Annotated in this window: 51 protein-coding genes (1 of these 51 cut by a window edge); 19 read left to right on the top strand and 32 right to left on the bottom strand. The window is 40.6% G+C overall.

What is annotated here, in order from left to right; all coding sequences use genetic code 11:
• Both HMPREF1477_RS06475 and HMPREF1477_RS06470 read left to right on the top strand, forming a co-directional pair.
• Positions 1-1,460: the 3' portion of a hypothetical protein gene (locus HMPREF1477_RS06475; protein WP_016476281.1), read on the top strand. The gene continues 409 nt to the left of window position 1, outside the view; the window shows 1,460 of its 1,869 coding nt (coding positions 410-1,869); its start codon lies off the left edge, out of view; its stop codon occupies positions 1,458-1,460.
• A gap of 80 nt (positions 1,461-1,540) precedes the next feature.
• On the top strand, positions 1,541-2,779 hold the full coding sequence (locus HMPREF1477_RS06470; RefSeq protein ID WP_016476280.1) for a zinc-ribbon domain-containing protein: 1,239 nt from the start codon (positions 1,541-1,543) through the stop codon (positions 2,777-2,779).
• 108 nt (positions 2,780-2,887) lie between these two features.
• Here HMPREF1477_RS06470 and HMPREF1477_RS06465 read toward each other — a convergent pair whose 3' ends face one another.
• The 8 genes from HMPREF1477_RS06465 to gyrA all read right to left on the bottom strand — a co-directional run bounded on the left by HMPREF1477_RS06465 (position 2,888) and on the right by gyrA (position 13,453).
• Positions 2,888-3,091 (bottom strand): hypothetical protein, encoded by a 204-nt coding sequence (locus HMPREF1477_RS06465; protein WP_016476279.1) that lies wholly within the window; start codon positions 3,089-3,091, stop codon positions 2,888-2,890.
• Positions 3,092-3,101: 10 nt separating this feature from the next.
• A complete protein-coding gene (locus HMPREF1477_RS06460; protein ID WP_016476278.1) occupies positions 3,102-4,580 on the bottom strand; it encodes a PD-(D/E)XK nuclease family protein in 1,479 nt (492 codons plus the stop codon).
• A 396-nt stretch (positions 4,581-4,976) separates the two neighbouring features.
• The gene (locus tag HMPREF1477_RS06455; protein ID WP_016476277.1) at positions 4,977-6,407 is read right to left on the bottom strand and encodes a [FeFe] hydrogenase, group A; all 1,431 of its coding nucleotides are present in this window, start codon (positions 6,405-6,407) and stop codon (positions 4,977-4,979) included.
• Between the two features lie 146 nt (positions 6,408-6,553).
• On the bottom strand, positions 6,554-7,975 hold the full coding sequence (locus HMPREF1477_RS06450) for an ATP-binding protein (protein WP_016476276.1): 1,422 nt from the start codon (positions 7,973-7,975) through the stop codon (positions 6,554-6,556).
• 192 nt (positions 7,976-8,167) lie between these two features.
• Entirely contained in the window at positions 8,168-8,560 is a 393-nt protein-coding gene (locus HMPREF1477_RS06445) for a hypothetical protein (protein ID WP_005381651.1), read from the bottom strand.
• Positions 8,561-8,606: 46 nt separating this feature from the next.
• Positions 8,607-9,683 (bottom strand): Fic family protein, encoded by a 1,077-nt coding sequence (locus tag HMPREF1477_RS06440; RefSeq protein WP_016476275.1) that lies wholly within the window; start codon positions 9,681-9,683, stop codon positions 8,607-8,609.
• Between the two features lie 706 nt (positions 9,684-10,389).
• The gene (locus tag HMPREF1477_RS06435; RefSeq protein ID WP_009660658.1) at positions 10,390-10,761 is read right to left on the bottom strand and encodes a hypothetical protein; all 372 of its coding nucleotides are present in this window, start codon (positions 10,759-10,761) and stop codon (positions 10,390-10,392) included.
• A gap of 226 nt (positions 10,762-10,987) precedes the next feature.
• Positions 10,988-13,453 (bottom strand): DNA gyrase subunit A, encoded by a 2,466-nt coding sequence (gyrA, locus tag HMPREF1477_RS06430; protein ID WP_016476274.1) that lies wholly within the window; start codon positions 13,451-13,453, stop codon positions 10,988-10,990.
• 406 nt (positions 13,454-13,859) lie between these two features.
• On the opposite strand from gyrA, the gene HMPREF1477_RS06425 reads away from it, so the two are divergent.
• The gene (locus tag HMPREF1477_RS06425; RefSeq protein WP_016476273.1) at positions 13,860-15,101 is read left to right on the top strand and encodes an MFS transporter; all 1,242 of its coding nucleotides are present in this window, start codon (positions 13,860-13,862) and stop codon (positions 15,099-15,101) included.
• Between the two features lie 192 nt (positions 15,102-15,293).
• Here the strand turns inward: HMPREF1477_RS06425 and HMPREF1477_RS06420 are convergent, their stop codons facing one another.
• The 5 genes from HMPREF1477_RS06420 to HMPREF1477_RS06400 form a co-directional block, all read right to left on the bottom strand.
• The gene (locus HMPREF1477_RS06420; RefSeq protein WP_016476272.1) at positions 15,294-16,298 is read right to left on the bottom strand and encodes a virulence RhuM family protein; all 1,005 of its coding nucleotides are present in this window, start codon (positions 16,296-16,298) and stop codon (positions 15,294-15,296) included.
• 52 nt (positions 16,299-16,350) lie between these two features.
• Positions 16,351-17,214 carry a HigA family addiction module antitoxin gene (locus HMPREF1477_RS06415; protein WP_016476271.1) on the bottom strand — a complete coding sequence of 288 codons (864 nt, stop codon included), beginning with the start codon at positions 17,212-17,214 and terminating at the stop codon, positions 16,351-16,353.
• A 310-nt stretch (positions 17,215-17,524) separates the two neighbouring features.
• Positions 17,525-18,766 carry a DNA/RNA nuclease SfsA gene (gene sfsA, locus HMPREF1477_RS06410; RefSeq protein WP_016476270.1) on the bottom strand — a complete coding sequence of 414 codons (1,242 nt, stop codon included), beginning with the start codon at positions 18,764-18,766 and terminating at the stop codon, positions 17,525-17,527.
• A 199-nt stretch (positions 18,767-18,965) separates the two neighbouring features.
• On the bottom strand, positions 18,966-19,187 hold the full coding sequence (locus tag HMPREF1477_RS06405; protein ID WP_016476269.1) for a DUF2922 domain-containing protein: 222 nt from the start codon (positions 19,185-19,187) through the stop codon (positions 18,966-18,968).
• A 124-nt stretch (positions 19,188-19,311) separates the two neighbouring features.
• On the bottom strand, positions 19,312-19,518 hold the full coding sequence (locus tag HMPREF1477_RS06400; RefSeq protein WP_005375915.1) for a DUF1659 domain-containing protein: 207 nt from the start codon (positions 19,516-19,518) through the stop codon (positions 19,312-19,314).
• A 407-nt stretch (positions 19,519-19,925) separates the two neighbouring features.
• Here HMPREF1477_RS06400 and HMPREF1477_RS06395 point away from each other — a divergent pair, with 407 nt between their 5' ends.
• The 4 genes from HMPREF1477_RS06395 to HMPREF1477_RS06380 all read left to right on the top strand — a co-directional run bounded on the left by HMPREF1477_RS06395 (position 19,926) and on the right by HMPREF1477_RS06380 (position 22,688).
• Positions 19,926-20,882 (top strand): DUF1858 domain-containing protein, encoded by a 957-nt coding sequence (locus HMPREF1477_RS06395; protein ID WP_016476268.1) that lies wholly within the window; start codon positions 19,926-19,928, stop codon positions 20,880-20,882.
• Positions 20,883-20,902: 20 nt separating this feature from the next.
• On the top strand, positions 20,903-21,568 hold the full coding sequence (locus tag HMPREF1477_RS06390) for a hypothetical protein (RefSeq protein WP_016476267.1): 666 nt from the start codon (positions 20,903-20,905) through the stop codon (positions 21,566-21,568).
• A 247-nt stretch (positions 21,569-21,815) separates the two neighbouring features.
• Complete coding sequence (locus HMPREF1477_RS06385) at positions 21,816-22,103, top strand: cupin domain-containing protein (RefSeq protein WP_005375909.1); 288 nt, start codon at positions 21,816-21,818, stop codon at positions 22,101-22,103.
• Positions 22,104-22,331: 228 nt separating this feature from the next.
• Complete coding sequence (locus HMPREF1477_RS06380) at positions 22,332-22,688, top strand: MmcQ/YjbR family DNA-binding protein (RefSeq protein WP_016476266.1); 357 nt, start codon at positions 22,332-22,334, stop codon at positions 22,686-22,688.
• A 120-nt stretch (positions 22,689-22,808) separates the two neighbouring features.
• Here the strand turns inward: HMPREF1477_RS06380 and HMPREF1477_RS06375 are convergent, their stop codons facing one another.
• The 10 genes from HMPREF1477_RS06375 to HMPREF1477_RS06330 form a co-directional block, all read right to left on the bottom strand.
• The gene (locus HMPREF1477_RS06375) at positions 22,809-23,402 is read right to left on the bottom strand and encodes a hypothetical protein (protein ID WP_016476265.1); all 594 of its coding nucleotides are present in this window, start codon (positions 23,400-23,402) and stop codon (positions 22,809-22,811) included.
• A 182-nt stretch (positions 23,403-23,584) separates the two neighbouring features.
• Positions 23,585-24,043 carry an OmpH family outer membrane protein gene (locus HMPREF1477_RS06370; RefSeq protein WP_005375856.1) on the bottom strand — a complete coding sequence of 153 codons (459 nt, stop codon included), beginning with the start codon at positions 24,041-24,043 and terminating at the stop codon, positions 23,585-23,587.
• Positions 24,044-24,248: 205 nt separating this feature from the next.
• The gene (locus tag HMPREF1477_RS06365) at positions 24,249-24,626 is read right to left on the bottom strand and encodes a GerW family sporulation protein (protein WP_005379443.1); all 378 of its coding nucleotides are present in this window, start codon (positions 24,624-24,626) and stop codon (positions 24,249-24,251) included.
• Positions 24,627-24,649: 23 nt separating this feature from the next.
• Entirely contained in the window at positions 24,650-25,780 is a 1,131-nt protein-coding gene (locus HMPREF1477_RS06360; RefSeq protein WP_016476264.1) for a hypothetical protein, read from the bottom strand.
• Between the two features lie 42 nt (positions 25,781-25,822).
• Positions 25,823-26,401: a cob(I)yrinic acid a,c-diamide adenosyltransferase gene (locus HMPREF1477_RS06355; protein ID WP_005375894.1), complete on the bottom strand. Its 579-nt coding sequence runs from the start codon at positions 26,399-26,401 to the stop codon at positions 25,823-25,825.
• 1,133 nt (positions 26,402-27,534) lie between these two features.
• The gene (locus HMPREF1477_RS06350; RefSeq protein ID WP_009661386.1) at positions 27,535-28,512 is read right to left on the bottom strand and encodes a M23 family metallopeptidase; all 978 of its coding nucleotides are present in this window, start codon (positions 28,510-28,512) and stop codon (positions 27,535-27,537) included.
• 53 nt (positions 28,513-28,565) lie between these two features.
• Positions 28,566-29,087 (bottom strand): DUF4446 family protein, encoded by a 522-nt coding sequence (locus HMPREF1477_RS06345; RefSeq protein WP_016476263.1) that lies wholly within the window; start codon positions 29,085-29,087, stop codon positions 28,566-28,568.
• Positions 29,081-30,358 (bottom strand): [FeFe] hydrogenase H-cluster maturation GTPase HydF, encoded by a 1,278-nt coding sequence (gene hydF / locus HMPREF1477_RS06340; protein WP_016476262.1) that lies wholly within the window; start codon positions 30,356-30,358, stop codon positions 29,081-29,083. The genes HMPREF1477_RS06345 and hydF overlap by 7 nt, the downstream gene beginning before the upstream one ends.
• Positions 30,358-31,269 (bottom strand): ParB/RepB/Spo0J family partition protein, encoded by a 912-nt coding sequence (locus HMPREF1477_RS06335; RefSeq protein ID WP_038148108.1) that lies wholly within the window; start codon positions 31,267-31,269, stop codon positions 30,358-30,360. Before HMPREF1477_RS06335 ends, hydF begins: the two co-directional genes overlap by 1 nt.
• Before the next feature lie 115 nt (positions 31,270-31,384).
• On the bottom strand, positions 31,385-32,158 hold the full coding sequence (locus HMPREF1477_RS06330) for a ParA family protein (RefSeq protein WP_016476260.1): 774 nt from the start codon (positions 32,156-32,158) through the stop codon (positions 31,385-31,387).
• Between the two features lie 404 nt (positions 32,159-32,562).
• On the opposite strand from HMPREF1477_RS06330, the gene HMPREF1477_RS06325 reads away from it, so the two are divergent.
• From HMPREF1477_RS06325 to HMPREF1477_RS06315, 3 genes are all read left to right on the top strand, one after another.
• Positions 32,563-33,315, top strand: a complete 753-nt coding sequence (locus tag HMPREF1477_RS06325) for a hypothetical protein (RefSeq protein WP_016476259.1) — start codon at positions 32,563-32,565, stop codon at positions 33,313-33,315.
• A 240-nt stretch (positions 33,316-33,555) separates the two neighbouring features.
• Positions 33,556-35,988 (top strand): homocysteine S-methyltransferase family protein, encoded by a 2,433-nt coding sequence (locus HMPREF1477_RS06320; RefSeq protein WP_016476258.1) that lies wholly within the window; start codon positions 33,556-33,558, stop codon positions 35,986-35,988.
• Positions 35,989-36,099: 111 nt separating this feature from the next.
• Positions 36,100-36,957, top strand: coding sequence for a methylenetetrahydrofolate reductase (locus tag HMPREF1477_RS06315; RefSeq protein ID WP_016476257.1), 858 nt, complete (start codon positions 36,100-36,102; stop codon positions 36,955-36,957).
• A 404-nt stretch (positions 36,958-37,361) separates the two neighbouring features.
• Here the strand turns inward: HMPREF1477_RS06315 and rsmG are convergent, their stop codons facing one another.
• The 9 genes from rsmG to HMPREF1477_RS06275 form a co-directional block, all read right to left on the bottom strand.
• On the bottom strand, positions 37,362-38,114 hold the full coding sequence (rsmG, locus tag HMPREF1477_RS06310; RefSeq protein ID WP_016476256.1) for a 16S rRNA (guanine(527)-N(7))-methyltransferase RsmG: 753 nt from the start codon (positions 38,112-38,114) through the stop codon (positions 37,362-37,364).
• 738 nt (positions 38,115-38,852) lie between these two features.
• Positions 38,853-40,724 carry a tRNA uridine-5-carboxymethylaminomethyl(34) synthesis enzyme MnmG gene (gene mnmG / locus HMPREF1477_RS06305; RefSeq protein ID WP_016476255.1) on the bottom strand — a complete coding sequence of 624 codons (1,872 nt, stop codon included), beginning with the start codon at positions 40,722-40,724 and terminating at the stop codon, positions 38,853-38,855.
• Positions 40,725-40,805: 81 nt separating this feature from the next.
• A complete protein-coding gene (gene mnmE, locus HMPREF1477_RS06300; protein WP_016476254.1) occupies positions 40,806-42,191 on the bottom strand; it encodes a tRNA uridine-5-carboxymethylaminomethyl(34) synthesis GTPase MnmE in 1,386 nt (461 codons plus the stop codon).
• A 238-nt stretch (positions 42,192-42,429) separates the two neighbouring features.
• The gene (gene jag, locus HMPREF1477_RS06295) at positions 42,430-43,215 is read right to left on the bottom strand and encodes an RNA-binding cell elongation regulator Jag/EloR (protein WP_016476253.1); all 786 of its coding nucleotides are present in this window, start codon (positions 43,213-43,215) and stop codon (positions 42,430-42,432) included.
• An 8-nt stretch (positions 43,216-43,223) separates the two neighbouring features.
• Positions 43,224-43,880 carry a YidC/Oxa1 family membrane protein insertase gene (locus HMPREF1477_RS06290; RefSeq protein WP_005375962.1) on the bottom strand — a complete coding sequence of 219 codons (657 nt, stop codon included), beginning with the start codon at positions 43,878-43,880 and terminating at the stop codon, positions 43,224-43,226.
• Between the two features lie 172 nt (positions 43,881-44,052).
• Positions 44,053-44,307 (bottom strand): membrane protein insertion efficiency factor YidD, encoded by a 255-nt coding sequence (gene yidD / locus HMPREF1477_RS09605; RefSeq protein ID WP_083939099.1) that lies wholly within the window; start codon positions 44,305-44,307, stop codon positions 44,053-44,055.
• 121 nt (positions 44,308-44,428) lie between these two features.
• A complete protein-coding gene (rnpA, locus tag HMPREF1477_RS06285; protein ID WP_005375872.1) occupies positions 44,429-44,776 on the bottom strand; it encodes a ribonuclease P protein component in 348 nt (115 codons plus the stop codon).
• 79 nt (positions 44,777-44,855) lie between these two features.
• A complete protein-coding gene (rpmH, locus tag HMPREF1477_RS06280) occupies positions 44,856-44,990 on the bottom strand; it encodes a 50S ribosomal protein L34 (protein WP_004692946.1) in 135 nt (44 codons plus the stop codon).
• A gap of 142 nt (positions 44,991-45,132) precedes the next feature.
• Positions 45,133-46,062, bottom strand: coding sequence for an IS481 family transposase (locus tag HMPREF1477_RS06275; RefSeq protein WP_016475598.1), 930 nt, complete (start codon positions 46,060-46,062; stop codon positions 45,133-45,135).
• Between the two features lie 1,122 nt (positions 46,063-47,184).
• Here HMPREF1477_RS06275 and dnaA point away from each other — a divergent pair.
• The 9 genes from dnaA (at position 47,185) to HMPREF1477_RS06230 (ending at position 57,064) form a co-directional block, all read left to right on the top strand.
• Positions 47,185-48,804, top strand: a complete 1,620-nt coding sequence (dnaA, locus tag HMPREF1477_RS06270; protein ID WP_016476252.1) for a chromosomal replication initiator protein DnaA — start codon at positions 47,185-47,187, stop codon at positions 48,802-48,804.
• A 304-nt stretch (positions 48,805-49,108) separates the two neighbouring features.
• Positions 49,109-50,230, top strand: coding sequence for a DNA polymerase III subunit beta (gene dnaN / locus HMPREF1477_RS06265; protein ID WP_016476251.1), 1,122 nt, complete (start codon positions 49,109-49,111; stop codon positions 50,228-50,230).
• A 204-nt stretch (positions 50,231-50,434) separates the two neighbouring features.
• On the top strand, positions 50,435-50,665 hold the full coding sequence (locus HMPREF1477_RS06260) for an RNA-binding S4 domain-containing protein (protein ID WP_005379450.1): 231 nt from the start codon (positions 50,435-50,437) through the stop codon (positions 50,663-50,665).
• A 3-nt stretch (positions 50,666-50,668) separates the two neighbouring features.
• Positions 50,669-51,769, top strand: coding sequence for a DNA replication/repair protein RecF (gene recF, locus HMPREF1477_RS06255; RefSeq protein ID WP_016476250.1), 1,101 nt, complete (start codon positions 50,669-50,671; stop codon positions 51,767-51,769).
• Positions 51,756-52,655 carry a DUF721 domain-containing protein gene (locus HMPREF1477_RS06250; RefSeq protein ID WP_016476249.1) on the top strand — a complete coding sequence of 300 codons (900 nt, stop codon included), beginning with the start codon at positions 51,756-51,758 and terminating at the stop codon, positions 52,653-52,655. Before recF ends, HMPREF1477_RS06250 begins: the two co-directional genes overlap by 14 nt.
• Before the next feature lie 161 nt (positions 52,656-52,816).
• A complete protein-coding gene (remB, locus tag HMPREF1477_RS06245; RefSeq protein ID WP_016476248.1) occupies positions 52,817-53,068 on the top strand; it encodes an extracellular matrix regulator RemB in 252 nt (83 codons plus the stop codon).
• Positions 53,069-53,177: 109 nt separating this feature from the next.
• Positions 53,178-55,079 (top strand): DNA topoisomerase (ATP-hydrolyzing) subunit B, encoded by a 1,902-nt coding sequence (gyrB, locus tag HMPREF1477_RS06240; RefSeq protein ID WP_016476247.1) that lies wholly within the window; start codon positions 53,178-53,180, stop codon positions 55,077-55,079.
• Positions 55,080-55,089: 10 nt separating this feature from the next.
• A complete protein-coding gene (locus HMPREF1477_RS06235) occupies positions 55,090-56,571 on the top strand; it encodes an amino acid permease (protein ID WP_005380313.1) in 1,482 nt (493 codons plus the stop codon).
• Between the two features lie 175 nt (positions 56,572-56,746).
• Complete coding sequence (locus HMPREF1477_RS06230) at positions 56,747-57,064, top strand: YbjQ family protein (RefSeq protein ID WP_016476246.1); 318 nt, start codon at positions 56,747-56,749, stop codon at positions 57,062-57,064.
• Positions 57,065-57,671: the final 607 nt, after the last annotated feature.

Genomic DNA, 57,671 nt, shown 5'->3' with positions numbered 1-57,671 from the left:
CTAAAACAGATTCTTCCATTAATGAAGAGTTAACTGTCGAGCAAAAGGCGGATATTATTTACCAAAAAACACTGCAATCCATCATTTCTAGCCTAGAAAAACAAAGTGATGAAGAGCGCAATGAAATGATTCGTCAACTCGATATAGAGCTCGATAGTTTATCATCTGACCGAAAAGAGTTAATAAAACAATCCTTACAAACGGATCATCTAAGTGGTGAGGTCTTGCGTAATAGTTTCTTAAAATCTGGCATAGGTATTGGTTCACTTATCACCGTCGGTAGTTCCTTTGGGGCTTACATCGCTATCAATACAATCATCCATGCCATATTTACGAGTTTCCTAGGCATCACCCTTCCCTTTGCCGTCTATACCGGCGTGGCCAAAGGTGTTTCTATCATTGCAGGACCGATTGGTTGGTGCGCATTGGGTGGCTATTCTATTTACTCCTTCATTAAAACCTCTGGAAAATTAACATCTGCCATGATGTCTGTTGTTGTATTCATCGCTATGACGATTTATGGTAAAAGCTTCTCCGTCGACGAAAATGGAGCGCCTTTATGGATTACCAGTGATTCCATTGAATATCAAGAGTATCAAAATAACCAATACCGAATTATCCAATTAAATGATAAGGTAAAAATTCTTTCCAAAGATTTAACGCTTTCACAAGAAAAAGCTCAAAAAATAGAAGCGGCTAAGCAAAAGCTGGAAAAGGAATTACAAAAACAACAAGCAAATCCAAGTCATACAGACCAACATGTTGTGGATGATTTAAAAGAGCAGATTAAAGTAATGTCGCAACAGCTAAATACGGTACAAGAAAATCGAAAACATATAGAAAAGCAATATCAAGCACAAATTAAAGAGTCCGATGCACTTAAAGCCCGTAATAAAGAATTAAAAGCACAAAATAAATCATTACAAGAGGAATCTACTTATTACCAAAAATGTAGCTATGAATTCGAAGAGAAAAATAAATCGCTCCAACAACGGATGACGGACCAAGAAAATCAATCGGCACAAAAAATCCATGAGCTAGAAACGCAGCTACAATTGATGGCGGAAGATGAAAAAGCATATGAAAACGATCCAAAGCGTCTAAATGATGCTAAGGATTTACAAGAAATTTACGAAAAATTTGAACTAGAGAAACAGTTCTTGGCAGATTATACAAGTGTTAATAAAAGAGTGCGTAAAAATATTATGGTAATGCTTACCCGCCTATACGTAACCGATGATCCAACACAAATTGATGCCATTCATAATAGTAAAATCAATTCATTAGGATTCCCTATTTATCATATGGAAACCGCTGATGGATATCGATTATATTATGCGTATTCAAAAACAAGTGCCAAACCAATTCACATTCTTTGTCACTGCATAAAATCAAAAGAAGCAGTCTATTTCAATAAGATGAAAAATTCAGAAACATTTAAGAAAAAATTCCGAAACTAAATCACTTGAAGCACTATGATTTATAGGGTTAAAATTAAAATATATTCTTATCATATACAAAACAAGCCAAGGAGAGAATCATGATTTGTCAACATTGCGGTAACCCCTTACCGGAGGGCGCTAAATTTTGCAGTATTTGCGGCCAACCTCAAGCACAATTAACATGTAACAATTGTGGCACCCCATTAGAGCCCAATACATTATTCTGTAGCAATTGTGGAACACCAGTTACTAACACATCAACTGCACCAGAAGCAGTAAGAACTCCACCAACACAAAAGACCAGTCCTGTTTATGACTGGGATCCTTTTGAACTCAATGAATTAGATACACTTACGTTTGTGCTCACCAAGAAATATACTGAATTTCAAGGTCGTGCCAGCCGTAGCGAATTTTTCAGATATAATTTGATGATTTCTCTTTGTCTAACAATCATCCCTATCATAATGGGTATCATTAAATTAGTGTCTAATAATATCATGACTGTTATCGTCTTATATGTCCTACTAGGTATTATCGAATTAGCATTAATACTTCCAGGCTTAGCTATTACCGTCCGCCGTCTACACGATACCAATAAATCTGGTTGGTTCTTCCTTATCAACTTTATTCCTATCGTAGGACCTATTTGGTTCTTAATCTTAATGCTAACCAAAGGTGATACATATACTAATAACTATGGTGAAAAAACCTCCTATATTCAAATCACCCCAGATATCCAGCGACAATATGGACTCCGGCCGTCACCAACCTCTACATCTACCGCGTTGTATATCATTGCCTATGTCGTACTCATAAGCATAAGCATTGGCTTGAGCGCTGCTACTATCGCTACTAGTTTTAATTCCATAAACAATACAACACCTACCCACTATTCTACGAATACTAACAGTAATAATTCATCTGTGAAAGCTACACCTGCCCCACAACCAGCATCAACAAATACACAATCAGTGGCACAAAATAATGCGGTTGAAGAAAGTACAAAAGCGTTGCAGAACTACTATCGCTACCTAACCAATAAAGACTTTGCTAATGCCTACACGTACCTCTCTGATGAACAACGTGCTAGCCTCGGTACCTACGACTACTGGCGCAATGGATATAAATCAACCCTATCCACCACATTACTTTCAACAAAAGCTGTATCCGTCTCACCAGATGCCGTTGTATATAACTATCGCATTGAAAGCAAAGACCTCGTTAACGGCCGCATCAAACATCAAACATTCACCGGCAATGTAACCATGGTAAAAAACAACAATAACTGGATCATCCAAGACCAAGATGGTCAATTAGCTGATTCCTATTACGAATAAAATACATAAACATAAAAGACTCGTATCATTTGCTGTGATACGAGTCTTTTATAATCTATGCTATTACTATCCCTAAAATTATAAATGCTAACTACTATTACTCATACATCATGAGATCTCTACTATTTCACTAATTTCACTAGCAAATAATTCATAACAACCAACATATATCGAGGCCTCATCTGGCTCATTATTTACACCAGAAACAAAAGAGTCCAACTTACCTATTAATGACTCTCCATCAATAAATCTAACCTCTACATATGTTGATTGTATTTCATGATAACGATTATATAACTCTTCCTCTGTCATAAGGTCACCTCTACTTTAGCACCCCTTTACGCACAAGGTCCCATTTCACGTCCTCGATCTCCTGCGTTAATTCTGAATTTAAATCACGCATTAAGGATATAAATTGTGCACGCTTATCCGCATCATTCCAATCAATTAGTATCTTGTTTAATTTAAATTGCAAGAGAATATTTTCATATTGCTTATATAATTTACCTTCAGAGCATATATCCCCAGTATCAGCCTCACTTTTATATAATTCATCAATAGCCCTCACAGTATCAGAAATATTCTTTACTGATAATATGCGATCTTTAATATAGTTATACACACGGGTTTTATATGAGCAGGTATTGCTTTCACCATTATCACCGGCGCCCTTTTCCCACCACGTATAGTAACGTAAACTCAAAACTGGGCCTTCTTTAATTTTATCAATACGCCAAAACATATATGGTTTAACGGTTAAATTGTCCTCATTTGTATTTTGAAAGCCCCAATAATCGGCATCAACAGTTCGGTCTAGAGAACGTGTCCAAAAATGCATCAAAGACCAAGGGGTACCAAAGCTGCTACCATGCTGAATCGTATGAGTATGAGACGCATCGTCTATGCGACCATATACATACAAATCGTCAATATTCTCAACATGTTGTTTCAAGTCGGCCATAAATGGTGCTTCATGATTTGGCTGATTAAATACAGTCTGCAAAAATCTCCGTTGGGCAATCGCAGTATCTTGAATATTAAAACGTATATGCCCATCAATATCCTCATAGTGTTCCCAAAAACAGCTATGCTCTATAGTAGCCCTAATTTTAGAACTCAAATAGTCTACAAAACTCATTAAAATTGGATTATTCCACTCACGACAAGACAGTAACAAGGATAAGAACTCTGGCCCATCCACATAGGTATTAACCTTTGGATCCTTCTCCAGTTCTCGAACCGTATTCCAGTCATCATCATTGAACCAATCCGTCTTCAAATACGCCGTATGAATCGTATACTTTGACAAATCCAATTCTCCCGGTTCATCTCGTAACGCCCATCGAATACTATTCACCGCGCCCCAGCAAGCAGTCTCATCACGTTTTTGCTGTTGTTCCTTTTTATCATCTGAAAGATATTGATATATATCCAATCCATTGTATTGATTCGATCCAAATGTTTTTGAAAGCAAGTATTTATATCGATTGATCTGATTACCGTGCTCCTGTGATGATGTTTTATCTTCAATAATTAAAGCTACTTGTAATTCTGGAACCAATACAAGCACATCAATATTAAGTAACTGCCTAAAAATATATATCTGGTTAACACCAGATACATCATAAGCCCCGTTCAACAAACGAGATAAAAATTGAGACCCAAACTGCCGCCCACTTTCATTATCATCACGAACAGGCATATTAATCCAATTCAAACACCAACAAATAAAAGCATCCTGCGACAACTCATTCGTTGCAAAATTAAAAATATTATTCTCCACAATCCGTTCATCAATCATATTCCGTATCCCCGATATAATACAAACAACTACCCTAACCAAACCCGGTACATAAAACTCGATCAATTTATAATAACAATACCATCCTTAAGACAAGTATACAATCACATACGTGTAAATTACTTACCATAAATGAAAAACAATGCCCTCACAGTACCTCTATGCAAACGCAGACAGAGTAAGCCCCCATGGTATTCTAAAACCGACTTATCGGCTGGCTACGCCAGCCGTCAAGGCCGTGGAGGTTTTTCTCTCTTCTCCAGAAACAATGCCCCTACATCACCTCCGTACAAACGTACATAGAGAAAGACCCTATCGGCCCCTCAAAACGACTTCGGGCTCCGCGTAAGCGCAGTAGCGTGTCGGCTTTGAGGGGCTGATAGGGTCTAACTATAACTACCCTTTGTACTTAGGTGATGTAGGGCATGTTTCAGGCACCACGTCTTTGCGATCCCCTAGTTGTGCACTACGGTCTGTATAGTGTGTATGAAGTAGTTCGTGTGCTTTATGTCCTAGTGGTTCGCCCAAGAAGTTTTTGTATAGGTCTTGGATTTCTGGGTTTTCATAGGATGCCACATATTTATATTCTTCATCAGCTTTGTAAAGTCCGCCAATACGGGCTTCTTTTGTTTTCACAGCTTGTGGTAATTTAGTGCGTGGTTGACCACCGCCACCGATACAACCGCCTGGGCAAGCCATAACTTCGATAAAGTCATAGTGTTTGCCGTTTTCTTTCAAAGCGTTGAGGAAATCACGGGTATTTTTGCCGCCGTGTACAACAGCAACAGACAATGTTACGTCATCGCCAAGTTGTACGGTCGCTTCTTTTACGCCGTTCATACCGCGAACGTCTTCAAGGTGAGTCAATGCATATGGAGGTGGCTCTTTATCAGTGATGAGCTTGTACGCTGTACGCATAGCCGCTTCCATAACGCCGCCCGTATTACCAAAGATGATGGACGCACCAGTTTCCATACCGATTAAATCATCGAATTGAGAATCTTCTAGGCTTTCAAAATCAACACCTTCGTCGTTGAGCCAACGAATGAATTCGCGTGTAGTAATAGAAATATCCGTATCCATGCCGAGGCTTTCATCATCATAATAACGAGCCGCCGCATTTTCCTCAACACGCTTAGTTTCGGCCTTCTTCGCCGTACAAGGGTTAACACTGACGGACACGATGTTCGCCGGATTGATGCCCTTTTTCTCAGCAAAGTACGTCTTAATCATGGCCGCTTCCATGGCGATGCAAGAACGGGTGCTGGACAAATTCGGAATGAGTTCAGGGAAATAAATTTCCGCAAAGCGCACCCACGCAGGGCAGCAGGATGTGAATTGAGGGATAGTACCGCCATTTTTCAAGCGGTCCACGAGCTCGGACGCTTCTTCCATGATGGTCAAGTCCGCGCCAAAGTTCGTATCAACTACGTAATCAGCACCGAGTTTGCGAAGAGCACTTACCATTTTGCCTTCTAAGAATGTGCCTGGTTCAAAGCCGAATCCTTCACCGATGGACACGCGCACAGCCGGCGCCGTTTGGATAACGACAATCTTGTCTGGGTCGGCAATGGCCGCTTTCACCTTATCAAGCTCGGATTTCGCATGCATGGAATCGAATGGACAGGCAGCCGCACATTGACCGCAGTGGATGCACACCGGCACATCGCCAGTCGCCTCGAGGTCGTAATAATCGAGCACGCTCATCACATCGGCGCAAGCACGACGGCACAAGGTGCAATTCTTACACTTCGAAATATCGTGGTAAATGGACGGGTTGTCGAGCGCGATTGGCACGCGTTTGTCGATAAATTCAAATTGGGACATGAGGACCTCCTCGTTCTGTATAATCATACCTATTGTGAAAGTTTTAATTTCTCCTATATTACTAGCATAACAAATAAGGAGGCCATCAATCAACGTACTAGGCTAGTAGGAATTGAAAGATTATTGGACTTCATAAACAGGAAACTTTAAAGTTCATACATCATCGGTACATCGATGAGCTCTACCCGTTCATCGTCTGAGACAAATCCAAACCCTCGTTTGCTAAATAGCCAATAGTATGGTTCACCGTGCAATACACGGGCTTTTTCCATGAGTGATATCAGCACATCTTGGCCAACCGGTTCATTTTTCCATTTGCACTCGCCCACTAATAAATGACGTACAGGCCGTGCATTGGGATCTGCTTGTATGTCCGCCATGGCCACTAAATCGATTTCAACTTGCTTTTTCGTTGCACTATCCGTGCCCCACCAATGACCTATTTGTTGTGGCAAGAACGGAACTGAGCCTCGGTGAATGCGCGCCTGTACATATTGTGCTGCCATCGTTTCAAATACGGGTCCCATGAAATGTGAAAGCATAGGTTTAACGTATTGATGGTATACAAGTTTGCCATTAAAGTTTTCAATGGCCCCTTGGTTCGGTTCTACAAAACGATACCAAAAGGTATACATAGAATCTTTAATGGTATAAATACTTTTATTAGACTTAGATTCAACAGGATGTATTTTTTCGATGATCTGTAAATCAATAAGGCTTTTTAGATAATTATTCAATGCCCCCGTCGTCATATCTACCTTAGTAGCAATTTCGTTATTACGGCTGGCTCCCTTAGCGATAGCACTAAGGATTGCATTATACTGACGCGGCTCTCGTAATTCCTGCTTTAACAGACTCGACGGTTCATCCACAAGACGTCCTGTAGGTGTGAAAAACAAGGAGATAATGCTTTCATCAAGAGAATTCTCTTCCCTAAAATATGATAAATATTCAGCCACACCACCGGTAAGACCAAAGGCGATAGCACTATCCTCATAGGAAAGATGAGGTACCATTTGACGGGCCTCGATATACGTAAACGGTTTAATTTTATACTGCGCCGTGCGGCGACCATACAAAGGGCTCTTATGGCCTAGCACCTGATTTTCCATAAAACTCATGGACGAACCGCACAAGATGAGCATTAACTGAGACCGATTTTTATACGCATCAATCAAGGCCTGCAGCTCAGACGAAACGGACGAAATCGATTCCGCCAAGTACGGATATTCATCGATAATAAATATACAACGATGGTCTAAGCTATACTCAAATAAATGGGTCAACGCCGCCGTGATCGTTGGAAAATTCGGTAATGTGGACTGTAATTTACCGGTTTCAATCATCCCCGTTGCACGATATACGGCCTGTGAAAGGGCCTCTAAATTGTTACTGGCACCAGACTCAAGGCCCACCATATACGCACCATCATGAGACGCCAAAAAGTGGTGCAACAAATACGTCTTACCCACGCGACGGCGTCCATACACAATAGCCAATTCAAAACGTTTTGAATTATATTGCGCTTCCAGAGAAGCTAATTCATGTTCACGGCCTACAAATACCATATCGCACCTCCTCGTTAATCTAAATTACGCTATGCAACAAATATCCTATCTATATCTTCTTTAGTATAACACGATATAGTATATTACGATATACTATATTACGTTATACTAAATTGCAAAACAAAATACAGACCTCATCTAAACGCACAAAAAAGCAGCTCTTTCGAGCTGCTTTGTCGTATAAGGTGTATATTATTTTTTACCTTGTTTTGCTTGTTGTGGCCATAAGAAGTTGTAAACTGCTTCGGATGGGGAACCGGCAACAACTGGACGATCTTTGCCATCAACTTTATCTTCACGTTCTGCGTAACCTTGTGGGTTATATAATACAACCTTTTGGTCTTTTACAGTTTTCTTTTTGTGGTTGAATTCTTCAGTTGCGATGAAGTGGTAACCTTCAGAGTCTTGAGCTTTGATCATTACAGTTGCAGTTTTATCGCTTTTTTGAACGCTATCTTGATCGATAGACCAAGTAATACCTGCACTATCTTGACCAAATACTTGCCAGTTAACAGCACTAGCAGAACCGAAACCGAATGCGCAAATTGCAGCAGCAGCTAAACATGTACCTAGTAATTTTTTCATATATTTCACCTCGTATAAAATCAAATTTAATTTATTATACCATATATTAAATGTATTTTGCGTGAAAGCTAATTTTTTGCGATACTTTTACGTAAAATGTACTTCGTCCTACACCATGTCGCTCAATAAAGCCATCTTCTACAAGTTCTTTCAAGGCTTTTTCAACTGTAGATACAGCTATATCTGGTTGTTTCTCAAGAATTCCAGATTTCGTAATCTTACCAATAGTGGTACTAATTATGATTTTAATACGATCCTTTGCAGATAACGACGTAGTCAGCAGTTCAATACGGCTTTCAAAATCACGATAGGCCGCCAAAATAACGCGAAGCATGTATTTGACAAAAGGGACTATATCCTCATCGCCTGTGTGCCAACCTGTGCCGGATTGAGCTAACGTCGCATAATAACTGTCCTTTGTACGCTCGATTTTTTGCTCTAAACTAATGAACTTACCTATCATGTACCCATTTTGGTACAAGAGCAACGTCGTCAGCAATCGGCTCATACGCCCATTGCCGTCATTGAAAGGATGAATACACAAAAAATCGTGTATAAATACAGGAATCACAAGCAATGGATCCACCGATTTATCTTGAAGAACCGCATTAATACTATGGCAAATGTCATCTATAGCAGCCGGCGTTTCATATGGTGCCAAGGGCTTAAAGCGCTCCACATCAGAACCATCTGCAAGCCGCTCAATAATCAAATTCTGCACATTCTTAAACTGTCCGCCAATCCCCTTATGGGAATACGCATACAAATCACGATGCAACTGCAGTACAATTTGCCTTGTCAAATCGATATACTCGTAATTTTCGTGTACCGTATTCAACACATCGCGATACCCCATAATCTCTTCCTCATCCCGATTACGGGGCGTCGTCTTATCCGCCACCAACGACCGAATCCGAGCCTTCGTCGTCACAATCCCTTCAATCCGGTTCGACGACTCCACACTCTGCACCTTCGCAATATCTACCAACCGCGCTACACTACTAGGCCGCTGAGACACAAACAAATCCTGCCGCCCCTTATACTCGTGAATCTGTGAAAGTAACGACACAACCTCACCATCCCACAGACAATCCTCGAGCCGCCGATAATCAAAACTACGCATACCACACCACCTTTCCCCTAAGCGAACATTTCTCCCCTAATTTTAATACAATTTAGGCGATAAATAAATAAAAATATATCTTCCTTCTCCGGCCCTTTGTAGAAAATAATACTAATATAGAATAAAAGAAACCTCGCTCTGAATATGTTGCTAGGGTAGGCTGGGAAATGGATGGTGTCTAAAAACCGACTTTACCCTCACTGTGGATTTCGATTCTAGAAATCTTACGTTCAGGACTAAGTGATGTGTGGCTCCCATGCGTCGCTCCGCTCCTCTGTTAGCTCACACCCTACTTATGTCCCTGCAAAGGCCGTAGGCCGAAGTCAGACCCGGCCGGTATCCTCCCTTTTCCGGCCCTTTGTGGAAAATAATTTTGTAGATAAAAAGAACTCAATTCTCTGAATTTGTGTAAATGATAGATTATGAAAAGGGATTGATAGGTTCGAAAAAACGACTTTGCCTACTCTCGTCCCTCGGCCCTTTGGGTAAATAAAATTTATGTGGAATAAAAAATGCTTATTTTTCTGATTTTGTATTCATTATATAGAAAAAGGAGTGGTAGGGCTCGAAAACCGACTTTGGCCCTGCGAAGGCCGCAGGCCGGAGTCAGACCCGGCCGGTGGAGGTTTTCGAGCCCTGCCACTCCTATCACGCTATATAAGAATGCTAATATTCAGAAAAATAAGCATATACATTCTACTAAATTTTATTTTCCCCAAAGGGCCTGCATTACTTCTGCCCCTATTGTATCTTTCTCAATTTTCACAGGTTTTTGTTTTTCATTACTGCTCAACAAAGGTACGCCAGATTGGCTATACACGGTTGCGTTGACTTCTGTCCATGTGCTATCTGGGCGGTTAATTTCAACGGTGTAGATATAGGTATAACCCTCTACATTGTTGGCTTTCACCAAGATACGAGCCATAGAATCTGTTTTAAACACAGATGAGTTGTCGATAAACCATGCGGAATCGTCTGTATCCGCATCAACGTAATACCAATCAGCAGCATTAGCTACGCCAAAGCCACCGAAAAATATGCATCCTGCTGCCATAATGGCCGCTAACCATTTTTTCATCATTCTCTCCTATTCAATCCTTTATTCATTTAACTATATATGGGCATGCTTGTAGTTCGGCCCCTACACAATAGCAGGGCCTAAGATACAGGACAAATGCACATCCTGTATAACACGAGTGGCGACCACTTAGGTGATCGCCAATTGTGCATATCTATGTTAGATATAGTATATTTTCGTTACTTTGTATATAGAGTACAAATAAATCTATATGACATGTACGATATTAATCTTCGCTTTCGATTTCAGATGCAGGGATTACCGCAATACTAGCTACCTTATCACCTTCGTCGAGATTTTGTGTTTTCACACCAGAAATGGCTTTGCCTTTTTTCACAGCAATGTCATTCATGTTAAAGCGAATAATTTTGCCTTGTTCGGAAATGAGCATCACTTCGTCATCATTGTGAACGACTTCAACGGCTACTACATCGCCGGTTTTGTCGTTAATGCGGAAGTTCTTTGTACCGATGCCGCCGCGTTTTTGTACATTGTACGCATCCGCTTCGTTGCGTTTACCATAACCCTCTTCGGAAATGGTGAACACTTGTGCTTCGCTTTCATCAGAATCAAGAACACCAGCGCCTACAACAACGTCGCCAGTTTTCAACTTGATACCACGAACGCCATGAGCCGCGCGTTTCATGAGACGAACGTCTTCTTCATTGCAACGGATGGCCATGCCAAGTTTCGTACCAATCAAGATATCTTGGTTGCCTGTCGTTACGATAACACAAATCAAGCGGTCCCCTTCGTCAAGATTAATCGCATTGAGGCCGGAACGACGGATATTGCGGTACTCTTCGATAGCCGTACGTTTCACAACACCGAACTCAGTAACCATGAATAAGTTTACATTTTCATGGATGCGTTCGAGGTCGATCATAGTCGTAACGGATTCGCCTACCGCAAGTGGCAATACATTAACCATAGCGGTACCACGAGAGTTACGGGAACCTGCTTCTGGCACTTCGTATGCTTTGAGGCGATAGGTACGGCCAGTGGACGTGAAGAACAACAATGTATTATGCGTACGAACATGCATAATTTGCGTTACATAATCGTCTTCCTTCGTCTTCATGCCGATAACGCCAGCGCCGCCTTTATGTTGGTTGCGATATACGTTCGCGTTCATGCGTTTGATATAACCTTGTTTCGTCAAGGTAATAACCATTTCTTCGTCAGCGATGAGGTCTTCTACATCAAGGTCGGACGTGTCGATTGTGATTTCAGAACGACGAGGGTCGCCGTATTTCTTCTTCATATCTTCTAGTTCGTCTTTGATGATTTGACGTTGACGCGCTTCGCTAGCCAAGATAGCTTTCAAATCTTCGATCAATGCCAACAATTCCTTGTATTCTTCTTCGATTTTTTCGCGTTCCAAGCCTGTTAAACGGCGTAGACGCATATCGAGGATGGCAACCGCTTGTTTTTCTGAAAGCCCGAATTTTTGCATCAATGCGTTACGTGCAATTTCGTCAGTTTGGGAACTGCGAATTGTAGCGATAACTTCATCGATGTGGTCGAGGGCGATCAACAAGCCTTCCAAGATGTGAGCACGCGCTTCTGCTTTGTTAAGCTCGAATTGAGTACGGCGTACGATAACATCGAGGCGATGATCTAAGTAGTAACCCAATACTTCTTTCAAATTCAATACGCGAGGATGACCATCCACGAGGGCTAGCATAATCACGCCAAAAGATTCTTGAAGTTGAGTGTGTTTATATAATTTGTTAAGAACGATATCTGGTTGCACGTCAGCGCGCAATTCGATAACGATGCGCATACCTTGACGGTCAGATTCGTCGCGAAGTGCTGTGATGCCATCAATTACCTTGTCACGGCTCAAGTTTGCAATCGTTTCGATAACGCGAGCCTTGTTAACTTGGTATGGGATCTCAGTCACTACGATTTTATGCTTGCCCTTCGCCATTTCTTCAATGGTTGCACGAGCGCGCATTTTTACGCTGCCACGACCTGTGGAGTACGCTTTTTTAATGCCTTCCCGGCCCAAAATGAGCGCCCCAGTTGGGAAGTCCGGACCTTTGATTTGCGTCATCAATTCATCCACAGTTACATCTGGATTATCGATGAGCATTTCAAGGCCATTACAAACCTCATTAAGGTTGTGCGGCGGAATATTGGTCGCCATCCCTACGGCGATACCGCTGGAACCATTGATGAGAAGATTTGGGATCTTCGCTGGCAATACGGTCGGTTCTTGCAAGCTTTCATCATAGTTCGGCATGAAATCAACAGTTTCCTTGTCGATATCAGCGAGCATTTCTTGCGTAATTTTCGCCATACGTACTTCGGTATAACGCATCGCCGCGGCACTATCGCCGTCGATGGAACCAAAGTTACCGTGGCCGTCTACCAAGAGGTAGCGCGTATTGAAATCCTGCGCTAAACGAACCGTTGCGTCATAAACGGAACTATCACCATGTGGATGATATTTACCGAGTACGTCACCGACGATACGAGCGGATTTCTTGTACGGTTTATTTGGCGTCATGCCTGTTTCGTGCATCGCGTACAAAATACGACGATGTACTGGTTTCAAGCCATCGCGCACATCTGGAAGAGCACGCATTACGATTACGGACATCGCATAATCGATATAGGCGTTCTTCATTTCTTTATCAATCTGAACGGGATGAATATTCCCATGGGACCATTGTTGGTCTGCCACAATCTCACCTCATTTTACTAACACTGATTACAATTCATCATATTATTATAGCATTTTTGTGGGTTTAGCGCTATTGTTATAAGGATTTTTAGTGAAAGCCTACTTTAATTCTTACAGATTTTATTTCACATATATATATTTAGGGATTATAATCCCAATTCCACACAATTTTAATAAGTTTAAGGATTACAATCCCAATTCACCAATATTTTTATCCGTTTAGGGATTATAATCCCTAAACACAATTATGAATATAAATCTAATATCCGACTATGAATTGAATACCTGCACTATAGTAATTACCTATTTAAAAATCTATCTATCCTTGTTACAATAATTTTGTTTTTATTCATTATTCTATATTCTATGGACTTTTATAAATAGAATGTACAGAGAGGAGTTACATATGGATAATCAGAATTCAAAATTTCACTTACCCAAAATTCCAGCCATTATCTGGATACAATTATTACTACTAGCTATAGGTTATGCCTTCTATTCTGCTAACCGTCTATCCTTTAGCGTAGGCTTAAAGGCCATCGCAGCTCAATTAGCATTAACACCTATTGAAGTAGGTACCATTGGTACTATATTTACACTCGGACAAGCCATCATCGATATTCCTGCAGGTTATCTAGCAGATAGATTTGGGCGCAAACGATTACTCGTATCTAGTATGATTTTCTTAGGTGTTATGACAGCAATCGTTACAAAAGCATCTGATGCTATTCAAGTAGGTTTAGCCCGTACCATCTTTGGCATGGCTGAAGGCATATGGAATATCGTTATGTACTCTGTTGCTGGCTCTATCTTCCCTGCTGCACGAGCCATGCTCAATGGTCTCATGATGACCTTCTACTCTATTGGTGCTTATGTTGGACCTACGTATTACGGCTATAGTCTATCCTTAACTGGAGACTGGACACAAGGCCTACTCAATATGGGTATTGTTACAGCCCTGTTCGGTGCATTACTCTACTTTGGGTTCCGTAAAAAATACACTGATAGCTCTACAGATGTTAAAGGTATGCATCTTATCGAAGCAGTAAAGACAGTTGGTACTAACAAAATTGTATGGCTCGCTGTTCTAATCCAAATCTTAAACATTGTACCTTATTGGGGCTTTGCTTCTATGGGACCTTATTTGTTCATGACCTTTAAAGGCTTTAGCGCCGCAGAAGCAGGCCAATTCTTTGGCATGGTATACGGTATTGGTGGCCTTTCCGGCGTTATCCTAGGTTTCTTCGCCGATAAATTTGGTCGTAAACCAACTATCGTGGCACTAGCTTTACTAAATACCATCTGCGGTATTCTAATATTCCACTTCATCCCTAAAGCATCCATATTACTATATATCGTTGGTGCTATTATGGGTATCGGTCTTCATGCCATTTATGTACTTGGATATACCATCGCACAAGATGGTGTTAGCCATAAACAAATTGGTCTTGCTACAGGTCTTGTAGGCGCTTCTAGTTATTTCCTCTCTTTCTTCTCAGGTCCATTCATGGGTTGGCTCACGAGCACATGGGGCCATATGATTGCGCTAGACATCGTCGTTGTTGCCTTTGAAGCTGTACTCGTAGTGGTAGCAATCATTATGAAAGAAACACAAAAGAAACACACTACAACCATTGAAGAAAAATAAACTTCATATAGAAGTCTCAATACATATAAAGGACGTGTAAATCAAATTGATTTACACGTCCTTTTATTATATGCTCATCTAACTATACTTACACATACTGATTAAGACTTTCACTCTTTTAATAATTCACTACGGTCACAGGATCATTATTTCGATATTTGCGACCTATATGGAGGATATTCTCGTTCATTGTTAACTATGTTCTTTTATAAACTTATCAAAATCAGAAATTACCTTCTGATGCGTATTAAACACTTTATATTCACTAACAGCTTTCTTTTGAGCCTGTGTCATAGAAATATTACCCTTGTTTGTTAGGATATGATACTCATTAAAGTCTAAAAACTTATCAACACTTTCCATAAAGGCTTTCATAGTAAATGTTTCACGTCGTTCGATAATACGCTCTATATAATCAAAAAACGAAGCTATTGTCCGCTCTAGTTGTTCAATTTCTTCAACAGATAAATAATTTTTTGCTACGATTACATCCTTCTTATAAATCCGTCCTTCAGGCCCAGATTCCCAAGTAGTCAACCCCATATGATCCTTTGTAGCATCCGCATGACTATGAATGATTTCTGCAGCAGTTTGACCAGTTATAGCATAATGAAACTTATTTTGTATAGTTCCAAAAAACGCTCTAGTTATAGGTGATTGTGCATCATAATCGATTGCACACGCTGCAAATATATCTGTCACTTGTTGATATATACGACGTTCACTAGCACGAATTGAACGGACTCTTCGTAGCAACTCTTTAAAATAATCTTGGCCAAATGCGCGTCCATTTTTTAGCATATCATCATCAAGGGCAAAACCCTTTATAATATATTCACGCAATACGCCCGTAGCCCATATACGGAATTGAGTTGCTTTTTTACTGTTTACACGATACCCTACCGCAATGATGGCATCGAGATTATAAAAATCCGTAAGCCTCTTTACAGTACGTAAGCCTTCTATTTGAACTTGTTCCATTTTGGAACAAGTTCCAATTTTTTCTAACTCTCCTTCAGCATAAATATTGCTTAAATGCTTTGATATAGCTTGTGGATTAACATCAAATAATTTCGACATATCCTTTTGAGTCATCCAGAATGTTTCATCTTTATATAACACATTGGTGGAAACAGACTCATTCTCTGCTTGATATACAATAACATTTCCGGTAATTGCATTTTCTAAAGATATCATATAATTCCCTCCGAGCATTATACTTAGCCTTAGTTATATCCTATTCTCCCTTTTAATAATTCACTACGGTCACAGGATCATTATTTCGATATTTACGACTCGTATGAGGATGATCTCGTTCTACCAAACCTTTTAAAGCTTCATCTAATAAGTGCCAAAAATTCTTATTTTCAGCTGTTGGTATTCCCAATACAATGGCATTCCCCTTAGAATACGTAATACATGTAGATGTTATATCATCAATGATAGGCAAATATACAATAATAACACCAGATGCCGCTAGCATATCTTTAAGTGGCTCTTTAGCCACAGTCAAAGATTCTTGTGAAAGTTCTTTTATTTGAGGAATAAAGGTTTTAAGTAATTCACAATCATAAGGATTTACCTCCACAAATCGAGATTCACCTTTTGTAATTTGTACCAATGTATAAATAGCACTCTGTTTTGCTTTATCCATATCCTTTATATTCTCATATACCAAAGGCATAACCATTTCATCAGCCACAGTTTTCAAAGATGCTACCTCAAAAAACTTTTGTAAATTATTAACTTGTTCCGCTTTCTTTTTAGTTTCTGGTACAATGCCCAACCGAGCTAATTTAGCATACCCAAAAGGCTTGGCAAAATTTATTTCCTCATCAATAGAATCTTCATACTCTACCTTTAGTATTTTCTCTCTATATCCAGCTTCTAAACCATTCCAGAAACTTGCATCTACGCCAAATACACGTTCTAGACGTAACGCTACATCCTGTGTTAGAGGTACTTCACCATTAATCAATTTACTAATATGTTTCTCACTCATATCCATACGAGAAGCCAACTCTTTTTGAGTCATATGTCTATTTTCTAAAACTTCTTTAATAGTCATGCCTGGTGGAATCGCTATAAAGGTCTTACTCCTATAAATTTTCATATGCGTATCTCCTTGGCTAATGGTAATCTTCTAGCCTCACCGACTCTCTATCTAACGAGACTAGATACAATATAAATGGCCATCTATAATAATTTACCTATTAGGTTAATTCTATTATACTCCTTTGTAACAAGTTGTAAATAGAAATTTACCTAATAGGTAAATTAAAATATAGAATAATAAATTACACAAATTCAATACCTATAAAGGACGTGCAAATCAAATTGATTTACACGTCCTTTTATCATATCATCAGCAGTTGTTTCCATTTTGGAAATAACTACTAACACATCTCAAATATGCTACTTTATTAATTCTCAACAATTATGGAATCTAGCTGGTTCATCCTAAATTCTTCTACCACGTCCATAAAGGCCTTATTATGTATTGGATTTTCAGTCATACCAAACAAATGGCTCATGCAATCGCAGTCGGAGCAGCCAAATTTTGGCACGTCCCATTCGGCAATGGCGCGTACTGCATCAGCCAAAGCACATTCGACGCTCACGTCTACATCGGGATCTGGCATGCTCGGCATGGATGGGTATGGTTCATGAGTAAGGCTCCAGCTTTCAAGGGGTAGTCCGCTCGTACGAATAGGCACGGCCGCTATCATTTCGCAATGGCCGCGGAAGTAGTCGAGGTGCCAATGCATTTTCTTGCGTTTTCTCTTATGGCGCTCAATGCGTTTCGTAAGGTTTGCCTTGGCGGAGCCGACATACATGTAATATCCTGCATTAAAATGCATCATGCCCTTGGAGCCGATTTCGAGATCTAGTTCATGGTCAAGGTGCATCACCATGATGTATACGCCGCTATCGTGCGCTTCGCTGTCGAGAACATAGCTCGGATAGGTACAAGCGCGTGTCACGGTAGGCATTGTGAAAGTCTCATCCCACGCCACAGCAACGGCTTTCCAGTCGAGCAATGGTGCCACTTCTTTAAAGGTCATAGCGAATTCTAGATCCGTGTGGTAGTCTGGCAAGAACCACTTAGCTTGGTCCCATTGTACAAGGAATAGCACGCCCGTATGATATCCTTCATCCTGAAGTTCCCGTAAGTGCAATAAATGCTTGCGTCCCCGTTCTGTAATAGCATCGGGAAACATGGCACCGGTCTTGGAGAACAAGGTGCAGGATTTAACCTCTAATAGGAATTCTTCACCATCGTCGTTAGTGAGGAGTAAATCAAAGCGTGATGTCGCCCCATGTAGTTTTACCGTATATTCGCGACGTACGACGCGCCATTGTTCCCAGCCAGGAATGAGTTTGTTTTCAATCAAATGCTGAGCCACATCATTGCTGTAGTTCGTATCGAGCATAATAACCACACCGTCGCGCTCAATACCTACAACGCGGTACTTCGTCTTCGCATCAGGTTTGTCGTGGGGCACGATATACATCGTGACACCAGTAAATAACAATTCCCACATACGACCTGGATTTGGTAAATGAGCAAGTACGCTTTCACCATTAAGATCCAAGGTCACCACAAAACGATTGGGACGGCCTGTATAAGTTGCTTTCAAAATTGTATCGTATAGAACCTTCATCGTTCCTCCTACATCAAGATAATTCTAGGTTCATTATACAACAAAACGGGCCACTCCGAAGAGCGGCCCGCTGGGAGGCGTCATATGACAGGTTCCGAGGCTATCATATGACCAGGGATAAGATATTCATCGCATAACAGCGATAGTTATGCTAGGCACAGACGGGATAGAATTATCTATACATTAGCGATATGTTGTTTTATTGCAAATCTTTACTTTGCGTAGATACTTCACTGGCAGAGGTAAAGCTTGCCAATGGAGCGTCGCCAGAGCCTAAGATTACCTTGTTCGCTACTAGCGCATTAGCTGCCGTTTTAGCTTGTTCCAAAGTAAGGCCAGTGCGAGGTCCACTAATTGTGATCGATGCGCTTTTACCATCGACTGTAGCAAATTTAAGATATACCACACGTTTATCAGCCATGTTGGGCACTCCTTTCTAATTCATATACATAAGGATGGGAATGATCGCGATAGGTCCACAGGGTTTGGATTACTACGAACCTTCACGCAGCCATTATGTGCTAACTATTATGAGTAAAAGCACATTAATGACCAAGGGATACTTCGTTGACGCGTATTACGTCAGCAATGGTGTTCTCATAGAGACCAGCCAATGCGGTACCGACGATTTTGACCGCATCATCAGTAGCTTCTTCAGCGACGCGTGTGAAAGTGACGTCTTTGTACTTCGGTTTTTCTTCCGTACCGATATTAAAACGTAACACTAACTTTGTGCGTTTTAGTTCAGCCATCTGATCACCTCCTTTCACCTATATACATTCCAAAAGGAGGCTCGTGACAAGCAAATTCGTTTCAAAAAGAGGAATAATATTTTTACCCCTGAAAAAACGGCCCCAAATCAAGGTTTAGGGCCGTACTTTTGTATTTAGTTTCACGTGAAACAGTGTCAAAAATTTTTGCTTTTTTGTAGCTTGGGACACATTATTTTATTGTAAAATGAATTATACTAGTATATGTAATTTGAAATGATGATAACAATCATTTCATAACGATCTCTTACTAGCTCTCTAGAACATGTATCGTTTGGACGTACATCACCGTCGAAACGCATCATCTCTAGCATGTGCTAATAGAGACTTTCACAGTGAAAATATATGATAGAATATAAGTAGTTCATTACAATTTAGAGGGGATTACAATGGCTCAAATCGCAGGAAATTTACAACGAATTAAAAACGGCCAACGCCGTTATGCTATTACACCGCGCATTCCAGCGGGTTTTATTCAACCAGATCAATTGCAAAAATACATTGATGTGGCGAACAAATTTGGCGCTGTTCTTAAATTAACTGGCAGCCAACGCATTATGATTACGAATTTGAAAGCTGAGGACGTAGACGCAGCGTGGGACATGCTCGGCATGGAGCCGGCGTACATGGTGTCCAACCGCGTGCGCAGCGTCAAGATTTGCCCAGGCACAACGTTCTGTAAACGGGCTAAACAAGACAGCGTGCATCTTGGCATGCAGTTGGAACGCAAATATTTGTCCCAAGAAATGCCTAGCAAGATGAAAATCGGCGTGTCCGGCTGCATTAATTCTTGTACTGAAAGCCGCATGAAGGACGTTGGCGTTATCGGTTCTGTTGAGGGCTGGAGCGTCTACGCTGGCGGCAGCGGCGGTGCGCATCCACGCATTGGCGACCTCATTGCAGAGGTAACAACAGAAAAAGAAGCCCTTGCACTTGTGGACCGCATCATCGAATATTACAAAGCAAATGCACAAATCGAACGAATGGGTGAATTCATCGACCGCATCGGCTTAGAGGCTTTCAAAGAAGCTGTACTAGGCGACCTTGAAGGGGCTCCTACAGAAGTAAAAGCAGCAGAACCTATTGTTAACTTGCCAGGTCACGGCAATGATCCAGAGGTTGAGACGCCACGCCTTGAACCAGGTCAACCAATTACACCGGATACAATCATCCGCGATATCGTGGACATCTATCCAAATACAGTACCTGTACTACAAAGCATCGGCATGGGTTGCCTCGGTTGTCCATCCTCTACGATGGAACCACTATGGCAAGCCGCTGAAATCCACGGCGTCAACGTGTATGATTTACTTAACAAACTAGAAACTGCCCGCAAAGGTGCATAATTAATATAAAGGAGCTTCACATGTCCGCATTTTTAGGCCACATTCACTACTGGTTATACCGCAAAATCCAATTGCTCGTAGAGCGTGAAAACTTAATTCTTGAAAAAACGACAAAGATCGTAGACGATCTTGCTGAGGAATTACATTCCATCTCCGTAGATACATACGGCGAACCAATTAACCCTAGCATTCCATTGGAAAACATTATCGACCACAACAACATTCATGGATGGCTCTCCAACCAAATCAACATAGCATCCGTCCGCGAAGCGGCTTTCATCAAAGACATGCTCGATACAAATGCTGATGAAAATGCTATTCACGTAGTAACCGCTATTCTCGATGCCTTCGCTGTACAAGGTCAAGCATGCGGCGTTGTGGCCCAAGATAGCCTCGAAGAACATACGGCGCCAGCCATCTACAATGCCCTTCAAAACTTCTATGTAAACGGCATGCCTTGCGACGGCGGCGACCAAATCGTTGAGGACAGCGCAGACCGTTTCACATGGGTTGGCGACCACCGCTTACAAGCCGGTTACTGGCGCACTGCTGGCGTAGATCCTAAATTCATGATGCTCGCATACCAAACATGGTTCGAAGCCTTTGTGAAAGCTATCGATCCTGAATTCGAGCTTATCACCACCGAAGACAATGGCACCCGATTATATACAATCGCTAAAAAATAAATACCATTTCGTTCGCTAAAACGGACGAAAAACGAACGAAAACGCGAACGTAAAATTTTACGCTCGCGTTTTTTATTTCTAATGATCCAATATATGTGCCTAAAAAAATTAGAACAGGCGTATTCTATTTTAAATTTCTTTCAAAAGTGTAGCTATAGGCACAGCATTGATAAGAAATATCATTTATAATATAGCTATAAGATAATTCATTAGTAATAATACTTTCATACATAGGAGGTGCAGCATTATGGCAGGCACAGTAAAAAAAGAGTTAGGTTTATTATTCCAAGGTCCCAATTATGTGATCGTAAAAAAAGGTGGCAAAGCAGGTGAAAAGGTAGAAAAACATAATCATCCTGAAGCCAATGTTATCTTTACTGTTGTTAAGGGCACAGTTCAAGTATTCCTTAACGAAACAGAAGAACATGTACTCGTACCGGGTGAAGTTCTCGAATTTAATGGCGATAACTACATTCAAGCAACGCTTGTTGAAGATAGTGAATTCATCGTAAACCTCGTTCATAAACCTGAATAATATTATATAGATATGACCTCCTCCTTTCCTTAGTGTCTATATATAAAAAACACCTATAAGTGGTAAGTTACATAAAACAGTAGCTATTACCATATATAGGTGTTTTTTACATTCTTAGCCCTAATATCTTAATTTCATAACTGTATTTCTATAGAATATAGTATTATTACTTGCAGTTGCTTTCATAAGAGAATATACTAATTATGTAAGAGAGAAAGAAGGATTTACATGACACGCGAAGATTTAGAAACCTATATTCACAATCAATTTGAGGATACTACCACCAATACGCCTTGGACGCAGTTCCCGCATTACAAGGTGTACCGCCATCAAAGTAATCATAAATGGTTCGCCCTAGTCATGAACATTACTACCGATAAATTAGGCTGGTCAAGCATTAAGCCTATCGATGTTTTGAACATCAAATGCGAGCCCACCATGATTGGCGCCTTTCGCAAGGAACCGGGCATATACGCCGCTTATCATATGAACAAGACTAATTGGCTAACCGTTTCTTTGGATGGCTCTGTGCCTACTGAAAGAATAAAAATGCTCCTCGACATGAGCTATCGATTGACTAAATAAAATACTAAATTCTTTATCTGCCCATTTAGCACATAAAATAAAACGAGCCTGGATTCATTCTAAGCTCGTTTTTTTGCTTTCACGTATTGTATTGTTTAATATTTATGAAATAACTTTCACCTATACTCGTAACATCATAGATGCACTTATTAAAAGTACAGTATATACAATAGCAATGATAATAATATGCATTGATGTGGTCTTTAACATTTGGCGGTATAATCCAAGTGAACAAAGTATATAATATAGGGCCAATACAAACGTAATGAGGCCTAAAATAAATTGAACACCAAACGCAATCATACCTGCTCCAGCAAGGCTCAATACAATAACGAGTACAGCACCGAGTAAGGACAATACAGTTATAGGTAAATCAAAGGCCATCGCATACGAAACGGCCATGAACGTATCCTTAAACATAAGATCACGATTACTAGTGGCTTTCACATAAAAATGGGCCAATATCAACCAAAGCCCTTTTAGGAAAAACCAGGCAAAAACAAAGCCTAAAATCGATACAATCGTATCTAGCATGGTCACAGGCGTGATAAGAAATATGATACCATTTTCCACCACCGACAAACCAAGCATAATGCCAAACAAACGCAACATAAAAACTAGCGCTTGATCAAACGTACCATTCTCCATAATATACGGAATCCCCTTAGATCGCGGATACCGCATCAAACTCCAACAAACCTGCATAAAAGACATAATTAAACCCTCCTTGTCCCTTTCTCCTCTACAGTCTAAAAAAATAATATCTTATGTATGATTTGAAAATAAAAAGACACACTTCTAAAAACGACTTTGGCCCTGTTCCGCAGGAACAGACCCGGCCGGTGGAGTTTTTAGGAGGGTGTCTTTTTACTTATCGCCAAAGCGACATTAAAATATTATTTTTTTAGACGTTTAATTACTTCATCTGTAATATTTTCAACGTTACTATTTGCATCAGCTGCGCGGATTGTGTATGGGTCGTCTAATACAACGTCCATTTTCTTTTCAACGCGAACGGATTCGATAGCGTTGTGAATGTTTTGCATCATTGGTTGTGCAATTTTATTCACTTCGTCATTTTCTTTTTGTAACAATGGAGCTACAGATTTATTGAATTCTGCTTCTGCTTGAGCTTGATCTTTAATTTTGTCAATTTCTTGCATTTTCTTTTCAATTTGTGGACGGTATTGTGCATCTACTTGTTGCATTTTCATATCGAGTGCACCGTAACCAGGATAGCTATTTACAACTTGACTCATTTGCACCAAACCAATGTTAGCAGCGCTTGCCACAGCAGTGGTAGCGGAGATAGCACCAACAATAGCCAATGTTGTCAATTTTTTAGTTAATTTCATTTGAGATCCTCCTGAACAGTAAAGTTTCATTACACAAACATGTAATGCACTATTTTTACTATATCAAATCTAACTTGCTTTCACAAGTAAAAACCCTCAAAAATCATAGATGAGATATAGCATCTAATAATTAAATTGTATACTATTAAATAATAATAAGGGCCCATGAATTCATCATGAACCCTTATTAAAAATTTACTATCTATTATTGTTCGTCATTAAGATAGATGTATTTATCGGATTTCAATTTGGACACGAGGTCAGGCACCAAGCCGATAAGGCGATCAAAACTGTTGCTGTAAGGATTGCCTTTAATGTTGAATAACTCGATACGTTCGCCCTTGATAACGAGCACAGCGCTTGGTTCCATGCGAGCGCCGCCGCCACCGCCGCCACATTCATGATTCTTGCCAGATGTATTGTGGTTTGTGCCAGTGCCGAAACCAAATGTTACGTCCACAAATGGAACCAATGTAGTATCGCCGATTTGCACCGCTTCACCTACTACAGTTTCCACCTTAATCATATTTTTGAACTTCTCAAAAAGGACTTCTAAATTTTCTTTTACGTTACTGTTCTCCATCGTAGTACCTCCACTGATGTCAACTATGCGTTAGCGGCTTGTTCCGCTTTCAATCGTTCTAATTCTTTCTTTTCTTTGCGCTTAACCCAAACGACCTTGCCCGTTTCAGCTATGAGTGCACGCATTGGTTGTGAAAGCACGAATCGCGTGCCGTGCCATGCCAACGCGCCTAGAATAATGCGCCCTTTAATGTGGCCGCTACCTTCTAAATGCCAATTCAAATAATCAATCTCGATATGTTCAGCCTGTTCAGGCCAGATACTGTACAACATCGAAGCAAACATGCCACCCTTAAAAGGATCACCGATGCCGATACGCCCTTCTACAGCGATATCTCGTGGTTTAGAATGGTCATAACACCGCTTAGAAACAAGCAATAATTGACGCCACAATTCCGTATTCGTCACATGTTTCATGAACCAAAAGGTCGGGATTTTCGATTTAAAGCTAGCCACCGGATCGTTAGGATCTGGTTTTTGAAAGCGCGATTTTACGCTATCTTTCAAGCCGTCTATTTTCGTAAATACCTTCTCTTTTACGGTGCCATCACTATTGAAAGTAACCTTTTCTACCACTTCATCATCAGGTTTCATCGTCGGGTTATCGCGAATTGAATCATATTGTGCAGCCCGCGCTTCAGCACCCTTATTATCATCCTTAGATGTATCAACACGTTCAACGCGAACCTGTTTACCTTGTGCATCTGATGTTTGCCCTGCACTGCGCGTAGCATCTAGGCTTTCACCAGAAGCACCAACGGTCGTCGGCTCAGTCGGTTCAGTACCGCCCTGGCCATCACCTTGCATGGCTTTCATCATCGCTTCCGCCTGCGCAGCCATCGGATCATTTTCAAATTCATCAACAGCCTTCTGATATTCGTCATCAACCCGTTGTTGAATCCATTCGTCGTATTCTTTCACAGGGCCTATTTTCTGCATACCTAATAGATAAAGTTGTTTAAAAAATGGTTTGCCCTGAAAATATGCGAGATGCAGCGACAATACGCGCCACAGCCATTTAACCGACAATTCTACGCGGTACGGCGTCCTGCCGTTCCATTCGATGCTATATGTGATTGGCGTTAGTAGGATAATCATGATCAGCGCTACGATGAGAAGCACTACGACGAGTGCCACAATAGCGACTATACTCAACCACATCACCTCCTTAGGTTATGGGATTTGTGAAAGTATACTCTAATTTTCAATGCCCTTGCGAGCCATTACACCTTGCATGTAATAATGCTTAACTTCCTTCATTTCCGTCACAAGATCGGCCACATCAAGAAGTTCTTGCGGTGCCCCGCGCCCCGTAAACACCACTTCGGTTTCCGGATTACGAGCCTCTAATAGAGCCTCCGTTTTTTTCCAATCAATGAGTTCAAAGAACAAAGCCATGTTATATTCATCGAGAACCACCAAATCATAGTCGCCGCTAGATACAGCCTCTAACGCGCGTTCATAGCCCTTTTCAATAAGCGCTACATAATCCTTAGGCGGATTTCCCGATTCAAATACAACCACCTCATCACCCCATTTGGCGAGCTCATCCTTGCTCTTCATGCCTTCCTTGATGATAAAAAACGGTTTACCTACAGTTTCTAATGTAATATTTTTGAGGGTCGGTAAAATATTATGTTCACTATACACTTTAGACTTCATAAACTGTAAAAATAGAACCTTTTTGCCAGCGCCTATAGCACGTATAGCGAGGCCGATAGCAGCCGTCGTTTTACCCTTGCCTTCGCCGGTATAAACTTGTACATAGGCCTTCATAGATATACCTCCGTTCATATACCATAATTGTACAATATTTATAGACGAAAAGGAATAGATATCACATGAAAGACAATCCTAATTATGCATAAGATAATAATATCTATTGATCCATTAATTATATTACCTACACATTGGTGCCAAACAAGATGATGATGGGGCCCTAAATCCTCCACCGGCCAGGTCTGACTACGGCCTTCGGCCTTCGCAGGGCCATAAGTAGGGTGTGAGGCAACAGAGGAGCATAGCGACGCATGGGGCCCACACATCACTTAGTCCCGAACGTAAGATTTCGCAAAGCGAAATCCACAGTGAGGGTAAAGTCGTTTTTTCAGGCCCCTCAACCCTATTAAATTAGTATACTAACTATATATGAGGAACAGATTTATTACCTGCCTTAATTCACAAAAAGAATATCTATTCCCTCCCCTATACAGTAATCGTAGCAATTATGGTATATGAATTACTACCAACCCAGCCGTTTGGGAAGAGATGTAATGAATACTTGTTACATAGGTGCCTTATAGTGTATCCCAAAAAATAGAACAGGCCTGTTCTATTTTTAAGACATATATATTAGGTACTAAGAATTAGAACCCACCTGTTCTATTTTTAAAACACATATACTAGATTCTCAGAATTAGTACACGCCTGTTCTATTTTAAAACACATATACTAGGTCCCCAGAATTAGTACACGCCTGTTCTATTTTTTAAGGCACATATATTAGGTACTCAGAATTAGAACACGCCTGTTCTAATTTTTTATAAGGCATATATAAGCCAATCTCGTACACTTCTTTATCCTAAATTGTACAATGGTATTTTATGCCAATTAGTCAACTAAATTTAGATAGAAAAGATAGCCCCCTCCGGAAAATGATTTCGGGCTCCGCATAAGCGCAGTAGCTTCCCCACTCCCGCCAGTTTAGTAATTAGTAATACGCCAAAAAGGATACCCCCTGTTCGAAGACGATTTCGGGCTCCGCGTAAGCGCAGTAGCTTCCCCACTCCCGCCAGTTTAGTAATTAATGTATAGCGTAGAAAAGGAGTGTCCTCCAAAAACAACTTCGGGCTCCGCGCAAGCGCAGTAGCGTGTTGTTTTTGGAGGACACTCCCTTTCACATAGCATATTTAATTACTAATTGGCAAAAATACCATGGGATCAACCGCGGATCCATTAATCCGTACTTCGTAGTGTACGTGTGCGCCAGTACTTTTACCAGTACTACCCATAAGAGCGATGACTTGGCCTTGTTTTACGGTCATGCCCGGTGTAACGAGAACGGCGCTATTGTGGCCATAGCGAGTCACAAATCCGTTGCCGTGATCGATTTCTACGAGGTTACCATAACCGCCTTCGGTGTAGCCTGCAAATGTTACGGTACCCGCTGCAGTAGCAACGATAGGTGTGCCGTAATCGTCAGCGATATCAACACCTTCGTGGAATGCGCTAGCAGCACCGGTCACAGGATCGACACGAGTGCCATAAGGGGATGTAATAACACCCTTACTTGGCCAGATGCTTGGCGTTGTACTATTCGTATATCCACCAGAACCTGTGGTGTAGTTCAATTGTTGCAATGCAGCGATGTCTTGAGCCCCACCATCACGCAAGATGTTTCGCATCGTGTAGAAGCTAACCAATAATTTTTGTGCATCCTTATCTAATTTAGATAGTCTTGCTGAAAGTTGCGCCGCACTTAGCGTGGGACTAGTCTCATCGCTAGCGGCTTCCTGCTTTGGGTCAGAGCCATCGCTACCACCTTGAGATGGTGTGCCGGACTCAGCACCCTTTAACATTTGTTTATTTTCTTCACTAATTTGATTTAAGTTTTGGATTTTCTTATCCAACACTTCTGTTTTTTGTTGTAACAGTTTTAGTTGTTCTGTTTGCAATTGTGTTTGTTGACGCAATTGAACGATTTCTGCTTGTCGTGCAATGCCCCAAATGGATAAAACAAGTGCTGCTACAAATAAGATTACGGCCACTACAGCTACAATCTTCGCTTGTTTATGACTCAATGTAATGGTGCAATTATCACCATTCTGAGACACTACAGAACTCAAAATACTTGGTACTTTCAAAATGCCTTCCTTACTTTTAATCATTCTTCAACTCATCATGCATGTGCGCTCTATATGAACACAACAAAGCGATTTGCCTATTGAGAATGGATAACGCTCGCTAACGCTTCCTCATTCGTACGTTCTCCAAGCGCTTCATTTAAACTTTCTAATTCCTCTTGTGAAAGATTAACGAGACTTTTACCTTTCACAATTGGTTTACTGAAAATACGAGAGTCATTTCGGCCATAGATACTGGAAATGCAAACCCCATTATTATTACCATCAAGCAATGTAAGGGCAAAGGACAAATCATTGCCGATGTTATCAAATGCATTATACTTCTTAAAGCCGATTTTTTGCAATGTGTTGCCTTGAATATTGCGAATTTGAGTTTGTTCCTCAATCATATCCTGCAATCCCTTTGCGGCCTCGCGAATTTCAGTGATTTCTACTGAAAGTTTACGTTCTAGGCTAGCCCCATTTTCACCTTGCATGAAGAAATTGAACTTCTTCGTTAAGCTCCCTAATCTAATGTGTAGGATAATGCAATATACCAATAAAATAACGGCTAATGCGCATCCTAATACACCGATATAGGGTTGTATAGATTCTAACATTCAAAACCCTTTCTATCTAATTCGTCCATAAACGGACTAATAGCACGTTCTAGTATACCATGTAATGACGCAATAAGTACACCATAATTCACAATAGGCGTACCTTGCACAACGGCACAATCAATGCGCCGTAACACCTCGCGACGCGTCAACATACAAGCCCCGCAATGGATGATAAGATCATAAGCGCTCACATCCTTAGGGAACGCACCACCGCTGGTAAATTCAAGCTGTAGATCCGTATGCCCCTTCTTTTTAAGCCACATCGGAATTTTAACAGTTCCAATATCATCGCATTGGCGACGATGTGTGCAGCCCTCACTGATGAGCACACGCGCACCAGGTTTCAAGTTGTTAAGGGCTTTCACCCCCGTTACTAAATCCTGCAATTTTCCCTTGAACCGAGCCATTAAGATGGAAAATGATGTTAATGGAATATCCGCAGGCGTCAACGCATTCACCGCTTCAAAGGCTTGCGAATCGGTGATAACGAGTTTTGGTTTTTGTGAAAGCTTATTGAGCATGGTCGGTAGCTCTTCTGTTTGGCACACCAAGGCAAGGCCTTTATGGTCCAAAATCTCACGAATTGTCTGAACCTGAGGCAAGATTAGACGACCCTTTGGCGCCGCCGAATCAATAGGACATACCAAGATAATAGTATCCCCTGGATCAACTAACCCTTGTAATAGAGATTGCTCGCCTTCTACATCGAGCGGTGTTAAACCACCTAGCAAATCAAGCAATGTAAGACGATCCCGATTCGATGTAAAATCAGTAGAGCCTACGACAGTGGCAATAGCTGACAAATCAGGATACGCATCTACATAATTTGAGTTAGTATCATTACCATTGCTATCGTCGTCATGAGTACTTTCACTATCAGAAGCGTTAATTTCATTGATGAGTAATGCGATAGGCACATTGTTTTGTTTCAACTTATTAAGCCATATCATATCATCAGCAGTGGGCGCTTTATCATTACGCAACACATAGACAGCGAGATTGATTTTTTTGATAATTTCTTCGGATTTTTCAATGCGAAGAGCGCCCAGTTCCGATGTATCGTCAATTCCCGCCGTATCGGTAATGACCACAGGGCCTAGAGGCAATATTTCCATAGATTTGCTAACGGGATCGGTCGTAGTGCCTGCCACCTCAGACACAAGGGATACTGGTTGATCCGTTAGCATATTAATTAAGGTCGACTTACCCGCATTACAACGGCCAAAAAAGCCGATGTGTACGCGATTAGCCTTTGGTGTTTGTTCCATTATACGCGAAACTCCATTGTTTCTTCATGTTCTGTGCTCTCCTGAGCATCCATATACGCAATAAGACGTTCTAATTCAGTTTCAGAGCTAAAGGCAATTTCAATTTTACCTTGTACCTTCTTACCAGCTCTAAATTTAATAGATACTGGAGAACCTAGGCTCAATTTTAAACGATCTACCAATGCGCGAACCTCAGCTGTATCATGTGGCTCTGTAGTGTCTTTAGACTTAGTCTTTTTAGACATCATTGCTTTCACGAGCTGCTCTGCTTGACGAGCGCTTAATTCGCCCTCTTTGATGCGCTCTGCTGCTTCTACTTGTTGCGCTGCACTACGTAAAGCCAATAAAGGTCGAGCTTGACCAACAGTTAAATCGCCTTCAATCAAATCCTTTTGAACAGATGCAGCTAATTTCAAAAGGCGCATCATATTGGCAATATATGAACGACTACGTCCAAGTCGTGCAGAAATCATCTCCTGAGTTTGCTTATACGTATTCATCAAACCTTGATACGCCAAAGCTTCTTCAATCGGATCCAGACCTTCACGTTGGAGATTTTCTACTAAAGCGACTTCTGTCATTTCCTCTGTATTATAATTTTTTACAACTACAGGTACTGTTTCTAAGCCCACCATCAATGCAGCGCGATAGCGGCGCTCACCGGCTACGATTTGGTATTTATCCTTTTGCTTGCGAACGACGATTGGTTGAAAGATACCTAAATTCTTAATAGATTCAGCCAAAGTAGCTAAACTTTGTTCATCAAAATTCTTACGTGGTTGATCCTCATTAGGAATTACATCCCCTATAGGCAACTCGTGAACTTCACGCTCAGGTAAAGCCGTCTCTATAGACTGTTCTCCTATCATTGCTGCTAATGTTTTTCGTTCCTTTTTCTGTTTCATCGCCATAATTAACCCCAATCTATTAGTACTTTCACACCGCATATATAAAATGCAGCACAAACCAATATACAGTTTGTGCTTACATTACATAATCATATTTATTTAGTCTATTCTATACCAATTATTTCGTTTTCTTAGAATCTCGAATAACCTCTTTAGCTAATTTAGTGTAAACAGCTGCACCCTTTGATTTCGGATCATATACAATAATCGGTTCCCCATAACTTGGTGCTTCACTGAGGCGAACATTTCGAGGAATAATTGTTTTATACACCTTAGTACCAAAGAACGATTTTACCTCATCTGCCACTTGGACAGACAAATTAGTACGTCCATCAAACATAGTGAGTAACACACCTTCAATTACAAGGTCTTTATTAGATGTTTGTTGCACGATTGTAATCGTCTTAACAAGCTGACTAACACCTTCCAAGGCATAAAATTCAGTTTGAATTGGAATCAAAACACTGTCAGCCGCTGTGAAAGCATTCAATGTTAGCAAACCAAGAGATGGCGGGCAATCAATGATGATAAAATCATACTCATCGCGTATAGAAGCAATGGCTTTTTTCAAAATTGTTTCACGTGAAACAATCCCTACTAATTCTACCTCAGCACCAGCCAATTGAATCGTTGCAGGCGCTACAAAAAGCTTTTTAAGCATTGTAGGTTGAATAACATTAGCAATGTCTTCGCCATCTATCAACACATCGTGAATACATAATTCCAAATCATCTTTTTCAATGCCTAATCCAGAACTAGCATTACCTTGCGGATCCAAATCTATTAATAACACCTTTTTGCCTGCATCAGCTAAACAAGCACTGAGATTAACAGATGTTGTAGTCTTGCCTACACCGCCTTTTTGATTAGTAATCGCTATTACTTTGCCCACAAAATTCACCTCGACTTTACGTTCAAAAATATTTCATTTCATTATAACATAGGGCACGCAAAAGAAATAGAACTTTATAGGTATAAGCATCGTTTTTCAAACAAAATCTAAAAACATATAAGAATGTTTCACGTGAAACATTTATAAAAAACATACGTTCTTGTCAGCATATAACCATATAACGGTTCATAATTTTATTTGATTACGTATTATGTCTGTATTAACTTAAGCCACCGGACATAAATAATGACATATAACTTTTTTCTATGGACGCACCTTAATAAATTATATGAAGCTATAGCCTTTACAGTATATATAGATATATTTATACTTATAAAAGACAGTATTTTAATAGGTTTAACATTTTAACCATAAAATCTATTTTATTAAAGGAGGCGTTTCTCATGCCCATTTATAACGGAATGCTTCCCGTCATCAACAAAGATGAAGTAAAGCGATACGCAGGACTCCGTCATGCCGAAGATTTTCCAGAAAAATTCGTTGACGAAGCTTGTAAAGAAATTCAATTATTAGCGACACCAAAGGGTGTCTATCAAGAATATGATTACGATGCGGAAAACAAAGTTATCCTAAGTAATCCGCCGCTCAAAATTGAAGGCTCTATCATTGAAAAGCACCTTGAAAAATCTACAAAAGTGTATGTGCTAGGTGTAACGGTCGGCGAAGACGTCGAAAGACGTAGTGAACAATTATTCAAACAAGGCAACTACACCGTAGGCCTATTGCTAGACGCGGCTGCAACAACTGCAGTTGAACAAGTGGCTGACCAAGTTAACGAGGTAATCAATAATATTGCTAAGAAACAAGGCTATGCACCTACATGGCGTTTTAGCCCTGGCTATGGTAACTGGCCTTTAGAAATTCAACCAGAGCTCGGTAAAATCATCAAAACCGAACAAATCGGTCTACAAGTTACAGAAAATTACTTGTTATTCCCAAGAAAATCCGTAACAGCCATTATCGGTTTAATGCCAGGCGATCAATGCTTAACAACAAAACGCGGTTGCAGCTCTTGCTCACAAAAAGATTGTCAATCAAGAAAACTTCCAGAAAAAGCAGCAACTCCAAAGCCAGAAACAAGCAAAACAACAGCTGAAACATCTGGTATATCTATGAAAGCACAACCAACAGAATAATATTTAACACACAATGTTTCACGTGAAACATCACCTTGTACATCTGTACCATTGTACCCATGTGCAAGCAAAAATGTTTCACGTGAAACAATCTATTTATAGTATTAATAATTGGAATGTAGGTCGCCAAGGTTCTGAGACCGACTTTGCCAGGTCTAGGCCCTCGGCCGACGACCGTTAAGGCGGTGGAGGGCGAATGTCCTTGGCGACCTACATTCCAATACATAAAGGATGATTCACATGTACATTTTTGACGGCGCTATGGGTACAATGCTCCAAGCAGCAGGCCTAGAAGAGGGTTATTGCCCAGAATTATTTAACGTAGAACGACCAGACGTAGTAAAAAATATCCACGCACAATATTTACAACATGGTAGTGATGTAATTACTACTAATACATTTGGCGCATGCGGCCTTAAATTAGAAGATTACGATTTACAAGATCGTGTAAAAGAAATGAATATAGCAGCTGTAAAGGTTGCCAAAGAAGCAATTGCAGAGTTCAAGCCATCCGCTCGTGTAGCTGGTTCTATGGGCCCTACAGGACGGTTTTTACAACCTTTGGGCAATATGAGCTTTGATTCTATTTACGATACATATAGAGAACAAGCAGAGGCTTTGATTGAAGGTGGCGTTGATTTCATCATTATCGAAACGATTATCGACGTACAAGAAATGCGTGCCGCTCTATTAGCATCTTTGGATGCTCGTGATGCAGCAGGTAAGACTAAAGAAGATGTACAAATTATCTGTCAATTTTCTTTCAGTGAAGACGGTCGTACCATCACTGGTACACCTCCAGAGGTTGCTACAACTATTGTAGAGGCAATGGGGGCCGATATCATCGGTATTAACTGTTCTCTTGGACCTGAACAAATCACACCACTTATCGAAAAAATCGCTAGTGTTACTAATTTACCAATCATCTGCCAACCAAACGCAGGTATGCCACAACTCATTAACAAGCAAACGGTATTTCCGCTTTCAGCAGAAGACATGGGCCCATTGATGATTCCAATTGTTGATGCAGGTGCAAGTTATGTAGGTGGCTGCTGTGGTACAACACCAGCGCATATTCAATCGATTTCTGACGCTGTGAAAGCACATACGCCTAAGGAACGCGCTCATATTGAGCCTAAAACGGTGATTACAAGCCGTACAAAATTGCTTGAATTAGGTCATAATGTAAAACCATTGATTATCGGCGAACGTATCAATCCAACAGGCCGTAAAGTGCTTGCTCAAGAGCTACGCGATGGTTCTTTCATCCGTGTAAAACGCGATGCCTTAGACCAAGTAGAGGCTGGCGCAGATATCCTCGATGTGAATATGGGTGTAGCCGGTATGGATCAAACACCTTTGATGGAAAAAGCCATCTTCGAATTATCCATGCTTGTGGAAACACCATTATCCATCGATACATTGGATCCTAAAGCCATGGAGGTTGCCCTTAAAAACTATCCAGGTCGCGCACTTATTAACTCTGTAAATGGCGAAGAAGAGTCCATTACACACGTTATGCCATTGGCTAAACGCTATGGTGCCGCATTGCTTTGTTTGCCAATCTGCAGTGGCGATTTACCTGAAAAGGCTGAGGATCGCGTTGCTTTGGCTGAAAGCATCGTAAATCGCGCATATGGCTATGGTTTACAACCACACGACCTCTTGCTTGACCCATTGGTATTAACACTTGCCAGCGGTGAAGATAGTGCACGACAAACGCTTAGCACATTGCGTTTATATAAAGAAAAATTCGGTTTCCCAACTGTTATGGGCTTATCCAATATTTCCTTTGGCATGCCACAACGTCCGTATCTAAATGGACAATTCTTAACAATGGCCCTTGCATCTGGTTTGACTACACCAATCATGAATCCGCTCAACTACGCAGCTAAAAAAGCATTTGTATCGAGCACTACATTACTTGGTTGGGACCCAGGTTCTGCTGAATTCATCAAAGAATATGGTTACGAAGACGAAACTACAGCACCAGGCAATGCGGCGCCAAAAGGTCCAGATAAAGCATCCTTTGATAGCAACGATCCATTAGCTAATATCCGCGCTTGTGTAGAACAAGGCGAAAAGGAAGCTATCGTAGAACTTGTTAAAAAGGCATTAGCTGACGGCATTGATCCACTAGATATTACGAAAAAAGGGCTTTCAGAAGCCATGAACGTAGTAGGCGACAAATTCGGTTCTGGTAAATTATTCTTGCCACAAGTTATGCTCGCTGCGGAAACGATGCAAGCTGCTTTCAACACTATCAAAGAAATCATTCCAGCCAGCGACAGTTTAGATAAAGGAACCGTTGTTGTAGCCACTGTTAAGGGCGATATTCACGATTTAGGCAAAAATATCGTAGCCGCTTTACTTGAAAATAATGGTTACAAAATCATCGATCTCGGCAAGGATGTTGACCCTGAGGTCATCGTACAAGCCATTAAGGACAACAAGGCGGCCCTCGTAGGCATTTGTTCCTTGATGACGACCACAATGCCTCAAATCGACAATACTATCGCTGCGATTCGTGCAGCCGGCCTTAAAACGAAGGTCATGGTTGGTGGCGCCGTAGTATCCCAAGATTACGCTGACCAAGCGGGCGCAGATATTTACGCCAAGGACGGCATCGCGGCTGTAAACCACGCGAACGATTTCTTTGAAACTTTGAAATAATGGCTAATCTAGGCATATAATATAGGTAATACTCATGGTGAAAGTCTAAAATAATGCTCACATAACGCATATGAGGCTTTCACCATACATAGAATAGATAAGAGGTATATGATGACATTACGTGAGAAACACCAAAATGGCCAGTTCACCATCACCGTTGAATTGGACCCACCTAAAAGCAGTTCTGCCCAAAAGGTTTTTGAACAAGCAGCGCGCCTAAAAGGCAAGGTTGACGCCATAAACATTGCGGACAGCCCTATGTCTAAAATGCGCATGAGCCCTATTTCCTTGTCCTATTTATTGCAACATAACGAAGGCATCGAAACGATTTTCCACCTCACATGCCGTGACCGTAACATCATAGGTTTACAATCCGAACTGCTCGGTGCTGCAGCACTTGGCGTTAATAACATTTTGACTCTGACAGGCGATAAGCCAGACCATGGCGACCATCCATTCGCACAATCCGTATTTGAAGTGGACTGCATGGGCTTACTAAATATTGCTAAAACATTGAACAGCGGTAAAGATTTAGCAGGTAACGACCTCGATGAACCTACGAACTTCTACATTGGCGCTACAGGCAATCCTGGTTCTCCTGATTTAGAAATCGAGCGCCAAAAACTAGCTGCTAAAATCAAAAATGGTGCTCATTTTGTGCAAACACAACCAATCTATGATTTAGAACAAGCTAAACGCTATATCGACAAAATGTCTGAATTCAATGTACCTATTATGCTTGGTTTGATTCCTCTTAAAAGCTTTAAAATGGCAACATACCTTCATGAAAAAGTACCTGGAATCAACCTTACCCAAGACATTCTAGACCGCGTAGAAAAAGGCGGAAAAGAAGCGGGTACAGAAATCGCTATCGAAACCTTGGAACAAATCAAGAAAATCGCTGCAGGCGTACATATCATGCCGCTTAATGATATAGATACGACTTTGCATATTATTGATCACGTGTAATACTTTTAATGCAACAATAAAAGGAATGTCCTCCCAAAACCTCCACCGGCCGGGTCTGACTACGCCCTTCGGGCTTCGCAGGGCCAAAGTCGGTTTTGGAAGGACATTCCTTTTTTCGTCTATAAAACATACACGTAATCAATAATATGCAAATCTTAAAAGAACAGGGAACAAATCAAAAACTGATTTGTTCCCTGTTTTGTTTTCGATATAGCCATTGGTGTTAATATGCTACAATCTTTTCCTATTTATTGTTACTCATAATATAAATTTAATCTAAAAACACCTTTCAAAAAACGACTTTGGCCCTGCGAAGGCCGTAGGCCGGAGTCAGACCCGGCCGGTGGAGGCTTTTTGGAAGGTGTTTTTAGATTGCTTACATTAATGAAAAAGATTGTAGCATATTATAATAATGGTTTATCTTTGATTTCTTTAGGTTTTCTAGGATATTTCCCAGGTGTTGTTCCTGTTTTCTTAATGTACACGATAGCTCGTTTATCATCCAATGTCGGTAAGGTCACGGTTCTTACATCTTCGATGGATGCTTTTAATGTGCTAAGGGCTTTATCAGATTCGCCGACTTCTTCTTCGTAGATAGCGCCTTTTAAGGCGATAACATAGCCGCCTTGTTTAACGTAGGGCACGGTCCATTCTAATAGGATTGGTAATCTTGCAACGGCACGGCTTGTGGCAATATCAAAGCTTTCACGATAGTCCTGATGACTCAAATCCTCAGCGCGTCCATGCAAGGTCTTACAGTTCGTCAATTGCAATTCGTCGATAACGAACTCAAGGAAGGTAAGGCGTTTCTTGAGGGAGTCAAACAAGGTCACGTGCAAGGTTCTGTCATAGATGGCCAAGGGAATACCAGGGAATCCAGCACCGGTTCCGACGTCGATAATGGAGGATCCAGATTTGATAATCTTCGGATCATAACAAGATAGAGAATCAATCATGTGCTTAACCACGACTTCCTTCATATCCGTAATACCGGTGAGGTTAAGATATTTATTTGTTTCAATCATGCGTGCATAGTACACGTAAAAATCTTTTGATTGCTGCAGTGTGCATGGCAATCCAAATGCTGCCATTTGTGAAAGCATATATTCTACAAACTCAGATTCACTAGCGATAGGCACATCATATTTTTCTTTCATCGGTGCTCCTAACTATATGTATGTAATTTAGGCTAAAATTTATTTATTTGCGCTGTAAGACCTGTTTAGGTGTTTTTAGGATAACTTATGTATAAAGCACTTAAAAAAGAGCATACAAGCGAAATATAAGAGTCATATTTGTATCTATTATACCATATTCTCAATATATTCTCATTTATTATATAGATAAAAGTGCAAAAAGAGTAGGTACGCATAAAAATCTTATATCATCTAAACTGCCTCATAATTGTAAACCTATTTTGTTAACCTTCTAACACATCCTTTTTCAAATTTATATATCTTATTTCTACCTTTTAAATTTTACTGTTTATCTATAATTTATCACTATGAACTTTTCTTCACATATAAATTGTTTTGTCTATTCTGAATATACACTTAATGTATTTCTCTAGTGTACATATTTTACTGGTATAATAATATGTGTTTTATAAATATTCATATAAATATACAAACTTTTACGTATATACTCACTTTTACATTTATAAAAAATAAAGCTTGCTAATGGTATCATTTATAGATACACTACAATCAATAGGAGGTGATACCCATGAAACAAAAATGTATGTGGTTCTTATTTAAACTTGGGCTATCCTTATTTACTCCAGATTATATGAGTCAAGGTCGCGAAGTCGATGAGCATCAGGAACGGGAAACCTTATAACAGAAAAAGCTAGTTAATCAAACGATTAGCTAGCTTTTTCTATGTAATCACATATTCTATTTGTTCCTATTGTATTGTTCCAATTGAATTAACAGAACAGACACATCCGCCGGGGATACGCCAGAGATACGGCTGGCTTGGCCGATGGAGTGAGGGCGAATTTTATTGAGTTTTTGTTGCGCTTCAAGGGAAATGCCCTTAATTTCTGTATAGTCCCATTTTTTTGGAAGGATTTTTTCTTCCAGTTTGCGAACCTTCTCAACTTGTTCCATTTGCTTTTTGATGTAACCTTCGTAGGTAATAGCAATATCCATAGCTTCTTCTACGTCAGGTGTAAAGCGTTTCAAACCGAATGCATCAGCTACGGTAGCATAGGAGAGTTCATTACGTTTTACCAAATCATATGCGTGGATGCCTGTTTTAATAGGGGCTGTACCTAAGCTTTCAAGTAAAGCTTGTGTTTCCTTAGATGGATTGACAGGTGTGTTTCGTAATAATTCCATGCCTTCTTCGATGGCCGCTTTTTTAGCTGTAAATTTAGCCCAGCGATCATCTTTCACAAGGCCGATAGCACGACCTTTTTCGGTAAGGCGCATGTCCGCATTGTCTTGACGAAGCAATAGACGGTATTCGCTACGGCTCGTCATCATGCGGTACGGTTCGTTGGTTCCTTTTGTTACTAGATCATCGATGAGAACGCCGATGTATGCTTCGGAGCGTGCAAGGATGAAAGGTTCCTTACCTTCGAGCCACAAGGCTGCGTTAATACCCGCCATAAGGCCTTGAGCAGCAGCTTCTTCGTAGCCAGAGGTACCATTAGCTTGACCTGCAGAGTAGAGGCCTTCAATATGTTTCACTTGAAGGGCTGGCGTCAATTGTGTTGGGTTCAAGCAATCGTATTCAATAGCATAGGCAGGACGCATGATTTCGACGTTTTCAAGACCAGGAATGGTGCGAAGAAATGCGTATTGTACGTCCATAGGAAGGGATGTACTCATACCTTGTACGTACATTTCATTTGTGCCCATTCCTTCTGGTTCTACGAACAATTGATGACGTTCTTTATCGGCAAAGCGCACCACCTTATCTTCGATGGAAGGGCAGTAGCGCGGGCCAACACCTTCAATTTTACCGCTATACATAGGAGCACGATGAATATTGCTTTTAATAATCTCATGCGTTTCCTTATTCGTATACGTCAACCAGCACACATCTTCGTTGCGGTTGATCCATTCGTCCATAAAGGAAAAGGCATGATGATGTGCATCGCCTTCTTGAACGGCCATATTTTCAATATTAAGCGTCCGTTTATCTACGCGGGCTGGCGTGCCAGTCTTAAAGCGCATCAATTCAACGCCATTATCTAGTAGGGATTGAGAAAATTGTTCCGCTACCCGTTGCCCATTTGGGCCACCCACATAGTCGATATCACCGATGAGGATTTTGCCTTTCAAATAGGTCCCTGTACAAAGAATGACAGCCTTAGCGCCATAGAATTCGCCAAGCTCAGTAACGATGCCCGTTACCTTGCCATCCTCAACCTTGAGCTCCGTAACCATGATTTGCTTAACATTGAGATTATCCGTATTTTCCAAGGTATGTTTCATCAAATGTTGGTATTTAATTTTATCCGATTGGCAGCGCAAGGAATGCACGGCAGGGCCTTTACCCATGTTGAGCATACGCATTTGAATAGCCGTAGCATCCGCATTGATACCCATTTGACCGCCCAACGCATCGAGCTCATACACAAGATGGCTTTTACCAGGACCGCCAACGGCAGGGTTGCACGGCATAAGTGCAATATTATCCAAACTGATGGTCGCCATCAACGTGCGATGACCCATGCGGGCGCAGGCGAGGGCCGCCTCACAACCAGCATGACCGCCACCAATGACAATGACATCATAATTATCTACTGTGTACATATCTATTGAATTCCTTATATTTATTACTTATTTTGAAAATTTATTTTACTAAAATCACGAGGTCAAAGTCCTCATTTGCCATTATTTCCCTAGACAAAAACGACTAAATAGTTCGTCGATCATATTTTCACGGATGGTGTCGCCCGTGATGTCGCCTAGTAGTTCCCAGGCGCTGCGCAAATCGGTAGCGACAAAGTCCACCGGCATGCCCATATCGATGGAGGAGAGGGCTTGTTCTACCTGAGCCTTTGCTTGTTCCATGAGACTAATATGGCGTACGTTACTAATCATGGCACTGTTGTCTTGTTTTACGCGACCGCCATAGACGAGTTCTTGCACCCATTTGGAGAGAACTGCAGATCCTTCGCCGTCTTTGGCACTGATGCGTTCGATAGCTGTAAATGTGCCGTGTTCTTTAATAGTTTCGTCTGTAACGACTTGTGCCACATCGGACTTATTGAGGAGTACGATGGTATTCAAACCGCTCACAGAGGTCAAAATTTCGATTTCTTCAGGGGTCAATGGGGTAGACCCATCGATAACGCAGAGCACGATATCTGCTTTGTTGATATAATCGCGAGCACGCTCCACACCGAGGGCTTCTACCGTATCTTGTGTGTCTCGAATACCTGCCGTATCGATGAGGCGCAATGAAATGCCTTCTACAGTCATATATTCTTCAATACTATCCCGCGTCGTCCCCGGAATATCCGTTACAATAGCGCGGTTTTCGCGCAAGAGAGCGTTCATAAGGCTCGATTTACCTGCATTTGGACGGCCTACAATAACCGTCGTAATACCGTCGCGAATAAGACGACCTGTGTTCGCTGTAGACAAGAGTTCATCCATAGCTTTCAAAATAGGCTCTAACTGTTCACGAACCTCTTGGCTCGTTACATCCTCGATATCCTCTTCTGGATAATCGATAGTTACCTCTAAATGAGCAATCATGGCGATGAGCTGTTCACGCACATCTTTTATAAAGGACGAAACTGTGCCGTCCAGCTGCGATACAGCGAGAGAAAGGGAGTCCTCTGTTTTTGCTTCAATAATATCAATGATCGCCTCCGCTTGGGTGAGGTCGATACGTCCGTTCATAAAGGCGCGCTTCGTAAATTCGCCGGCCTCTGCCATGCGCACATCGTGATTGACGAGCAATTTTAGAATTTGTCGAACCGGCACAATACCGCCATGACACTGAATTTCTACCACGTCTTCTGCAGTATAAGAATGAGGGCCCTTCATTAATAACACAAGAACCTCGTCGATGGTCTTGTTCGTCGCTGGATCTACTATAGTCCCGTATTGAATCGTTCTATTTTGGCGGTCCATCAACGGAACCGTGCCAGCGCTCTTGAACAGGCTATTTACAATAGGAAAACTATCCTTGCCGCTGACCCGAATAATACCAACCCCGCCGATGCCGGGCGGCGTCGCAATGGCCGCTATTGTATCATCTATATACATAAAAATCTCCGTACTTCGAATATCTTTAATTTCTTCGCCTGTGAAAGTTAAACTAAACCAATCTTACCCATGCGAAGATTACCTTAAGTTAGCTTTCACCATAACTTATCGTATTACATATAAATAAAATGGTGGTGGCGGTGGCATTCTGAAACCGACTTTGGCCCTGCGGAGGCCGCAGGCCGGAGTCAGACCCGGCCGGTGGAGGTTATCAGAATGCTATCGCCACCAAACACTTTTATTTTTTGTAAGAAATCACAATGTGACGGAATGGTTCATCACCAGCGGATTCTGTGACGATGTGTTTATCATCATGCAACGCCGTATGAATGATTTTGCGTTCAAATGCATTCATAGGTTCTAAAGAAACCTTTTGACGGTTACGTTTTACCTTAGCTGCAAGGCGTTTTGCAAGATTGATCAACGTTTCTTCACGACGAGCACGGTAATTTTCCACATCCACCACGATGTGACAATGGCCAGACACCTCTTTGTGAGCCACCAAATTCGTTAAATATTGGATAGCATCAAGGGTTTGACCGTGTTTACCAATCAAGATACCAAGGTCTTCACCATGTACTTGGAACGTGATTTTATCACTGGTAAACATCTTTTCAATCATCACGATAAGGCCCATTTGAGCAAACATCTTTTCAAGGAATTCCTTACCTTTTTCAGCGATGATTTGTTGTGTTTCTTTTGAAAGCTCTTGTTTAGCTTTCACAGATACCGGTGAATCATCAACAGATTCAGCCACATCGCGTTCATCAGTCGCAACAGGCACATCCGACACAGCATCAGAAGTCTCAGCGATGACTTCTTTTTCTTCTTCCGTAGCCGCAGCTGCTACCATTGTATAGAACAAACGAACCACAGCTGGTTTACGTCCAATACCTAAAAAACCATTAGAAGGTTGTTCAATAACCTTTGTTTCTACCAATTCACGGCCATCTATAGAAAGTTCTGCAACCCCTTTAGCGATGGCATCTTCAATCGTTTTAGCAGATACATCGATAAATTCCATAGTGCCTCCTATTTATTAGCTTCTAAGCCTTTGTAAATGAAATGTTGTTGCACCAATTGGAACACATTGGATACAATCCAGTAAATAACAAGACCAGATGGGAAGTTCAAGGAAATGTAACCGATGAACAATGGCATAAAGATTTGCATAATCTTTTGTTGTTGTGCAGCGGCACCACTAGCACCCATACCAGTTTGTCGGGACATAAGCCATGTGGACAAAGCACTCAATACTGGCAAAATGTAGTATGGATCTGCTTCGCCAAGGCTAGGAAGCCATAAGAAATGTTCGAATTCAGGATTGTAAGGATATCCTTGCAATGCGTAGAAAATAGCAATCAAGAACGGCATTTGCACCAATAAAGGCAAGCAGCCAGCCAATGGGTTTACGCCCATTTCTTTGTACATAGCGCCCATCTCAGCTTGTAAACGTTGAGGGTCGTTTTTGTATTTTTCTTGAAGCTCTTTCATGCGAGGTTGTAACTCTTGCATTGCTTTCATAGATTTAATTTGTTTTACTGTCAACGGCGCTAAAATCGCTTTAATAATGACAGTAATGATGATAATAGCCACCCCATAGCTTGGGAAGCCGACCATGTCAGTGAAGTTGAAAGCATATGTCACAAGTGTGCGCATAAATTCAACTAAATAGTTAAAAATTTCCATTGTTTCTCCTTCGAGTGCAGGTCGAAATTGGATTCCTTCGCGCATCCATATATCGTTATGGTATGGTCTAAATTTCATCCATACAGATGCTCAGGTATTTCCAAAACTGTGCTCGCTTAAACTAATGTCAATTGTGAAAGTTGTACTAGTCTTATCTTTCACCAATACCAAATTAAGGAACGGGATCATACCCGCCCTTGTGGAATGGATGACAACGCAAAATACGTTTTAGCCCAAGCCAGCTACCTTTCAAAGGACCATATTTTTCAATGGCCTGCAGAGTATATGCGGAACAAGTGGGATAATATCGGCAACATCCCGGTTTGAGAGGGGAAATGGCAATCTGATAGAAGCGAATAACGAGCCATAAAACAAAGGTAACCCCTCGTTTTATACAATTTAATACAGTTATACATGTATCTTTCATAGAATTCACCATGATTGGATTAGCGTATGTATCTAAGACATTTCCACCAAATCCATATACCTCATAATACGCGAATAGGACCAAAGCATAGCGCTGTCCATGCTTGTGGTCCTATATAGGATTATACTAAGAGCTTGCTTTTACGCAATAAGTACAGTATTTCCTTTTCCGCTCGTTCATAGGTTGCGTCCTTCAGAGGGCCACGTCCAACGATAACAATATGATATCCTTCGCGAATTTGATGCTGATTGAGGCGATACACCTCTTTCATAAGGCGACGTGCTCGATTGCGTTCAACCGCACAACCCACCTTTTTACCCGTCACAAATCCGATGCGAGTCTTTTGCTTCGCTACAGGCATACGATATAACACACATAGGCGTCCTACCTCGTACTTACCATGCTTATACACAAGGCGATATTCATTATTGTTTATAATACGTCTCGTTTTATCTAAGCGGTAATCCATTGTATCGTCCGAGTCCTATAGAATAGAAAAACTTGGCAAGAGCGCCAAGTTTTCTGAAAGCTCTTGCTGAGCCATTATATTATGCAGATAAGCGTTTTCTGCCTTTAGCACGTCTTCTTTTTAATACGAGACGGCCACCGATAGTTTTCATGCGTTCACGGAAACCATGGGTACGTTTTCTCCAAAGAGTATTTGGTTGATATGTACGTTTCATTAGTAAAACACCTCCTCGTTATATATTTGTTTTACTTATACCATAACAGGGTAATTATAGAGGGAAAACGCAAATCTGTCAATAAAAAACAGGGTTTTCTATATATATTTATCTAGAGTAATCAAACATTTGTGACAAATACTTATGCCTTTTGATTCATAAAGTACTCTGTTATAACTTGGTTTGGTGATTTAAAGTTTAAGACTTTTTGTGCAATGTTATTATATCTATTAGCATATCGACTATGTGCTTTTAGAAAACTCTCCATACTATTAAACTTACGAGAATAAAATCTTTCACTATCAATTCGATGACTGCGCTCTACCTTTCCATTCTGCCACGGAGAAAATGGTCTTGTCGTTTTATGCTCTATTCCTAATCTTTTTAATACAATATCAAATAAACACTCTCGATCTTTTACTCCATAGTTTGTAAATTCACGACCATTATCTGTTTGTATTGTATGAATAGGAAATCCCATTTTGGCTTCTAAATTTAATAAGAAGCGACTTGTATTAGTAACACTTTTTTCATCTATAATTTTTAGAATTCTCTTTCTAGAAAACTCATCAATAGCTGTAAGTTGATAGTAAGATTTTCCTTGTGTTGAAAAGGCTAAACTCTCGCGAGGTACGTATTTTATATCAATCTGAACCTTTTCTCCTGGATATGTTATTATATCCGGTTTCCACTTGCTTTTAGGAACAGATTTAACAACCTTTTTCTCTTTAATATGACACCTGATTTGTCGGCACATAGAGCCATATGAGCGTTTATAACCACGCTTTTTTGCCTCAACATATACTTGAGACAGCCCTTCATGTTTAAACTTAGAATGCATACGCTTGATAAGTGCTAGTTCTTCCTCAGTGTGTTGATTAGGATGAGAATGTGGTTTACGACTATACAATCGAAGTGAATCAATAGTCCCGTCGAAACGCTTCACCCAACGTTGTACTTGTTGTCTACTAGTATGATAGCGACGTGCAGCTTCAGCATTATTTCCATACTTTATAGCATATTCACATACTCGTTTACGAAATCTTAATTCTTCAGTTATAATAGAATGCATGAGAAGGAACTCCTTTTGTTGTAATGTTTGGATTAAGCAACTTCATTATAACAGAGTTCCTTCTCATTTTTTATTCACTTGTCACAAATGTATTATACTCTTACAAAACAGGGTTTTCTATATATATTTATATAAAAAAGATATGGTGTTTCGATTAAAATCTACAAATGTAATTTGTTTGCCAGTAATATTACTACATTTAAGTAATGATGGCTGCCTAATATTTTCTCGCTCCACCGGCCGGGTCTGACTCCGGCCTACGGCCTCCGCAGGGCCAAAGTCGCTGCAAAAATATTAGGCAGCCATCATTAAACAATATTCATAAATTAGCCAAACAAATTACACCATTCACATCTTATCAAGACACCATATCTTTTTTATCTGAACCTTATAGATCAACTCCTGTTTTTTATTGAAACAGATTGCGCGCACCCTCCCTTAGCGGGGAAGACAGAATCTACTATTTTAGAGCAACACACATACACCTCTTTTGAAATAGAACAGGCCTGTTCTATTTTTTGGAACATCCTATACACATACCTTTTTTGAATTAGTACACGCCTGTTCTATTTTTCGGAATACCCTATACACATACCTATTTTGAATTAGTACACGCCTGTTCTATTTTTCAGAACACTCTATACACATACCTATTTTGAATTAGTACACGCCTGTTCTATTTTCCGGAATACCCTACTTATGTCCCTGCGAAGCCCGAATGGCGAAGACAGACCCGGCCGGTGGAGTAAAAAAATGATGACCTTACCGACCTACGCAAAAATACGAAAATAAACAAATTCCATAAAAGTTATCCACAGATTGAATGACAATCTTCCTCATTTTTGGTACAATCATAATTGAAATTGGTAAAAAATATATATTTTTATAAGTTTTTTTCGGATAGTTTAGAAAAGTTATCCACAATTTTTCTCTTTTAACCTGTGAATAGTATAAACTCAGTATTTATAAGGTTGGAAGGGAATTTTATTTTCTCTTATTCACAAGTTGTGCACAGGTTATTCACAGGCATTTGTGGTTTTTCCACAGTTTTAGAATAAGTTATGCACATAATAACGAAAGTTATACACATTTTTAGTAAAAGTTATACACAAGAGGAACAAAATGCAAGCAGCTGATATTAATGATATATGGGAACGTATATTACAAGTAGCAAAACAAACACTGCCGCCTGCGATTTATTCAAGTTTGAGTACTTCTCTCATACCGATGAGTATAGATAATAATTCTATACACATTGGGGTTATGCAGAGTTTTATAAAAAGTGTCATCGAATCTCAGCAAACGGTCAGTAAGTTGTTAACAGATGCCATCAAGCAAGTGACAGGCAAAGAATTAAATATGGTTTTATTGGATTTGTTTCCACAAAAGGATGATGTTCCAACAGCACCGCATGTAGCAGATACTTTCACAGAGAATACTGCAGAAAATACTAGTACGAACACTATAGAAAATACGGTGGTAAGTGACGCGGACAACATCGATAAAAAATCCTCTAAACCTACAAAGCAGGAGGTTCCATATCAAGAGGAATTTTACACACCGGTGTACGCAGATCCTGTGTATATCCAGCGTAAAGAGGTGGACGAGTTAATTCCAGATGAACCGATGTTTCCTGTAGATCAGCCACAAATGGTGCAAACGTTGCAATCTACGGATATTCCTATCGATTTGTCATCGTCTCAGCTCAACAGTGGGTATCGATTTGATAATTACATTACAGGCAATGCGAACCGCATTCCGTTTGGAGCAGCCCAAAATGTGTCGGAGCATCCTGGTGGTGATTATAATCCGCTCTTTATCTACGGTCCATCGGGCCTCGGTAAAACGCATTTGATGCACGCCATCGGTAATGCCATCGTTGAAAGATATCCTAATCTCAAGGTGATGTGCACAACGAGCGAAAAGTTCATGAATTTATTCATCGAATCCATACGCAAGCGGCAAGGAGAGTTGTTCCGCAATACGTTCCGCAACATCGACGTATTGCTCATCGATGATATTCAGTTCTTGGAAAATAAAGAGGGCACGAAAACAGAGTTTTTCAACACCTTCAATGAATTATTGGACAATAACAAGCAAATCGTCCTCACCAGCGATACCATGCCAAACGACATGGATCAATTCGAAGAGCGCTTGCGTTCTAGATTCCAAGCGGGCTATGTGGCGACCATGGAAAATCCAGATTTGGAAACGCGTATCGCCATTTTGAAAGCCCTCGTTGAAAAGGAAAACAACAAGAATCGTAATCTCGTTATCGACAACGATGCCATCAACTACGTGGCGTTGCAATTCGATGAAAACATTCGCGTACTACAAGGGGCTTTCAATAAACTCATCGGTACTGCATCCTTAGAACAACGGACCAGCAGCATCGATTTGGAGTACACGAAAAAAACATTATCCGATATCATCACGACGGAACGGGTAACACTTATCGACATCGAGTCCATTCAAGACTTTATCAGTACCTATTTTAATATTAAGAAACAAGATTTGTTAGGCAAGAAACGGAAGGCTCAGTTCGCATTTCCACGGCAAATTGCCATGTATTTGTGCCGCGATGTGATTAATGAAAGCTACCCACAAATCGCAGCGGCTTTTTCCAGAGATCATACGACGATTTTGCATGCATACGATAAGATCAGCAAAGAAATCGACAAGAATCCGGAAACAAAACAAATTATCCTAGACATCAAATCAAAGCTTTCATCACTCAACTAAAACGAGTGTGGATAACTCTGTGGATATGTTGTGTATAAATCTGTGGATATTGAGGAATTTAATATTTTCTGTGATTATGTGGATAACCTAAAACAAGGTATACACATACTTATCCACAACTGTGGAAACGCATGAAATCTAGAAAACTTTCACATGTACACACATTCACAGCGCCTACTACAAATACTACTAAACTAACAAACAAATCAAAAACATATTAGAAAACCGATCTATCGTTGATTATCTATAGAGGACCAACGAAAATCGCACAACGAATATTACAAACAAGGAGAGTATTTACGTTATGAACATCAAATTCCCTAAGGCCAATCTCCAAAAAGCCATTAACGTTCTACAAAAAGTATCACAAAATAAAACAAGTTCAAATCTACCAGGTTCCATTTATATAACAACAAAAAACAATCAAGTGGAACTACAAGGCAACGATTTTGAATTAGGCATTAAATTAACAATCGACGCAGATATCTTAGAACCAGGTACATTAGTGGTTGCTTCTCGTTATTTCCAAGAATTAATCCGCAAATTACCAGGCGAAACGATTCAATTGAGCAAACCTGAGGATGGCAATACGCTAAAAATCACATCCGGTTCCTCTGAATTTAATTTAGTAACCTTGCATCCAGATGATTTCTCATTGGTAGAACAAATTCATGACCAAGATTATGTCAATATCGATAGTCAAGCTATGAAAGAACTCATCGACCTTACGAACTATGCAGCAGCAAGCGACGATGATCGCCCTGTATTTGCTGGTGCTTTGCTGGAAATCAAAGATGCAAACGACAAAGAAGTGACTATGGTTGCTACTGATACTCATCGCATGGCTGTTAAAAAGGTAACCATCGATGAACCTGCCACATCCCCTATGCGCGTTATCATTCCAACAAAGGCTTTGGCAGAAGTATCTCGTTTATTGCCAACCGATAATCCTTCTATTATTAAAATCATTTGGAACCGCACACAAATCGTATTCATGTTCGAATCCATCTACATTATTTCCCGCTTAATCGAAGGCACGTACCCAGAATATGAAAAGGTAATTCCTGCTCAATTCGATTCTAGTGCCGTTGTAGATCGCAAGGAATTTGCCGGTGCTGTTGATCGCGTATCCTTGTTAGCAAAAGATATGAGTTACAACGTTATTCGCTATGATTGGTCCGAAGAACAAGTGACTTTGTCCAGCCAAAATGCTGAAATTGGTATGGCGAAGGAAGAAATTCCTGTGGAATTTAAGGGCACACCGTTTACGATTTCCTTTAATGGTCGTTATATTTCCGATATTTTGCGTCATAGCACAGGCGATAACATACACATGTATTTAAAACAAAATGGTCCTGTTGTGATTCGCCAAGATAATAATCCGAACTATACCTATGTAGTAACACCTGTTCGTACAAATTCTTAATTGTTAGATATGGTAATATATTCTCATATTTGTGAAAGCTATTTCTAATACTGCTTTTTATATTGAGAATTAATTATGTATTATATATAAATAATTGCATATTTATATGCATAAAAATTCATATTATCAAGTATATAATGATGAGTTTTAGTCATGATTATATACTTGGTATATCCTGTAATTTGTCCACCATAGGAGGACGTTATGAAACAACAACCTGTACCAATCCATACGGAGTATATTCAAATCGATCAATTGCTTAAATTAGAAGGCGTCATTGAAACAGGGGGACAAGTAAAAGGTCTCATCGATGATCAAGTGCTGACATTAAATGGCACCATCGTTACAGAAAAACGCAAAAAATGTCGCGTTGGCGATGTGATTGGTGTAGAAGGTCTCGATGTGGAATTCATCGTTACCAAAGAGGAGGCATAATCGGTGAGAATTAACTCACTGCAATTGTTCCAATTTCGCAACTATAAGGATTTAACCCTTGATTTGCAGCCTGAAATCATCGTCTTGTACGGTACCAATGGGGCTGGTAAAACCAATATTTTAGAGGCTATTTACGTCGGTACCATTGGTAAAAGCCACCGCACAAATGATACGTCGGATATGCTTTTATTTAACGCTAATGAAGCGGGCATTGTGGTGAACTTTGAGAAAAAGGAGACACCACAAAAGGTTAATATCAAGCTATTTCGACAAGGTCCTAAGGATATCCGCTTAAATGATACTAAGATTTCGCAAAAGGAATTGATTGGTACTTTAAATACGGTCATCTTCTGCCCAGAGGATTTACAGCTCATCAAGGGCAGTCCATCGGGTCGTCGCAGATTTTTAGATATGGAAATATCCCAAACGAGCGCTACTTATTATCATCAATTATTGCAATATAATCGTTTATTGCAACAACGGAATACATTATTGAAGGAATATCGCGGTAAACAGAATATTCCTCTTGCTGAATGGGATGTACAACTGGCGGATATGGCGGCTTTCATCGTAAAAAAACGGATGGAAAGTTTAAAGAAAATCAATTTGCTTATCGATTTGATGAATCGTAAATTGACGGGAGGACTAGAAAATCTCACCATAGGCTATGAACAACCATATGGGGAAGAGGGTCATATGGTGTACACGAAGGAGGCCTTTTACGATTTACTACATGATGCATTGCCTCAAGATCGTCATCGCATGACGACAAGCGTAGGTCCTCATCGCGATGATTTACGATTCTTTTCCGATGCTATCGATTTAAAAAAATTTGGATCCCAAGGGCAACAGCGGACGGCTGTACTTTCACTAAAACTGAGCGAATTAGAATTCATTAAATCCGAAGTAGGCGAATATCCCGTATTGCTCTTAGACGATGTGTTGAGCGAGCTCGACGAGGCGAGACGGAACAATTTGTTGCAGTTCATTCATAAACGCATTCAAACCGTCATTACCACGACGGATATACATGATTTTGAAAACATGCAAGGTGTTCAATTTATTCAATGTCAGGAGGGGCACATCCATTATGGAAAGCCTTGAAATGTGCTTACCTGGTGGCCTACATGAATTAGGTTTACTGGAACAATTTAAACTGAATACACTCATTCATCATTGGCGTGATGTGGTGGGCCCCATTTATGCTGGTCATACGCGCATTATCGACATCAAACCTCCGAAAATTGTGCTCAGCGCGGATAATTCGCAGTGGATGCAAGAGGTTAAGATGAACCAAAAACGCATCCTCAAGGCCATTAATGACTATTACAAAAGTGATATCATCACTGAAATGGGCCTTATTATGCATCGGCAGAGCTATGTGAAAGAAACGGTGAATACTGAAATTTTGAAAATAGACATGCCCGACATCGATGGCTATATCGACATGTCGAAAATCGTATTGTCCAATGATGATATGAAATCTATTGATGCTATGGTTGAAAGCTTAGCAGAAGATACATTAAAAGAACCGTTTCGAAAGGTGCTCATTAGCAGCCGCAAAAAGGAAGTCTATTTGCTAGAACACGGCTATCATCGATGCGAGCGTTGTCATACGTTGATGAGCAGGAAAACAAAATATTGTGTGTCCTGCGAATATGAAATGCATCGCAATCATATTAATGATATAAAAACACAAATTAGACGACATCCGTACATAAAATATAGCGAAGCTCAACAATACATCAAATGTACCTTTAAAGACTTTTCCATAGCCATGCGAGAATTGATTTATTTTTATTTAGATAAGGTCTACCACGGATCTACAAGCCGAAACCATATGTACATGGCCACCATGCTCATCACCCATAAACGGCTTGAAGAACTGACAGACCAGCACGTTATCAACCTGTGTAACAAATACAGATCAAAATTCCTAAGTGAGGAAAAACAAAAAGAGCTAAATATGCTTAGGGGGATATTGGAATAGATGACCATTATTTCTCGCTCCACCGGCCGGGTCTGACTACGCCCTTCGGGCTCCGCAGGGCCAAAGTCGCTGCGAAATTAATGGTCATCTATTCAATAGCAGGACAGAGAAAAATGGAGTTTATTTAGCATTCTTACTTAGATGAAAATAAGAGGAGAAATATGTATCTTCATATTGGCGATAATTTTAGTATCCCTATGAATTCAATTATTACTATGATTCATGCGGAGTCTGGTAAGCATCATAGGACGGGCATTTCGAATTATGATGCAGAGGTTATATATATCGTGCCCGAGGATAAGGTAAAAACGTATATTGTAACAGATGATGGTGTGTATGCATCTGGTATATCACTTAAAACGCTTAAAAAACGGATTGATGAGTTTTATATGCTCTTAAGTAGCAAATTATAGGGCTTTCACGATATAAGCAATCTATAGTATAATAAAGAGATAATCTAGCACCGCAAATGCGTTGTGTATTAGCATATTGCGGTTTATGTCGTTAGGAGGAGTTTGTTTAATGGCTGAAGAAAATTATGGCGCTCAGAATATACAAGTTCTTGAGGGTCTAGACGCGGTCCGTAAACGCCCAGGGATGTACATTGGTAGTACGTCCATTCGCGGTTTGCATCACCTCGTTTATGAAGTAGTAGACAATTCAGTGGACGAAGCGCTCGCAGGGTATGCGACGCATATCGAAGTATCCATTAATGAAGATAATAGTATTACCGTTGTCGATGATGGTCGTGGTATTCCAACAGGAATGCATGAGTCCGGCATGTCTGCGGTAGAGTTGGTTTTAACAAAATTGCATGCTGGCGGTAAATTCGGCGGTGGCGGCTATAAGGTGTCCGGCGGCCTTCACGGTGTAGGTATTTCCGTAGTCAATGCGTTGAGTGAATGGACTAAGGTTCAAGTATCTCAAAATGGCATTATTCAAGAAATCGATTTTTCCCGTGGTCATAAAACATCTGAATTGCATGAAATTGGCAAGGCAGAAGGTACTGGTACGACTGTTATTTTCAAACCAGATTCTGAAATTTTTGAAACGACGGTGTTCAATTTCGATACATTGAAAATTCGTTTACAAGAGTTGGCATTCCTTAACAAGGGCCTTCGTATTACATTGAGCGATTTGCGTCAAGAGGAACCTCGCATTGAAAGCTTCCATTACGAAGGTGGTTTAAGTTCTTTCATCGCATTCTTGAACGAAAACAAGGAAGTTGTTAACCCAACTGTTATTGACATCGAAAATACAAAGGATGACGTTGTGGTAGACGTGGCGTTGCAATACAATGATAGTTACAGCGAAAACTTGTTGTCCTTCGTAAACAACATCAACACTGTTGACGGCGGTACCCATTTATCCGGTTTCCGTGCTGCCTTGACGCGTACCCTCAATGATTATGGCCGTAAATCCGGTTTAATCAAGGAAAATGAAAGCAATCTTTCCGGCGAGGACGTTCGTGAAGGTTTGACAGCGGTTGTGTCTGTGAAAGTATTAGAACCTCAGTTCGAAGGTCAAACTAAAACGAAACTTGGCAATAGCGAAGTTAAAGGTATTACCGATGTTATCGTATCTGAAGGTCTTAAAACATTTTTTGAAGAACATCCACAAGATGCGAAGAAAATCATCGAAAAAGCAACGATGGCAAGCCGTGCTCGCGAGGCAGCTCGTAAGGCCCGCGATTTGACACGCCGTAAAAATGCGTTGGAAGTATCCAGCCTTCCTGGTAAATTAGCGGATTGCTCCGAAAAAGATACATCTATGACAGAAATTTATTTAGTCGAAGGTGATTCTGCGGGCGGTTCTGCAAAACAAGGTCGCGACCGTCGTTACCAAGCGATTTTACCATTGCGTGGTAAAATTCTTAACGTAGAAAAGGCACGTCTTGATAAGATTTTAGCGAATAACGAAATTCGTTCCATGATTACCGCATTTGGTACAGGCATTGGCGATGAATTCGATATTACAAAATCCCGTTATAACAAGATTATCATCATGACAGATGCGGACGTTGATGGTGCTCATATCCGTACATTGCTTCTCACATTCTTCTACCGTTATATGAAACCATTAGTAGAAGAAGGCCATATCTACATCGCACAACCACCTTTATACCAAATTAAAAAAGGCAAATCTCATTGGTATGTGTACTCTGATGCAGAACTTACAGCTAAGCTTGATGAAGTAGGCCGTGATGGTATTACAATTCAACGTTACAAAGGTTTAGGTGAAATGAATCCTGAACAATTATGGGAAACAACAATGAACCCTGAAAATCGTACGATTTTACAAGTTAGCTTAGAGGATTCTATCGAAGCTGATAAAATCTTTACGGTGCTCATGGGCGACAAGGTTGAACCTCGACGTAAATTTATTGAAGACAACGCAAAATATGTGCGCAATCTAGATTTGTAAGAGGTGACCCATGGCAGATAATCAGAATACTAACGTAGAGTATACTTCTAATACTCAAAAACATTTAAAACGATCCCTCAAAGCGCGTCATATGAATATGATCGCCTTGGGTGGTGCCATCGGTACGGGCTTATTCGTAGCCGGTGGTGAAGTAGTAAGTACGGCTGGTCCTGGTGGTGCGCTTGTGGCCTACGGCCTCATCGGCATCATGGTATATTTCCTCATGACATCCCTTGGGGAAATGGCGACGTACTTGCCGATTCCAGGTTCTTTCGGAACCTATGCAAAACGCTATGTAGACCCTGCCTTTGGCTTTGCCTTAGGTTGGAACTACTGGTTTAACTGGGCTATTACATTGGCTGCCGAAGTATTGGCAGGGGCGCTCATCATGAAATATTGGTTCCCTGACATACCGGCCATCGTTTGGTCCGCATTGTTCCTGTTAATTCTATTTGGGCTTAACTATTTGTCCACTCGTTCCTTTGGTGAAAGCGAGTACGTGTTCTCGTCCATCAAGGTTATTACCGTTTTCGTATTCCTATTCTGTGGCTTTATGCTCATCTTTGGTATCGGCGGTACATCCCCTGGATTTGAGAATTGGACAGTAGGTGAAGCACCATTCGTAGGCGGTTGGGAATCCATCCTTGCTATCTTCATGGTGGCTGGTTTCTCCTTCCAAGGTACTGAGCTTATCGGCGTAGCCGCTGGGGAAGCAGAAGACCCTGAAAAGAACGTGCCAAAAGCGATTAACTCCATCTTCTGGCGCATTCTATTGTTCTATATTGGGGCTTTCATAGTTATCGGTTTCCTCATTCCTTACACTGATCCAAACCTATTGAATTCCAGTGTAGAAAACGTATCCATTTCTCCATTTACACTCGTATTTGACCGTTTTGGATTCGCATTTGCAGCTAGCTTTATCAATGCTATCATCTTAACTGCCGTATTGAGTGCTGGTAACTCTGGCCTCTATTCCTCTACGCGTATGCTTTACGCACTCGCTAAGGAAGGTCAAGCACCACAAATCTTTGCAAAACTCAACAAACGCGGCGTTCCAGTTCCTGCATTGATATTGACTACAGCCATTGGCTTGTTTGCATTCCTTACAAGCTTTATCGGCGAAGGTACAGCGTATACATGGATTGTTAACATCTCCGGCCTTTGCGGTTTCATCGCTTGGGTAGGTATTGCCATTTCCCATTATCGCTTCCGCCGTGCGTTCATTGCACAAGGCAGAGACCTTAAAGAATTGCCTTACAAGGCGTGGTTGTTCCCAGTTGGTCCAATCTTGGCGTTCATCCTATGCGTTATCATCATCTGTGGCCAGAACTACTCCGCTTTCACAGGCGATACCATCGACTGGTACGGCGTATCCGTTGCATATATCGGATTGCCTATCTTCTTCGCTGTTTACCTAGGTTACAAATACATCAACAAAACTAAACTCGTTCCGTTGAAAGAAGTAAATCTAGACCGCGATTTTGACAAATAAAAACGCAATACAATTAGACCTATTCATTATGAAAGTAGTGAATAGGTCTTTTTTTGTACATGCAGTATTAGGTTATTGTTTTTATATGAAAGCTATCATTATGAGATTGTTTTTCTATAAAAGCCTTGCTATAATGAATCAATATATATTGTAGTTAATTAGAGAGGATACAATTATGATTATTACCACAACTATGCATATTGAAAACAAACCTGTACAAGAGTACAAAGGTATCGTATTTGGTGAGGTCGTAGAAGGCCGTAACTTTGTAAAAGATTTCATGTCTGGTATTCGTGACATCGTTGGTGGCCGTAGCGGAAGCTATGAAGATTCCTTAATGAGTGCACGCCAAGCAGCAATCGATGAAATGGCAAAACGAGCTAGCAAAATTGGTGCTAACGCCGTTATTGGCGTATCATTCCAATACAGCACCGTAGGGGCACAAAATGGCATGCTTATGGTGACATGTAATGGGACGGCCGTTGTAGTTTAATCAAAATTAATAGGATAAGTAGTGTCTCCTCACTCCATTGGCTATACGGCCTAAAGGCCTACCCAAAAGTCGTTCGAAAACACTACTTATCCTATTTTGCTTAAAACTTCCACCGGCCGGGTCTGGGTGAGAAGGGCCATAAGTAGGGTGTGAGGCAGCAGAGGAGCAAAGCGACGCATGAGGCCCACACATCACTTAGTCCTGAACGTAAGATTTTATGAAATGAAATCCACAGTGAAGGTAAAGTCGCATAGAAGTCATGCTCAGCTTTTCTTATTAAATATAATAGGCTAAATGAAAAAGTCGTTCGAAAACACTACTTATCCTATTTTGCTTAAATACACCATCGGTAGGTTTAGATGAGAAAAAGGCAGCAGATCACAAAATCTGCTGCCTTTTAGTGTGCAATAATGGGGCTCTTAAAAAATTAGAACAGGCGTGTACTAATTTAAGAAAGGTGTGTATAGTGCTTTTTAGAAATAGAACAGGCGTGTACTAATTTAAGAAAGGTATGTATAGTGCTTTTTAGAAATAGAACAGGCGTGTAGTAATTTAATAAAGGTGTGTATGGTGCTTTTTAGAAATAGAACAGGCGTGTAGTAATTTA

This window comes from Veillonella sp. HPA0037 (assembly GCF_000411535.1).
Taxonomy (GTDB): domain Bacteria; phylum Bacillota; class Negativicutes; order Veillonellales; family Veillonellaceae; genus Veillonella; species Veillonella atypica.
The sequence above is the reverse complement of the archived record's forward strand: the minus strand, read 5'-3'. Positions and strand labels throughout refer to the sequence as shown.

Coding starts and splice junctions, on each gene's coding strand:
- HMPREF1477_RS06470 (WP_016476280.1), top strand. CDS start 1,541: ATGATTTGTCAACATTGCGGTAACCCCTTACCGGAGGGCGCTAAATTT.
- HMPREF1477_RS06465 (WP_016476279.1), bottom strand. CDS start 3,091: ATGACAGAGGAAGAGTTATATAATCGTTATCATGAAATACAATCAACA.
- HMPREF1477_RS06460 (WP_016476278.1), bottom strand. CDS start 4,580: ATGATTGATGAACGGATTGTGGAGAATAATATTTTTAATTTTGCAACG.
- HMPREF1477_RS06455 (WP_016476277.1), bottom strand. CDS start 6,407: ATGTCCCAATTTGAATTTATCGACAAACGCGTGCCAATCGCGCTCGAC.
- HMPREF1477_RS06450 (WP_016476276.1), bottom strand. CDS start 7,975: ATGGTATTTGTAGGCCGTGAACATGAATTAGCTTCTCTGGAAGCGCAA.
- HMPREF1477_RS06445 (WP_005381651.1), bottom strand. CDS start 8,560: ATGAAAAAATTACTAGGTACATGTTTAGCTGCTGCTGCAATTTGCGCA.
- HMPREF1477_RS06440 (WP_016476275.1), bottom strand. CDS start 9,683: ATGCGTAGTTTTGATTATCGGCGGCTCGAGGATTGTCTGTGGGATGGT.
- HMPREF1477_RS06435 (WP_009660658.1), bottom strand. CDS start 10,761: ATGAAAAAATGGTTAGCGGCCATTATGGCAGCAGGATGCATATTTTTC.
- HMPREF1477_RS06425 (WP_016476273.1), top strand. CDS start 13,860: ATGGATAATCAGAATTCAAAATTTCACTTACCCAAAATTCCAGCCATT.
- HMPREF1477_RS06420 (WP_016476272.1), bottom strand. CDS start 16,298: ATGATATCTTTAGAAAATGCAATTACCGGAAATGTTATTGTATATCAA.
- HMPREF1477_RS06415 (WP_016476271.1), bottom strand. CDS start 17,214: ATGAAAATTTATAGGAGTAAGACCTTTATAGCGATTCCACCAGGCATG.
- sfsA (WP_016476270.1), bottom strand. CDS start 18,766: ATGAAGGTTCTATACGATACAATTTTGAAAGCAACTTATACAGGCCGT.
- HMPREF1477_RS06405 (WP_016476269.1), bottom strand. CDS start 19,187: ATGGCTGATAAACGTGTGGTATATCTTAAATTTGCTACAGTCGATGGT.
- HMPREF1477_RS06400 (WP_005375915.1), bottom strand. CDS start 19,518: ATGGCTGAACTAAAACGCACAAAGTTAGTGTTACGTTTTAATATCGGT.
- HMPREF1477_RS06395 (WP_016476268.1), top strand. CDS start 19,926: ATGGCTCAAATCGCAGGAAATTTACAACGAATTAAAAACGGCCAACGC.
- HMPREF1477_RS06390 (WP_016476267.1), top strand. CDS start 20,903: ATGTCCGCATTTTTAGGCCACATTCACTACTGGTTATACCGCAAAATC.
- HMPREF1477_RS06385 (WP_005375909.1), top strand. CDS start 21,816: ATGGCAGGCACAGTAAAAAAAGAGTTAGGTTTATTATTCCAAGGTCCC.
- HMPREF1477_RS06380 (WP_016476266.1), top strand. CDS start 22,332: ATGACACGCGAAGATTTAGAAACCTATATTCACAATCAATTTGAGGAT.
- HMPREF1477_RS06375 (WP_016476265.1), bottom strand. CDS start 23,402: ATGTCTTTTATGCAGGTTTGTTGGAGTTTGATGCGGTATCCGCGATCT.
- HMPREF1477_RS06370 (WP_005375856.1), bottom strand. CDS start 24,043: ATGAAATTAACTAAAAAATTGACAACATTGGCTATTGTTGGTGCTATC.
- HMPREF1477_RS06365 (WP_005379443.1), bottom strand. CDS start 24,626: ATGGAGAACAGTAACGTAAAAGAAAATTTAGAAGTCCTTTTTGAGAAG.
- HMPREF1477_RS06355 (WP_005375894.1), bottom strand. CDS start 26,401: ATGAAGGCCTATGTACAAGTTTATACCGGCGAAGGCAAGGGTAAAACG.
- HMPREF1477_RS06350 (WP_009661386.1), bottom strand. CDS start 28,512: ATGATTAAAAGTAAGGAAGGCATTTTGAAAGTACCAAGTATTTTGAGT.
- HMPREF1477_RS06345 (WP_016476263.1), bottom strand. CDS start 29,087: ATGTTAGAATCTATACAACCCTATATCGGTGTATTAGGATGCGCATTA.
- hydF (WP_016476262.1), bottom strand. CDS start 30,358: ATGGAACAAACACCAAAGGCTAATCGCGTACACATCGGCTTTTTTGGC.
- HMPREF1477_RS06335 (WP_038148108.1), bottom strand. CDS start 31,269: ATGGCGATGAAACAGAAAAAGGAACGAAAAACATTAGCAGCAATGATA.
- HMPREF1477_RS06325 (WP_016476259.1), top strand. CDS start 32,563: ATGCCCATTTATAACGGAATGCTTCCCGTCATCAACAAAGATGAAGTA.
- HMPREF1477_RS06320 (WP_016476258.1), top strand. CDS start 33,556: ATGTACATTTTTGACGGCGCTATGGGTACAATGCTCCAAGCAGCAGGC.
- HMPREF1477_RS06315 (WP_016476257.1), top strand. CDS start 36,100: ATGACATTACGTGAGAAACACCAAAATGGCCAGTTCACCATCACCGTT.
- rsmG (WP_016476256.1), bottom strand. CDS start 38,114: ATGAAAGAAAAATATGATGTGCCTATCGCTAGTGAATCTGAGTTTGTA.
- mnmG (WP_016476255.1), bottom strand. CDS start 40,724: ATGTACACAGTAGATAATTATGATGTCATTGTCATTGGTGGCGGTCAT.
- mnmE (WP_016476254.1), bottom strand. CDS start 42,191: ATGTATATAGATGATACAATAGCGGCCATTGCGACGCCGCCCGGCATC.
- jag (WP_016476253.1), bottom strand. CDS start 43,215: ATGGAATTTATCGATGTATCTGCTAAAACGATTGAAGATGCCATCGCT.
- HMPREF1477_RS06290 (WP_005375962.1), bottom strand. CDS start 43,880: ATGGAAATTTTTAACTATTTAGTTGAATTTATGCGCACACTTGTGACA.
- yidD (WP_083939099.1), bottom strand. CDS start 44,307: ATGAAAGATACATGTATAACTGTATTAAATTGTATAAAACGAGGGGTT.
- rnpA (WP_005375872.1), bottom strand. CDS start 44,776: ATGGATTACCGCTTAGATAAAACGAGACGTATTATAAACAATAATGAA.
- rpmH (WP_004692946.1), bottom strand. CDS start 44,990: ATGAAACGTACATATCAACCAAATACTCTTTGGAGAAAACGTACCCAT.
- HMPREF1477_RS06275 (WP_016475598.1), bottom strand. CDS start 46,062: ATGCATTCTATTATAACTGAAGAATTAAGATTTCGTAAACGAGTATGT.
- dnaA (WP_016476252.1), top strand. CDS start 47,185: ATGCAAGCAGCTGATATTAATGATATATGGGAACGTATATTACAAGTA.
- dnaN (WP_016476251.1), top strand. CDS start 49,109: ATGAACATCAAATTCCCTAAGGCCAATCTCCAAAAAGCCATTAACGTT.
- HMPREF1477_RS06260 (WP_005379450.1), top strand. CDS start 50,435: ATGAAACAACAACCTGTACCAATCCATACGGAGTATATTCAAATCGAT.
- HMPREF1477_RS06250 (WP_016476249.1), top strand. CDS start 51,756: ATGGAAAGCCTTGAAATGTGCTTACCTGGTGGCCTACATGAATTAGGT.
- remB (WP_016476248.1), top strand. CDS start 52,817: ATGTATCTTCATATTGGCGATAATTTTAGTATCCCTATGAATTCAATT.
- gyrB (WP_016476247.1), top strand. CDS start 53,178: ATGGCTGAAGAAAATTATGGCGCTCAGAATATACAAGTTCTTGAGGGT.
- HMPREF1477_RS06235 (WP_005380313.1), top strand. CDS start 55,090: ATGGCAGATAATCAGAATACTAACGTAGAGTATACTTCTAATACTCAA.
- HMPREF1477_RS06230 (WP_016476246.1), top strand. CDS start 56,747: ATGATTATTACCACAACTATGCATATTGAAAACAAACCTGTACAAGAG.